Origin of the sequence: Novosphingobium sp., assembly GCF_049240505.1 — a bacterium.
GTDB lineage: Bacteria > Pseudomonadota > Alphaproteobacteria > Sphingomonadales > Sphingomonadaceae > Novosphingobium.
Genome location: NZ_JBMLSM010000218.1, coordinates 1 through 56,981, shown reverse-complemented (window position 1 = coordinate 56,981; position 56,981 = coordinate 1). Strand labels below are relative to the sequence as shown.

General features: G+C 60.9%; 50 protein-coding genes and 1 tRNA gene. 27 read left to right on the top strand and 24 right to left on the bottom strand.

All coding sequences use genetic code 11. The features are described from left to right. The first annotated feature begins 10 nt into the window (after positions 1–10). Positions 11–952 carry a DUF808 domain-containing protein gene (locus tag ACOVQ0_RS17935; protein WP_421887637.1) on the top strand — a complete coding sequence of 314 codons (942 nt, stop codon included), beginning with the start codon at positions 11–13 and terminating at the stop codon, positions 950–952. 38 nt (positions 953–990) lie between these two features. Here ACOVQ0_RS17935 and ACOVQ0_RS17930 read toward each other — a convergent pair whose 3' ends face one another. Then, positions 991–1,359: a PilZ domain-containing protein gene (locus tag ACOVQ0_RS17930; protein WP_421887633.1), complete on the bottom strand. Its 369-nt coding sequence runs from the start codon at positions 1,357–1,359 to the stop codon at positions 991–993. A gap of 226 nt (positions 1,360–1,585) precedes the next feature. On the opposite strand from ACOVQ0_RS17930, the gene ACOVQ0_RS17925 reads away from it, so the two are divergent. Then, positions 1,586–2,116: a GNAT family N-acetyltransferase gene (locus ACOVQ0_RS17925; RefSeq protein WP_421887630.1), complete on the top strand. Its 531-nt coding sequence runs from the start codon at positions 1,586–1,588 to the stop codon at positions 2,114–2,116. An 84-nt stretch (positions 2,117–2,200) separates the two neighbouring features. On the opposite strand, the gene ACOVQ0_RS17920 is transcribed toward ACOVQ0_RS17925, so the two are convergent. Then, positions 2,201–3,628, bottom strand: coding sequence for a glutamate ligase domain-containing protein (locus tag ACOVQ0_RS17920; protein WP_421887627.1), 1,428 nt, complete (start codon positions 3,626–3,628; stop codon positions 2,201–2,203). Between the two features lie 86 nt (positions 3,629–3,714). Here ACOVQ0_RS17920 and ACOVQ0_RS17915 point away from each other — a divergent pair, with 86 nt between their 5' ends. From ACOVQ0_RS17915 to ACOVQ0_RS17895, 5 genes are all read left to right on the top strand, one after another. Beyond that, a complete protein-coding gene (locus tag ACOVQ0_RS17915) occupies positions 3,715–4,536 on the top strand; it encodes an LD-carboxypeptidase (protein WP_421887624.1) in 822 nt (273 codons plus the stop codon). A 73-nt stretch (positions 4,537–4,609) separates the two neighbouring features. Beyond that, the gene (gene fabD, locus ACOVQ0_RS17910; protein WP_421887654.1) at positions 4,610–5,545 is read left to right on the top strand and encodes an ACP S-malonyltransferase; all 936 of its coding nucleotides are present in this window, start codon (positions 4,610–4,612) and stop codon (positions 5,543–5,545) included. Between the two features lie 4 nt (positions 5,546–5,549). After that, a complete protein-coding gene (gene fabG / locus ACOVQ0_RS17905; RefSeq protein ID WP_421887621.1) occupies positions 5,550–6,314 on the top strand; it encodes a 3-oxoacyl-[acyl-carrier-protein] reductase in 765 nt (254 codons plus the stop codon). A 189-nt stretch (positions 6,315–6,503) separates the two neighbouring features. Continuing rightward, positions 6,504–7,631 (top strand): DNA polymerase III subunit beta, encoded by a 1,128-nt coding sequence (gene dnaN, locus ACOVQ0_RS17900; RefSeq protein WP_421887619.1) that lies wholly within the window; start codon positions 6,504–6,506, stop codon positions 7,629–7,631. Between the two features lie 150 nt (positions 7,632–7,781). Continuing rightward, the gene (locus ACOVQ0_RS17895; protein ID WP_421887616.1) at positions 7,782–9,224 is read left to right on the top strand and encodes a methyl-accepting chemotaxis protein; all 1,443 of its coding nucleotides are present in this window, start codon (positions 7,782–7,784) and stop codon (positions 9,222–9,224) included. An 86-nt stretch (positions 9,225–9,310) separates the two neighbouring features. On the opposite strand, the gene ACOVQ0_RS17890 is transcribed toward ACOVQ0_RS17895, so the two are convergent. The 3 genes from ACOVQ0_RS17890 to ACOVQ0_RS17880 form a co-directional block, all read right to left on the bottom strand. Next, complete coding sequence (locus ACOVQ0_RS17890) at positions 9,311–11,059, bottom strand: N-acyl-D-amino-acid deacylase family protein (protein ID WP_421887613.1); 1,749 nt, start codon at positions 11,057–11,059, stop codon at positions 9,311–9,313. Positions 11,060–11,157: 98 nt separating this feature from the next. Further along, complete coding sequence (locus ACOVQ0_RS17885; RefSeq protein ID WP_421887610.1) at positions 11,158–12,465, bottom strand: FAD-dependent oxidoreductase; 1,308 nt, start codon at positions 12,463–12,465, stop codon at positions 11,158–11,160. A 378-nt stretch (positions 12,466–12,843) separates the two neighbouring features. Then, positions 12,844–13,641 carry an alpha/beta fold hydrolase gene (locus tag ACOVQ0_RS17880; protein WP_421887608.1) on the bottom strand — a complete coding sequence of 266 codons (798 nt, stop codon included), beginning with the start codon at positions 13,639–13,641 and terminating at the stop codon, positions 12,844–12,846. A gap of 111 nt (positions 13,642–13,752) precedes the next feature. Between ACOVQ0_RS17880 and ACOVQ0_RS17875 the strand changes: the two genes are divergently transcribed. Beyond that, positions 13,753–16,434 (top strand): EAL domain-containing protein, encoded by a 2,682-nt coding sequence (locus tag ACOVQ0_RS17875; RefSeq protein WP_421887605.1) that lies wholly within the window; start codon positions 13,753–13,755, stop codon positions 16,432–16,434. A 12-nt stretch (positions 16,435–16,446) separates the two neighbouring features. On the opposite strand, the gene rlmN is transcribed toward ACOVQ0_RS17875, so the two are convergent. After that, complete coding sequence (gene rlmN / locus ACOVQ0_RS17870) at positions 16,447–17,757, bottom strand: 23S rRNA (adenine(2503)-C(2))-methyltransferase RlmN (protein ID WP_421887602.1); 1,311 nt, start codon at positions 17,755–17,757, stop codon at positions 16,447–16,449. A gap of 235 nt (positions 17,758–17,992) precedes the next feature. On the opposite strand from rlmN, the gene ACOVQ0_RS17865 reads away from it, so the two are divergent. Beyond that, entirely contained in the window at positions 17,993–18,664 is a 672-nt protein-coding gene (locus ACOVQ0_RS17865; RefSeq protein ID WP_421887600.1) for an outer membrane protein, read from the top strand. 51 nt (positions 18,665–18,715) lie between these two features. Here ACOVQ0_RS17865 and ACOVQ0_RS17860 read toward each other — a convergent pair whose 3' ends face one another. The 5 genes from ACOVQ0_RS17860 to ACOVQ0_RS17840 all read right to left on the bottom strand — a co-directional run bounded on the left by ACOVQ0_RS17860 (position 18,716) and on the right by ACOVQ0_RS17840 (position 22,724). Continuing rightward, on the bottom strand, positions 18,716–19,198 hold the full coding sequence (locus ACOVQ0_RS17860) for a hypothetical protein (protein ID WP_421887597.1): 483 nt from the start codon (positions 19,196–19,198) through the stop codon (positions 18,716–18,718). Positions 19,199–19,209: 11 nt separating this feature from the next. Continuing rightward, positions 19,210–19,389, bottom strand: coding sequence for a DUF4169 family protein (locus ACOVQ0_RS17855; protein WP_421887595.1), 180 nt, complete (start codon positions 19,387–19,389; stop codon positions 19,210–19,212). Continuing rightward, entirely contained in the window at positions 19,389–20,018 is a 630-nt protein-coding gene (locus ACOVQ0_RS17850; RefSeq protein ID WP_421887592.1) for a phosphoglycerate mutase family protein, read from the bottom strand. The genes ACOVQ0_RS17855 and ACOVQ0_RS17850 overlap by 1 nt, the downstream gene beginning before the upstream one ends. 11 nt (positions 20,019–20,029) lie before the next feature. Then, positions 20,030–20,521, bottom strand: a complete 492-nt coding sequence (gene greB / locus ACOVQ0_RS17845) for a transcription elongation factor GreB (protein WP_421887589.1) — start codon at positions 20,519–20,521, stop codon at positions 20,030–20,032. A 184-nt stretch (positions 20,522–20,705) separates the two neighbouring features. Then, positions 20,706–22,724: a transglycosylase SLT domain-containing protein gene (locus ACOVQ0_RS17840; RefSeq protein WP_421887586.1), complete on the bottom strand. Its 2,019-nt coding sequence runs from the start codon at positions 22,722–22,724 to the stop codon at positions 20,706–20,708. A 100-nt stretch (positions 22,725–22,824) separates the two neighbouring features. Here ACOVQ0_RS17840 and dapA point away from each other — a divergent pair, with 100 nt between their 5' ends. The 4 genes from dapA to ACOVQ0_RS17820 all read left to right on the top strand — a co-directional run bounded on the left by dapA (position 22,825) and on the right by ACOVQ0_RS17820 (position 27,390). After that, entirely contained in the window at positions 22,825–23,706 is an 882-nt protein-coding gene (gene dapA / locus ACOVQ0_RS17835; protein ID WP_421887582.1) for a 4-hydroxy-tetrahydrodipicolinate synthase, read from the top strand. Positions 23,707–23,790: 84 nt separating this feature from the next. Beyond that, a complete protein-coding gene (smpB, locus tag ACOVQ0_RS17830) occupies positions 23,791–24,273 on the top strand; it encodes an SsrA-binding protein SmpB (RefSeq protein WP_421887650.1) in 483 nt (160 codons plus the stop codon). 118 nt (positions 24,274–24,391) lie between these two features. Further along, a complete protein-coding gene (locus ACOVQ0_RS17825) occupies positions 24,392–24,952 on the top strand; it encodes a DUF2062 domain-containing protein (RefSeq protein ID WP_421887579.1) in 561 nt (186 codons plus the stop codon). Beyond that, the gene (locus ACOVQ0_RS17820) at positions 24,952–27,390 is read left to right on the top strand and encodes a response regulator (RefSeq protein WP_421887576.1); all 2,439 of its coding nucleotides are present in this window, start codon (positions 24,952–24,954) and stop codon (positions 27,388–27,390) included. Before ACOVQ0_RS17825 ends, ACOVQ0_RS17820 begins: the two co-directional genes overlap by 1 nt. A gap of 208 nt (positions 27,391–27,598) precedes the next feature. Here the strand turns inward: ACOVQ0_RS17820 and ACOVQ0_RS17815 are convergent, their stop codons facing one another. The 3 genes from ACOVQ0_RS17815 to ACOVQ0_RS17805 all read right to left on the bottom strand — a co-directional run bounded on the left by ACOVQ0_RS17815 (position 27,599) and on the right by ACOVQ0_RS17805 (position 30,224). After that, positions 27,599–28,633 (bottom strand): oxidoreductase, encoded by a 1,035-nt coding sequence (locus ACOVQ0_RS17815; RefSeq protein ID WP_421887573.1) that lies wholly within the window; start codon positions 28,631–28,633, stop codon positions 27,599–27,601. 185 nt (positions 28,634–28,818) lie between these two features. Then, positions 28,819–29,139, bottom strand: coding sequence for a DUF1905 domain-containing protein (locus tag ACOVQ0_RS17810; RefSeq protein ID WP_421887571.1), 321 nt, complete (start codon positions 29,137–29,139; stop codon positions 28,819–28,821). Continuing rightward, positions 29,136–30,224: a peptidylprolyl isomerase gene (locus ACOVQ0_RS17805; protein WP_421887569.1), complete on the bottom strand. Its 1,089-nt coding sequence runs from the start codon at positions 30,222–30,224 to the stop codon at positions 29,136–29,138. Before ACOVQ0_RS17805 ends, ACOVQ0_RS17810 begins: the two co-directional genes overlap by 4 nt. 130 nt (positions 30,225–30,354) lie before the next feature. Between ACOVQ0_RS17805 and ACOVQ0_RS17800 the strand changes: the two genes are divergently transcribed. Next, positions 30,355–30,445, top strand: a tRNA-Ser gene (locus ACOVQ0_RS17800). Between the two features lie 34 nt (positions 30,446–30,479). Here ACOVQ0_RS17800 and ACOVQ0_RS17795 read toward each other — a convergent pair. Further along, positions 30,480–31,346, bottom strand: coding sequence for a LysR substrate-binding domain-containing protein (locus tag ACOVQ0_RS17795; RefSeq protein ID WP_421887567.1), 867 nt, complete (start codon positions 31,344–31,346; stop codon positions 30,480–30,482). Positions 31,347–31,505: 159 nt separating this feature from the next. Between ACOVQ0_RS17795 and ACOVQ0_RS17790 the strand changes: the two genes are divergently transcribed. Together ACOVQ0_RS17790 and ACOVQ0_RS17785 are read left to right on the top strand one after the other, a co-directional pair. Continuing rightward, the gene (locus tag ACOVQ0_RS17790) at positions 31,506–32,747 is read left to right on the top strand and encodes an aromatic ring-hydroxylating oxygenase subunit alpha (protein WP_421887564.1); all 1,242 of its coding nucleotides are present in this window, start codon (positions 31,506–31,508) and stop codon (positions 32,745–32,747) included. Further along, entirely contained in the window at positions 32,744–33,805 is a 1,062-nt protein-coding gene (locus ACOVQ0_RS17785; RefSeq protein ID WP_421887561.1) for a 2Fe-2S iron-sulfur cluster-binding protein, read from the top strand. The genes ACOVQ0_RS17790 and ACOVQ0_RS17785 overlap by 4 nt, the downstream gene beginning before the upstream one ends. Here the strand turns inward: ACOVQ0_RS17785 and ACOVQ0_RS17780 are convergent. Beyond that, complete coding sequence (locus tag ACOVQ0_RS17780; protein WP_421887558.1) at positions 33,751–34,773, bottom strand: GlxA family transcriptional regulator; 1,023 nt, start codon at positions 34,771–34,773, stop codon at positions 33,751–33,753. The two genes, ACOVQ0_RS17785 and ACOVQ0_RS17780, sit on opposite strands and share 55 nt — an antisense overlap. Before the next feature lie 116 nt (positions 34,774–34,889). Between ACOVQ0_RS17780 and ACOVQ0_RS17775 the strand changes: the two genes are divergently transcribed. Genes ACOVQ0_RS17775 through ACOVQ0_RS17760 form a run of 4 tightly spaced genes read left to right on the top strand, consistent with a single transcriptional unit; the run spans position 34,890 to position 39,371 of the window. Beyond that, a complete protein-coding gene (locus ACOVQ0_RS17775; RefSeq protein WP_421887554.1) occupies positions 34,890–35,612 on the top strand; it encodes a GntR family transcriptional regulator in 723 nt (240 codons plus the stop codon). Positions 35,613–35,625: 13 nt separating this feature from the next. Next, positions 35,626–36,528: a dihydrodipicolinate synthase family protein gene (locus tag ACOVQ0_RS17770; RefSeq protein WP_421887551.1), complete on the top strand. Its 903-nt coding sequence runs from the start codon at positions 35,626–35,628 to the stop codon at positions 36,526–36,528. 6 nt (positions 36,529–36,534) lie between these two features. Beyond that, positions 36,535–38,034, top strand: a complete 1,500-nt coding sequence (locus tag ACOVQ0_RS17765) for an aldehyde dehydrogenase (RefSeq protein ID WP_421887548.1) — start codon at positions 36,535–36,537, stop codon at positions 38,032–38,034. Continuing rightward, positions 38,031–39,371, top strand: a complete 1,341-nt coding sequence (locus ACOVQ0_RS17760; RefSeq protein WP_421887545.1) for an NAD(P)/FAD-dependent oxidoreductase — start codon at positions 38,031–38,033, stop codon at positions 39,369–39,371. Before ACOVQ0_RS17765 ends, ACOVQ0_RS17760 begins: the two co-directional genes overlap by 4 nt. A gap of 102 nt (positions 39,372–39,473) precedes the next feature. Here ACOVQ0_RS17760 and ACOVQ0_RS17755 read toward each other — a convergent pair whose 3' ends face one another. Together ACOVQ0_RS17755 and ACOVQ0_RS17750 are read right to left on the bottom strand one after the other, a co-directional pair. After that, positions 39,474–40,208, bottom strand: coding sequence for an SDR family NAD(P)-dependent oxidoreductase (locus ACOVQ0_RS17755; protein ID WP_421887542.1), 735 nt, complete (start codon positions 40,206–40,208; stop codon positions 39,474–39,476). Beyond that, positions 40,205–40,939: an SDR family NAD(P)-dependent oxidoreductase gene (locus ACOVQ0_RS17750; protein WP_421887539.1), complete on the bottom strand. Its 735-nt coding sequence runs from the start codon at positions 40,937–40,939 to the stop codon at positions 40,205–40,207. The genes ACOVQ0_RS17755 and ACOVQ0_RS17750 overlap by 4 nt, the downstream gene beginning before the upstream one ends. 351 nt (positions 40,940–41,290) lie before the next feature. On the opposite strand from ACOVQ0_RS17750, the gene ACOVQ0_RS17745 reads away from it, so the two are divergent. From ACOVQ0_RS17745 to ACOVQ0_RS17730, 4 genes are read left to right on the top strand one after another with little or no spacing between them, the layout of a single operon-like run. After that, a complete protein-coding gene (locus ACOVQ0_RS17745; RefSeq protein WP_421887536.1) occupies positions 41,291–42,640 on the top strand; it encodes an MFS transporter in 1,350 nt (449 codons plus the stop codon). Between the two features lie 24 nt (positions 42,641–42,664). Then, complete coding sequence (locus ACOVQ0_RS17740) at positions 42,665–43,486, top strand: IclR family transcriptional regulator (RefSeq protein ID WP_421887534.1); 822 nt, start codon at positions 42,665–42,667, stop codon at positions 43,484–43,486. Positions 43,487–43,509: 23 nt separating this feature from the next. Then, a complete protein-coding gene (locus tag ACOVQ0_RS17735) occupies positions 43,510–44,487 on the top strand; it encodes a LysR family transcriptional regulator (protein ID WP_421887531.1) in 978 nt (325 codons plus the stop codon). A gap of 36 nt (positions 44,488–44,523) precedes the next feature. Beyond that, on the top strand, positions 44,524–45,576 hold the full coding sequence (locus ACOVQ0_RS17730) for a proline racemase family protein (protein ID WP_421887528.1): 1,053 nt from the start codon (positions 44,524–44,526) through the stop codon (positions 45,574–45,576). Positions 45,577–45,618: 42 nt separating this feature from the next. On the opposite strand, the gene ACOVQ0_RS17725 is transcribed toward ACOVQ0_RS17730, so the two are convergent. The 4 genes from ACOVQ0_RS17725 to ACOVQ0_RS17710 all read right to left on the bottom strand — a co-directional run bounded on the left by ACOVQ0_RS17725 (position 45,619) and on the right by ACOVQ0_RS17710 (position 51,924). Then, on the bottom strand, positions 45,619–46,887 hold the full coding sequence (locus tag ACOVQ0_RS17725; protein WP_421887525.1) for a M24 family metallopeptidase: 1,269 nt from the start codon (positions 46,885–46,887) through the stop codon (positions 45,619–45,621). A gap of 56 nt (positions 46,888–46,943) precedes the next feature. After that, the gene (locus ACOVQ0_RS17720) at positions 46,944–47,900 is read right to left on the bottom strand and encodes a LysR substrate-binding domain-containing protein (RefSeq protein WP_421887522.1); all 957 of its coding nucleotides are present in this window, start codon (positions 47,898–47,900) and stop codon (positions 46,944–46,946) included. Positions 47,901–47,982: 82 nt separating this feature from the next. After that, entirely contained in the window at positions 47,983–50,490 is a 2,508-nt protein-coding gene (locus tag ACOVQ0_RS17715) for a GcvT family protein (protein WP_421887520.1), read from the bottom strand. A 60-nt stretch (positions 50,491–50,550) separates the two neighbouring features. Then, positions 50,551–51,924 (bottom strand): amino acid permease, encoded by a 1,374-nt coding sequence (locus ACOVQ0_RS17710; protein WP_421887517.1) that lies wholly within the window; start codon positions 51,922–51,924, stop codon positions 50,551–50,553. 256 nt (positions 51,925–52,180) lie between these two features. Between ACOVQ0_RS17710 and ACOVQ0_RS17705 the strand changes: the two genes are divergently transcribed. After that, on the top strand, positions 52,181–53,419 hold the full coding sequence (locus ACOVQ0_RS17705; protein WP_421887514.1) for an aromatic ring-hydroxylating oxygenase subunit alpha: 1,239 nt from the start codon (positions 52,181–52,183) through the stop codon (positions 53,417–53,419). A 9-nt stretch (positions 53,420–53,428) separates the two neighbouring features. Here ACOVQ0_RS17705 and ACOVQ0_RS17700 read toward each other — a convergent pair whose 3' ends face one another. After that, entirely contained in the window at positions 53,429–54,340 is a 912-nt protein-coding gene (locus ACOVQ0_RS17700) for a DMT family transporter (protein ID WP_421887512.1), read from the bottom strand. A gap of 104 nt (positions 54,341–54,444) precedes the next feature. Between ACOVQ0_RS17700 and ACOVQ0_RS17695 the strand changes: the two genes are divergently transcribed. After that, positions 54,445–55,299, top strand: a complete 855-nt coding sequence (locus ACOVQ0_RS17695; RefSeq protein ID WP_421887509.1) for a LysR substrate-binding domain-containing protein — start codon at positions 54,445–54,447, stop codon at positions 55,297–55,299. A 62-nt stretch (positions 55,300–55,361) separates the two neighbouring features. On the opposite strand, the gene ACOVQ0_RS17690 is transcribed toward ACOVQ0_RS17695, so the two are convergent. Beyond that, complete coding sequence (locus tag ACOVQ0_RS17690; RefSeq protein ID WP_421887506.1) at positions 55,362–56,219, bottom strand: DMT family transporter; 858 nt, start codon at positions 56,217–56,219, stop codon at positions 55,362–55,364. Positions 56,220–56,746: 527 nt separating this feature from the next. Here ACOVQ0_RS17690 and ACOVQ0_RS17685 point away from each other — a divergent pair. Beyond that, positions 56,747–56,981 (top strand): electron transfer flavoprotein subunit beta/FixA family protein (locus ACOVQ0_RS17685; RefSeq protein WP_421887503.1); only part of this gene is annotated, 235 nt, incomplete at its 3' end.

The following is a 56,981-nucleotide window of genomic DNA, read 5'->3' as shown; positions in this document are numbered from 1 at the left end:
TTCCCGCCCCATGCCTACCGGTCTTGTCGCCCTGCTTGACGACGTGTCCGTCATTGCCCGCGCTGCGGCTGCCTCGCTTGATGACGTGAGCGCGGCTGCCGCCAAGGCCGGGTCGAAAGCGGCAGGCGTGGTGATCGATGACGCCGCGGTAACGCCGTCCTACGTCACGGATTTTACACCGGATCGCGAACTGCCGGTCATCGCGCGGATTGCCAAGGGTAGCTTGTTCAACAAGCTGGTCATCCTGCTGCCGGCTGCCTTGCTGCTGAGCGCTTTCCTGCCGGGCGCGATAACACCAATCCTGATGGCGGGCGGTCTGTTCCTGTGCTTTGAAGGCGCGGAAAAGATCATGGAAAAGCTGGGTGCGGAAAAGCATGGTCAGACACTGGAAGACCATCCCACCGATGTGGCCGCGTTCGAGGAACAGCGCGTTTCAGGGGCGGTTCGCACCGACCTGATCCTCTCGGCTGAAATCATGGCTATCGCCTTGGCCGAAGTTGCAGACGAAAGCATCGTGCAGCAGGGGATCATCCTTGCCGTGGTCGGCATAGCCATCACGATTGCGGTTTACGGTGCGGTTGGCCTGATCGTGAAAATGGACGATATCGGCCTTCATCTGGTGAAGAAATCTTCCGCTGTGGCGCGCAGTGTGGGGGCCTTGCTGCTCAAGGCGATGCCGGTTCTGCTGATGCTGCTTGCCACAATCGGCACGCTGGCGATGCTGTGGGTTGGCGGTGGGATTATCCTGCATGGTAGTGAAGAGCTGGGCCTGCATGGACCGGCAGAACTGGCCCATGCGGCACAGCATGCTGTCGAACATGCCACAGGGCCACTGGGCGCTGTACTGGGCTGGCTGACTTATGCTGTTATTTCGGCAATCGTCGGGCTGGTGCTGGGCGCGATCGTCGCGTGGATCGTGCATCTTGTCGGCAAGGCGCGCGGCAAGCACTGATCACGCACTGATCACGGCCGCGCGCGCCTTTTGCGCAATCAGGCGGCGTGGCGGATCGGGTGCGGCCGGGATGCCGCAGCTTCGCGATAGTGCTTGATCGCAAATTCGCTGACGAGGCTTTCGAACACATCGTCGTGCAGTGGGCGTTCGAATTCGAGCCCGCTAACACGCTCGCGGCTCCATACCACGAAAGCCAGCTTGGGCTGCAAGCCGGGAAGCATGAGCTGGATCGGTTCGTCAATCCGCAGCTTTTCCAGCCCCTCTATCCGCGCGCCATACTGGTTGAGGTCTTTAAGGATGACCGTTGACCGTTCAGTGCCGTGTTTGCAGCGCACGGGCAGTTCGATTCCGACACGCGCCGCGCGGCGCTTGGCATCGAATTCCCCGTTATCGGTATCCAGCCACATGGCAAATCCTCCACTTGCGTTAACCACAAGCCTTAGGACGGTCTAACGTTCAAAAGTTTCAGGGGGCCTAATGGAGCGCCTGCAGATAATTTTGCGCTTTGCGCAATCGCTGCTGCTGACTTTGCATGTGCCAGCGTCCCCCCAGTTGCGCTGGATCAACGTTGCCGGTGCCAAGGCCGCTAGAACGCCGCTTCAGGAAGACCCAGCAACCTGAGGAGACGTAAAGATGAGCGCCACAACTCTTGCTGAATTGGCGGCTGTACAGCAACTTACCACCCGCGATGGCCTCACGCTTGATGTCCGCTCTGCCTTTGCCGAGGATGAGGCCCTCCTCGAAAACTTCTTCGAAAAGGTCAGCGCCGAAGACCGGCGTTTCCGCTTTCTTGCTGCCAGCAAGCATGTTGGGCACGACCAGCTCGTGCCGCTGACGCACGTTGATCACTGGCGAACCGAGAGCTTTCTTGCGTTTGAGCGACACAGCGGTGCGTTGGTAGCTTCGGCCATGCTGGCCTGCGATGCTGCGATGGATACGGGCGAGATTGCTGTTTCGATCCGCAATGACTTTCGCTGTCGGGGCATCGGTTGGACCATGCTTGACCTGATCGCGGAAGAGGCGGCCAAGCGCGGCCTCAAGCGTGTCATCTCGATCGAGGACCGCGACAACCACGCTGCTATCGAGCTTGAACGCGAAAAGGGTTTCGTCGCCCACGGTATCGATGGCGATCCGCATCTGGTGATGCTCGAAAAGAGTTTCTGAAAGCCCTCGGGTCGCACCTTCGGAGGAAGGGCCGGGGAGAAAGGCCGGGGCGCGCTGAGGTGCGGTCCGGCCTTTCGTTTTGTTTCAGACGCGGCGCAGGATGTCGCGGGCAAAGAGTGAAAGCGTATCGTCGCGGGCGCCCATCACGACTACGCGGTCACCGGGCTGGGTCAGCACGGCGATACGGTTGGCGCAATCGTCGCGCGCAGCGATATGTTCAGCATTGCCGCCGTGCTGGCGGATCATTTCGACAATGCGTTCGGAGCCGACCGATCGGTCTACCGTGCCGCCGAAATAGACCGGGTCGCACAGGATCGTTATGTCATCTGCCCCAAGCCGCGTTGCCAGAACTTCGGCAAGTTCGTGGCCCATCTGCCGCAACGGGCCATAACCATGTGGCTGAAAAAACGCGATGACACGGCCGGGATGGGCTTTCAGCGTCGCAAGCGTGGCGGCGACCTTTTCGGGGTTGTGGCCGAAATCGTCTATGACCGTTACGCCCGATGCAGACGTGCCCACGATGTCGAACCGCCGCGCCAGACCGGTAAAGGTGCTGAGGTGTTTCACCGCATCGTCTAGCGCCACACCGGCAGCATTCGCCGCCGCCAGTGCAGCCAGCGCGTTGGCAAGGTTGTGCCGTCCGGGCATTTGCAGGGTCAGCGCATGAATCTCGCCATTGCGGCGATCCGCAATGCGCGCAGAAATCGTGGTTGCGCTTTCGCTTATCGAGCCATGCTCAACTGAAATCTGCGCATCGGCACCGAAGCCGAAAGTGATGGCAGCCTTGGCTCGCCCGATCAGCGCCATGCTTTCAGCATCGTCGGCGTTGACAACTGCCGTTTCTGACCGGGCAAGGAAATCGCCAAACAATTCGCGCAGTTCTTCAAGGCTCTTGTGATCAAGGCTCACATTGTTGAGCACGGCAATAGCGGGGTTGTAGAGCGCAATAGAGCCGTCGCTCTCGTCCACTTCGGAAACGAATACGCCACCCGCGCCCACGCGCGCCGAAGCAAAGGGCGCATCGGCGGCAACGAAGTTTTTCATCACCGCGCCGTTCATGATCGTGGGATCACGGCCCGCCTCTGTCAGAATCCACCCGATCATGCCGGTAACGGTCGATTTGCCGCTGGTCCCGCCCACCGCGATGCCTTGCGGTGCGGCATTGAACAGCGCCGACAGCAATTGCGCCCGGCTCATCCGCGCGCAGCCCAGTGCCTTTGCCCGAACCACTTCCGGCACGGAATCCTCCACCGCAGCAGACGCAACCAGAACCTGATCAGCGGAGGAAATGCCGGAGCCATCCTGTGTAAATAATTTAAATCCAAGGCTTTCGAGCCATGCGAACTTTTCGGGCGTGCGGCCCTGATCGCGGCTGCGGTCCGATCCTGCCACTTGCGCCCCCATGCCACGCAGGATCAGCGCCAAAGGCAGCATACCCGACCCGCCGATGCCGCAGAAGAACCATTCGCGGGCTGCAAGGTCAGTCGGGGTCAAAGGCTGTGCGTCGGTCATCGCAGTGCGGTATGCGCACGCGCCGTCGGTGACAACCTTCCTATTGCCGCTTTCACCCGATGCGCGAAACCGGCTAGGAATGGGCCATGACCAGCCGGATCGCCATTTGTGCCCCGTCGACGCCTTTCCTGCGTGAAGATGCAGCACGTCTTGATGCGCTGGCCAAAGCCGAATTTCCTCAGCTCGAACTCGTTTTTCATGAACAGAGCTTCGCCAGCGAAGGGCATTTTGCCGGGCCTGACGCCCAGCGCCTTGCTGCATTTGTGGAATGCGCAAACGATCCACAGGTCGATGCGGTGTGGTTCGCGCGGGGAGGGTACGGCGCGAACCGTATCGCGATGGACGCCCTGCCGCTGCTTGGCCCCGAGGCTTACGACAAGCAGTATCTCGGCTATTCGGACGGTGGCACGCTGCTCGGCGCGCTATATCGTGCCGGAATCGGGCGTCCTGTCCACGCGCCGATGGCCAACGATATCCGGCGCGAAGGCGGCGAAGCGGCTGTCCGCCGCACGTTGGGCTGGCTGGCTGGTTCGCGCGATGGGCTTGAGCCTTCGCTGGGCGAAGGCTGTCCTGCCGTCGCGTTCAATCTAATGACGCTTGCGATGCTTTGTGGCACGCCCTTGATGCCCCACCTTTCCGGTCACGTGGTGATGGTCGAAGAGGTGGCAGAATATCACTATGCAGTGGACCGGCTGCTGTTTCATGTGACCGGAAATCTGGCCGCTGCGGGAATAGCCGGGCTGCGCCTTGGCAGGGTAAGCGACGTGCCGGAGAACGATCGCCCGTTTGGTTGCCATGTAGAAGACATGGCGCGCCACTGGTGTAGCCGTACCGGCATTGCTTGGCTGGGCCGGGCCGATATCGGTCATGATGTTGACAACAGGATCGTGCCGTTCGGTATTGCCTGATCGGCGGTGCCGGAATAGGGCGCGCCACCGTTTGCGCCGCCGTTACCAAACGGCCGCACAGCAGGAGAGTATGATGCGAGCGTTCGTTTTTCCGGGGCAGGGCAGCCAGAAGGTTGGCATGGGCCTAGAACTTGCCGAAGCCAGTGCCGTTGCGCGCGAAGTGTTCGAGGAAGTGGACGATGCGCTGGGGCAGAAGCTCTTCCAGATCATGAAGGAAGGCCCGGAAGACGTTCTCACGCTTACCGAAAACGCCCAGCCCGCGATCATGGCCAATGCCATCGCCGTGTTGCGCGTGCTTGAGAAGGAAGGTGGCATCACCCTGGCCGACAAGGCCGATTTCGTCGCGGGCCACAGCCTTGGCGAATATACCGCGCTTTGCGCCGCCGGAGCATTCAGCCTTGCCGATACCGCGCGCCTGCTCAAGCTGCGCGGCCAGTCGATGCAAGCTGCCGTTCCGGTGGGTATCGGTGCAATGTGCGCCCTGCTGGGGGCGGATATCGAAAAGGCGACTGCTCTGGCCGAAGCTGCTGCAGAAGGCGAAGTCTGCACGGTCGCCAACGACAACGATCCCACGCAGGTCGTGCTTTCCGGCCACAAGGCCGCGATCGAGCGCGCGGTGGCGATGGTCAAGGATCACGGCATCAAGCGTGGCGTGATCCTGCCGGTATCCGCGCCGTTCCACTGCCCGCTGATGCAGCCTGCTGCCGATGCGATGGCCGAGGCTTTTGAAAAGACTTCGCCGTCCGCTTTGCGCGTTGCCCTGTTTGCCAATGTCACCGCTGCAGTGGTGACCGACCCGGCAGAGGTAAAGCGACTGCTGGTTGAGCAGGTTACCGGCCGTGTCCGCTGGCGGGAAAGCGCCATCGCGATGCAGGCCGCAGGCGTCGAGCAGTTCGTCGAACTTGGCGGAAAAGTGCTCGGCCCAATGATCAACCGCTCGGTTGCGGACGTCTCCGTTACCAGCGTTGTCGGCATGGCCGACATCGAAGCCTTGCTGAAGGAGCTTTGAGCTTATGGAAAACCGCCTTTTCGATCTCAGCGGCATGACCGCCCTCGTCACCGGCGCGGCTGGCGGCATTGGTTCGTCCATCTGCCATGCACTGGCAAAGCAGGGTGCGCGCATCGCGCTTTCAGGCACCAATCCTGCGAAACTCCGTGCTTTCCGTGAAGAACTCAACGACACTTACGGCCACGACCACGTGGAGATCACGTGTGATCTGTCGAACACTGAACAGGTCGAGCATCTCGTGCCCGCCGCGATGGACACGCTGGGCAAGCTGGACATTCTGGTGAACAATGCCGGCATCACGCGCGATAATCTGGCGATGCGGATGAAGGACGACGAGTGGGACGCGGTAATTCGCGTGAACCTTGAAGCCGCGTTCCGCCTGATGCGCGCGGCCACCAAGCCGATGATGAAAGCGCGCTTTGGCCGCATCGTTTCAGTCACCAGCGTCGTTGGGGCGACGGGCAATCCGGGGCAGGTGAACTATGCTGCTGCCAAGGCAGGCCTTGTCGGCATGTCGAAGTCGCTCGGGCAGGAGCTGGCCAGCCGTGGCGTGACCGTCAACTGCGTGGCCCCCGGATTCATCCGCACCGCCATGACTGACGTTCTGCCCGATGGCCAGAAGGATGCGCTGAACGCGCGCATCCCGATGGGCCGCATGGGCGAAGGTTCGGACATTGGTGCTGCTGTCGCCTATCTCGCTTCCAAGGAAGCAGGATACGTCACCGGGCAGACACTGCACGTCAACGGCGGCATGGCGATGCTTTCCTGAGCCTCGCTGGACCGATTTCAGGGAGTTTTATCCCCAGCTTAGGCCTTGCTGGCGGGACCGGCGCTTGCCGAGTCGCGCCTCTGCGTTAAGACAGGTAGTCCGAACCATACGCCGGGGAGCGTGATTCCCCGGTTCAGCCATATCTACGGGACAGGGCGCTTGCCGCTTCCCGGGGGGATCGAGACGAGAATGAAGGCGACGATCGAACGCGCGACTCTCCTGCGCTGCCTGTCCCACGTCCAGTCGGTGGTTGAACGCCGCAACACGATTCCGATCCTGTCGAACGTGCTGATCGAGGCTTCGCCCGACAGCACCGTGCGCCTGATGGCGACCGACCTTGATCTGCAGATCGTGGAAACGATGGCCGCAGTCTCGGTTGAAGGGCCGGGGGCGATCACTGTTTCGGCGCACCTGTTGTTCGACATTGCCCGCAAGCTGCAGGATGGTTCGCAGGTCAGCCTCGAAACTTCCGAAAATCGCATGATCGTCAAGGCAGGGCGCAGCCGCTTTCAGTTGCCCACACTGCCGCGCGATGATTTCCCGGTTATCGTCGAAGGCGATCTGCCCACCAGCTTCGAAGTGCCCGCGCGCACACTGGCCGAACTCATAGATCGCACGCGCTTTGCGATCTCCACAGAAGAAACGCGCTACTACCTCAACGGCATTTTCCTGCACGTTTCGGATGAAGCGCAGCCGGTGCTTAAGGCTGCCGCAACCGATGGCCATCGCCTTGCACGCTTCACCATCGCTCGCCCCGATGGGGCAGAGGGTATGCCCGATGTGATCGTACCCCGCAAATGCGTGGGCGAGTTGCGCAAGCTGCTCGAAGAAGTGCTCGATTCCGCTGTCTTGATCGACCTTTCCGCCAGCAAGGTCCGCTTCACGCTGGGCGGTGAAAACGGTGTGGTCCTCACCAGCAAGCTGATTGACGGGACATTCCCCGATTACAGCCGCGTGATCCCCACCGGGAACGACAAGTTGCTCAAGCTGGATCCCCGCTCGTTCTTTGAAGGCGTCGATCGCGTTGCGACGATTGCCACCGAAAAGACCCGCGCGGTCAAGATGGCGCTTGAAAACGATCGTGTGACGCTTTCGGTCACCAGCCCGGACAACGGTACTGCTGCCGAAGAATTGCCTGCAGACTACAGCTCAGCCGGGTTCGAGATTGGTTTCAACGCCAATTATCTCAAGGACATCCTCAGCCAGATCGATGGTGACACGGTGGAACTGCATCTGGCAGACGCCGGGGCGCCGACGCTGATCCGCAAGGATGACAAGAGCGCCGCGCTCTATGTTCTGATGCCGATGCGGGTCTGACCGAATCGATCGGGCCGGGCAATTGATGTCGTCGGGCCCGATCATTGGTTAACGGATAACTGCGGTTTGCCGTAGTAGGCCCACTCTGGACCAAATTACTCTATTTGAACGACGTTAAGCGTAACCCGGCTCCTGACAGGAGTACCGAGGATGGACACCGCTTACGATCCGCAGGCCGTTGCCAAGAAGCTGGCATTCTACAATATCGGGCGTGATGATCTTGACCGCTTCCCGCTGATCGCTTCGGCTCTGCGAGCGCATGCACCGCCTGCGCTCGACAAACTGTACGATCAGATAGCGGCCACGCCCGAAACTGCGAAGTTCTTTGGTTCGCGCCAGATGATGAACCATGCGCGCGACAAGCAGATCGAACATTGGGCGGGTATGTTCAGCGGCAGTATCGATCGGGCCTACTTCGGCAGTGCTGAACGGATCGGCAATGTCCACGCCCGCATCGGGCTTGAGCCAGCTTGGTACATTGGCGCCTATGCCTCGGTGCTCGAAAATGTCCTGAACAAGATGTTTTCAGGCTTTGGTGCCATTTTCCGCCGACGCAGGATTGCGCGGTCGGTCGGTTCGATGATCAAGATGGCGTTGCTCGATATGGAAGTGGCGCTTTCTGCCTATTTCAAGGCAGAAGAAGCCGCTCGAATTGCTGTAATCGATGAAGTGAGCGCTGCCCTGCGTGCGATGGCGGAGGGGGACTTCGCGACAAAAGCACCGGATTTGCCAACCGCTTTTGCTGAGTTGCAAAGGCATCTCGATGAGATGCGCTTGCAGGTATCAAGCGCGCTGACCAATGTGTCAGAAACATCAGGCTCGGTCGATGTCGGTGCCAAACAGATACGCCAGGCTTCCGACGATCTTGCGCGCCGCACCGAACAGCAGGCTGCAAGCCTGGAAGAAGCTTCGGCGGCCATGACCACTTTGGCTTCGAATGTCAGAACTGCCGCCGACGATGCCGTTCACATGCACGATTCGGTCCAGCAGGCTCATGGCGAGGCAATGAAGGGTGGGGAAGTCGTCGGTGAAGCAGTGTCTGCCATGAACGACATTCACAATTCCGCGCAGGAAATCGGCAAGATCATTTCGGTTATCGATGGCATCGCGTTCCAGACCAATCTGCTTGCCCTGAACGCCGGGGTAGAGGCTGCCCGTGCAGGTGATGCGGGGCGTGGATTTGCCGTTGTCGCCACCGAAGTGCGCGCACTTGCGCAGCGCACCGCCGATGCGGCGCGCGATATCAAGACGCTGATTGGCGATAGTTCGGTTCAGGTGGAGCGTGGCGTCAACCTGGTCGGCCAAACGGGTGAGACATTTTCTGTGATCGTCGAACAGGTGGGCCATGTCGCCCAACTTGCCAGCAGCATCGCAAGAATGGCGCACGAACAGGCCACAAGCATCGGCCAAGTGCGCGAAACCGTGCGTGATATGGATACGATGACGCAGCAGAATGCCGCAATGGTCGAGGAGGCAACTGCGGCGGCGCGTAGTCTTGCGAATGAAGCAGACCGCCTCTCGACGCTCGTATCACGCTTTCGCCTTGAACGCGCTGGGCAGGAGCTGCCCAATCACTACCGCAACGCGGCTTGATAGACGGCTCGCAAAAGCTTGCGGTCCTGTCCCGGTGCCAGTCGCTCTCTCAACCGGCGCGCCGTGACAGGACCACCAACCTTGTTTTACTCTGCGGCTTCCAGCAATTCGGCACGCTGCGGCCCGCGGATAAGGTTGCCCGGTGTCGCCCCGGTCCATTCGCCTTGGCGGAACGTCACTTTGCCACCCTTGATCGTGCAGTCATACCCTTCGGCTTTCTGCAGCAGGCGCTTGCCTCCAGCAGGCAGATCGAACGCCAGCCAAGGTTTGAGCAGTCGCACATTCTCGAAATCGATCACGTTGATATCGGCCATATAGCCCGGCGCAATTACACCGCGATCATCAAGGCCATAGAGCCTTGCCGTGTCGCGGCATTGACGCTTGACGGCGTTTTCAAGGCTGATCCGGCCTCCGCGCGCACGATCACGCACCCAGTGTTGCAGCATGAACGTGGGGCTGGCAGCATCGCAGATGGTGCCGCAATGCGCCCCGCCATCTGACAGCGAGTTCACCGTATCGTCAGAAGCTTGCAGGGCTTCGAGGAAATCGAGATTGCCATCGGCGTAATTGAGGATCGGCAGGTAGATAAAGCCCGTACCGTCGTTTTCCATCAGCTTGTCATAGGCATAGGCGTCTGACGCAACGCCCGCCGCCTTTGCTCGTGCCAAAATACTGGCCTCCGCCTGCGGTTCGTAATCGAACCCTTCGTCCATGATGAACTGGTTGTGCCAGCCCTCGGCAATCATCATGAACAGGCCGATGATGTCGCTTTCGGGGTAGGCATTCCTTTCGGCCAGAACTTTCGCGCGGAAAGCCGGGTCTTTGAGGTGTGCGAGCTGTTCGTCCCACGGCAGGTCGGCAATGGCGACATAGCTGGGACGGAAGCGGAACGGGTGGATGGTCCCCTGCCACGCCATGATCACGCCATTCCCGCGCAGCGCGATCTGGGCAACGATGTTCGCTCCTTGCGCGTTCTGGCGGCGCATTTCGTCGATCTGCTCGCTCAGCGGCATTTCCTTGGCAATGGACTGGAGTGCGGCATAGGTCACCGGCAGGCCAGTTTCTCGGCTCAGCGCGCCCATCCAGCCGAACTCGTCCCATTCCCGCTTCATGTCAGACGCCATTTCGAACACGCCATAGCCGACTCGGCCCATTGCGCGGCCGATCTCGATCAGCTCTTCCGCCGTGGCCGTCGTCCCCGGCACCACTTCGCCATCGACCGATTTGTGGATCACTGTGCGGCTTGTGGAAAAGCCCAATGCTCCCGCACGCACGCCTTCCTCAACGATTTCGGCCATCTGCCGGATGTCATCGGCTGTCGGAATTGCACCGGGTTTTTCACGTTCTCCCAGCACATAGGCGCGAACCGCGCCATGCGGAACGTGCGTGCCGATATCCACCGCGCGTGGCATCTGCTCCAGTGCGTCGAGGTATTCAGGGAACGTCTCCCAGTTCCACTTCATTCCTTCGGCAAGCGCAGTGCCCGGAATGTCTTCTACCCCTTCCATCAGGCCGATCAGCCAATCGTGCCGGTCGGGTGCGGCAGGTGCAAAGCCAACGCCGCAGTTGCCCATGATCACCGTGGTCACGCCATGCCAAGATGACGGCGCCATTTCGGCATCCCACGTGGCCTGCCCGTCGTAATGCGTATGAACATCAACCCAGCCCGGCGCGACGATCCGTCCCGTCGCATCGATTTCTTCGGCTGCATCGCCGCGCACCGTACCGACGGCGGCGATCAACCCGTCTTTTACCGCAATATCGCCGACAAAGCGCGGAGCGCCGGTTCCGTCGACGATCGTTCCGTTCCTGATGATAAGGTCATAGGCAGACATGGACAGCTCCTTCTCCCCGCGCAGGCCGACTCGCAGCGGCAGCCTTCCGCGTTAACCGTTCGATTAGGTCAGAGCGCGGCTATGCGGTCAATCGCAGTTCATTGACCGATTGCTCGGATCATGTCGCCCACATCGACGAACTTTTCCCGTGGAGCATCGTCACGGGCACGCGCCTGTTCGGCTTCTTCGATGCGCTTCCAATCGCGGAACGTCACGATGTCGAGGCTGCGCTCCGCTGCCAGCGCATCAAAGCCGGGACGTCCTGCCTTGCGCCCGGCTTGCGGCATGTCCTGCGCGATCAATTCGATCACCCCGAAACCATCGGGCCGGTTGGTGCCGATCGTGCCCGATGGCCCACGCCGCGCCCAGCCTACACAATACAGCCCCGGAAGGATGCGGCCCTGATCATTGGCGAACCGACCCGCGCGTTCATCAAACGGTACGCCTGCGATCGGTGACGTCTGATATCCGATGCATGAAACCACAAGGTCTGCCGGGATTTCGTAAAATTCGCCCGTCCCCACGGCTCGGCCAACCTCGATGCGGGTCCGCTCAACCGAGATCGCGCGCACGTTGCCCTCGCCGATCAACCCGCGCGGGGCGGCGAAGAAATCAAACTCCACTTCAAGCGGAAGGTCCGCCCGGTGGCTTTCCGGTATTGCCGCGAATGATCGCAGATGCGTCACGGATTTGCGGATGCCGGGTTCCAGCATGGCATCTTCATCGAGTTCGGGCAGGTCGTGCGGATCAACCCTTGGCGCAGCGCGGGAAAGATGGCCCAGTTCGCCAAGTTCCTTTGGCGTCATCATGATCTGATGCGGTCCGCGCCGCCCGAGGATCACGATGCGCTGGATATTCGATCCCATGAGCGTATCGAGCGCATGGCCCACGATATCGCTTCCGGCAAATTCATCGCGCGTTTTCGCCAGAATGCGCGTCACGTCCAGCGCGACGTTACCCATGCCGATGACCACAGCTGTCTGGCCCGTCAGATCGGGGTTCAGCGATGCAAATTCGGGGTGGCCGTTGTACCAGCCAACAAAGCCTGCGCTGCCGAAGACATTGCCCAGATGATCGCCCGGCAGATCGATGGCGCGGTCACGCGGTGCGCCGGTGGCAAGGATCACTGCGTCGTAGAGTTCCTGCAATTCGGCTACGGAAACGTCCTGACCAACCTTGATATTGCCCACGAACCGCACATTTTCGGAAAGCGCCGTCTGTTCATATCGGCGGGTCACACCTTTGATAGACTGGTGATCAGGGGCGACGCCGAACCTGATCAGGCCATAAGGTACGGGCAACATATCGAATATGTCGATGTTTACATCGTCGCCCCACTGCTTCTGCGCCGCCTCGGCTGTGTAGTACCCGGCCGGACCCGAACCGACGATCGCGATATGCCGCATGGCTTCTCCTCAGCCGCTTGACCCCGCTTCCGCCCTTGGCGTGCGATGAGTCTTGTCCGGTGATGCTAACGCCGGATGGGCAAAAGGAAAGTAGGCTAGGGTCAGGACCTATTAATCGCGCCTTCGAGGCGCTGGAATGGCGAACATATCGGGCGGAAATTCGCGCCGGGAAGGCTGGTTGCCTTTCCAAGCGGATTTCCGTTCGAGATGGAAGCCATTCCAGCGTCCCGTAGGGATTTGATCAAAATGGCCCATCACTTCGTTGGATGGCCTTGAAATAGAACCACTATTCCCGCGGCCATCCGCCCAAGTCTGAGTAAAATGGGCGCTGGGCCATTTTGCTTCAAACCTCGAAGGCGCGATTAATAGGTCCTGACCCTAAGCCGCGTCGAGAAAACCGCGCAGGCTGGCAACGAACCGGTCCCGTTGCGACAGCATGAACAGATGGCCGCCCCCGTTGAACATTTCGATCCGGCTGTGCGGAATGGCGTTATGCAGAAGGTGTGCGTTGGCGGGTGGCACCAGTTGATCTTCTTCGTCCGCCATGACCAGCACTGGCATTCGCAGCAGCGGCAGGAACGGCAGGCTGCTCCATGTGGCAAAGGCAGCAAGCTGATAGGAAAAGCCCACCGGGGAAGGCGCCTTTGCCGCATTAAGGGAAACGCGCCCGCTGCCGCCACCGTTGTAGATTGAGGCGAGATTACGCTTCAGCGTGCGTTCGACCGTATATTCCAGCGGGTCAGACAGATGCGCCAGCATAGCGGGATTGCCAGGCACCATCGTTGCCCCTGCTGCCGTGGCCGCAAGGATGAGGTTGCCGGTGCGGGCGCGATGCTGGAACGCGAACTGCTGTGCCAGCGCACCGCCCCAACTGATGCCCAGCACGTCCACTTCGGCGAGATCGAGCCTGTCGAGCAACGCTGCGGTCGTCAACGCCATGTTGGAAATCGTGTAAGGCAGAATTGGATCTGGTGAACTGCCGATCCCCGGCATGTCGAAGCAGATCACTTCACGTTCGGGCAGCGCGCGCGCAAGCGGTGCGAGAAGTTCGAGATTCATGCCGATGCCGTTAAGCATCAGCAACGGCCTGTGTTCTGTCTTGCCCACATGCCAGCGCGCAAGGTGCAACCTGCGCCCGCCCACGCCAATCAGGGTTTTTTCCGCCGTATCTGCCATAATTACCCCACGCTCCGGCGGCGTGCCTAGCACCTTCGCATTCGCAGCAAAAGCGTTTGGATCGCCGTCCCTTTAACGCTTTCTAAAATGGAGATGGGGCAAGTGCGGGGTATGTCTGCAGATGTTCCTGTCGAAGCAACCGGGCCGACCGGCACAGCGCGCGATTTTGCTCGTACCCGGCGTCGTGAGAGAATTGCGCCCGCCAATCTGCGTGAAGCAGGGGCAAGTTTTCTGTTTGGCAGCGATTCCAGCGGTCAGTTGGTTGCAGCGGAATGGCCGCGTCTGGCTCTGCCGATCGTACTTCTGCCCATTGGTATCGCAGTCTTCAATCTGACCATTCCGGGCCTCCTTGCCAGCCTGCTGGTAGCGATGGCGGCAGTGGTGACCTGGTTGTCCCACATCGTGGTACGGCTTGAAAGCGAACGAAATTTTGAGACCGGTCAGCGTATGGCACTGGTCGGGGCTGTTGTTGCCCTGCCGATGTTTCTGTTCGGCTCGGCAATGGGCGTTTGGGGCGCATCGGGCGAGATCGACTGGTTCTACTGCCTTGTTGCAGTGGCCACCCTTTCTCTTCTCGCCACGGTTGCCCAGTCAGGCCGGTTGGTAGGTGTTCTGGCCGCGCAGGTTGCAGTATGGTCGGGCATCACCTGCGTCGCATCGACTATCGCCGGATATTTCTCCCTCATCGTTGGCGTCGGCATCGCGGTGGTCGCCTATTTGCGGCAGCGCAAGATTGATCTTCTCCTGCGCGAAAAGGCCGAGAATGATGCGCGCGTGCAAACTCGTGCGCAGGAAATTCTGGCAGATTACGAAGAGACCGGGCAGGGCTGGTTCTGGGAAACAGACCGTCGTGGCCATCTGACCTATCTTTCTGCGCCGGTTGCCGAAATTCTTGGGCGCAAGGTGCTTGATCTGATCGGCCGCCCTTTTGCAGAACTGTTCAATCTGACCGAACAATCGGGCGAAGGTGAGCGCACGTTGGCGTTCCACCTTTCGGCGCGATCCAGCTTCAGCGATCTGGCCGTGCGTGCCGCCGTGCGCGATGAAGAGCGCTGGTGGTCGATCACAGGCCGCCCCACTTACGATACGTTCAACAACTTCACCGGCTTTCGCGGTTCGGGCACCGATCTGACGGAAAAGCGCCGCTCGCAGGAACACGCATCGCGCCTCGCGCACTTCGATTCGCTCACCGGACTTTCGAACCGCTTCCGCATGTCGCAGACGCTCGAAAAGATACTGCTCACGCCGCAGGTCCAGCATCGCGCCTGTTCGGTGTTTCTGCTGGATCTTGACCGGTTCAAACAGGTCAATGACACGCTGGGCCATCCGGCGGGCGACGCGCTTCTCAAGCAGGTGGCGCAGCGGCTTGAAAGGGTGGTGGGCAAGATGGGCCGCGTTGGTCGCCTTGGGGGCGACGAGTTCCAGGTTATCCTGCCCGGCAAGATTGAGCGCGAACAGCTTGGCCACCTTGCGGCGCGCATCATTGAAAGCCTGTCACAGCCCTATTCGATCGAAGGCAGCCGCGTGATGATCGGGGCGTCGGTTGGCATCGCCATCGCGCCCGATGATGGCGTGACCAGCGAAGCGTTGATCCGCAATGCCGACCTTGCGCTTTATGCCGCCAAAGACGGTGGACGTGGGCGTCACCACTTCTACGCGCCCGATTTGCATAGCGATGCCGAAGAGCGCCGGCAGATGGAAGAAGACCTGCGTGATGCGGTCGCCAATGGCGGGCTGGAACTCTATTATCAGCCGGTGGTCCAGACAGCGACCGAGAAGATTACCGGGTTCGAGGCGCTGCTGCGCTGGAATCATCCACAGCAGGGCTGGATCAGTCCGGCGCGCTTCATTCCCGTAGCCGAGGATACCGGCCTTATCGCCCCCATCGGCGAATGGGCATTGCGAACCGCTTGTCAGGATCTGGCCCGCTGGCCTGATAATGTGCGCGTCGCGGTGAACGTTTCGCCATTGCAATTCGCCAATCCGTCGCTGCCTGCGATCGTAACAAACGCGCTGGCCAATGCGCAGGTCGCGGCCGAACGGCTCGAACTGGAAATCACCGAAAGCGTGTTCCTCAACGATGATGAGGGCACTGACCAGATGTTCAAATCGCTGAAGGGAATCGGCGTCCGCCTCGCGCTTGACGATTTCGGCACTGGCTATTCGTCGCTTGGCTATCTCCGCTCGGCCCCGTTCGACAAGATCAAGATCGACCAGTCGTTCGTGCGCGGCGCGACCCAGCCCGGCAGCCGTAATGGCGCCATCATCGCCTCGATCGTGAGCCTTGCCGAAGCGCTCGGGATGGAAACGACGGCAGAGGGTGTGGAAACGCTGGACGAGCTTGATCTCGTCCGCATGTTGGGCTGCAGCCATGTGCAGGGCTACATCTACGAACGTCCGTTAAGCTCGATGAATGCTGCCGCGCGGCTTTCCACCGGGCTGATGGCCATTGCACAGGGGCCGCGCTCGGCCCGTGCCGCGCGCCAGACCATGTTGCGCAAGGTCGTGCTGGATCACGGCGGCCATCGCTACAACGGCATGATCCGTAATATCAGCCAGACGGGCGCGCTGATTGAAGGGCTGTGGAATGTGCCCTCAGGCACGATATTCCGCGTGGTTCTGGCTGATAATCATGTTGTCACCGCCACCTGCCGCTGGTCGCACGAAGATCGGCTCGGCGTGGAGTTTTCCTTGCCGCTGCGGCTGGACGAAACCGGGCGCATCGCTGCCGTTGCAGGTCGTCCGCCGTCCAGCGTGGATGTCGAAGCAAACACCCAGCGGAAGGTCGGTTGAGGCTGCGCTGGTTTAGCCTAGCGCAGCCTGTTTCTCCTCGGCCAGTCGATCCAGTTCGGCACGGCTCTTCTTTTCCGCAGCGGTCTTCAATTGCCCGCACGCGGCATCGATGTCGCGCCCACGCGGGGTACGCACCGGGGCGCTGATCCCGGCGTCGAACACGATCTTGGCAAAGCTCTTGATCCGATCCGGGCTGGAACATTCATAAGGCGCGCCCTCCCACGGATTGAACGGGATGAGATTGACCTTTGCGGGTAGTTTGTACTGCTTGATCAGCCGCACCAGTTCGCGGGCGTGATCATCGCTGTCGTTCTTGTCCTTGAGCATCACGTATTCGAACGTGATGCGTCGCGCGTTCGACGCTCCGGGATAGTCGGCACAGGCCTGCAGCAGTTCCTCGATGCCATACTTGCGGTTGATCGGCACGATCTCATCCCGCACGTCCTTGGTCACGGCGTGAAGCGAAACCGCAAGGTTCACGCCGATTTCTTCGCCGCAACGTTCCATCATGGGAACCACGCCGCTGGTCGAAAGCGTGATACGCCGCTTTGACAGCGCCAGGCCATCGCCATCCATCACCAGTTTGAGCGCATCGCGCACGTTGTCAAAATTATACAGGGGCTCGCCCATGCCCATCATCACGATGTTGGTCAGCAATCGGCCATCCGGCGTGTAGGCGCTGGCTGCATCTTCGTCGTCATCGTCGAAGTCCAGCCCAGCCATCGTGCCAATTCTGGTGTCATTGGCTTTTGGCCACTCGCCTAGCGAATCGCGTGCCAGCATCACCTGGCCCACAATCTCGCCCGGCGTCAGATTGCGCACCAGCCGCATGGTGCCGGTGTGGCAGAACCGGCAATTCAGCGTGCAGCCCACCTGGCTCGAAACGCATAGTGTGCCGCGATCCGCGTCGGGGATGAAAACCATCTCGAAGTCATGCTTGTCCGCTGTGCGCAGCAACCATTTGCGTGTGCCATCGGTGGAAACCTGCGCCTCGACGATCTCTGGCCGCCCGATCACGAAGCGTTCCGCCAGCCACGGACGCATCGTTTTGGCGATGTCGGTCATGTTCTCGAACTCGGTCACACCGCGATGATAGAGCCAGTGGTAGACCTGCTTGGCGCGGAGCTTGGCGGCCTTCACGTCCAGTCCTGCTGTCTCGAACAGTGCGGCAATCTGTTTTTTGGGCAGACCAATCAGATCGACCCGTCCGTCGTCGCGTGGGGTAACCTCACGCGGGACCGGCACAGGATCGATATGCCCCGCGATAGGCATGTTGGCTGGGAGCGAAGGTTCGAGATCGGTGGGAAGCTGCATCGCGCGCATATAGTGATTCGTGGCGGTGGGCGCAAACTGGCTCGCGCAAACACTTTGCAACGCAACAGGTTCCCGTTACCGGACGCACCAAACACTCCGAATATCGAAAAATATGTGGCTGAAATACAACGGTTTCTTGTTGTGTGAGGTTCAGGAAACCGGATGCAGTTCCGCTCATTCCACCGGTCACTGTCGGGTCGCAACGACAACGAGAACCGGCAGGAATGTTCGAATGGAGTGTAACATGAAAAAGATCTGCGCAATCCTCGCCGCCGGTACTGCCATCGCCGCCACCCCGGCCTTCGCGCAGGACGCGACGCCGGCTGAGGCGTTCAGCGGTTTCCGCGCCGAAGCTCTGGTCGGTTATGATCATCACCGCTCTGGCAGCAGCGAAGACGTCGATAACACCCGTGATCTCAAGCAGTCGATCGACGGCGTGACCTATGGCGGTGCCATTGGCTACGACATTCCGCTCGGCAGCAACCTCGTCGTCGGTGCAGAAGCCGAGATCACCGAAAGCAGTGCCGGTTGGGATAACAACAACGACCAGCCCAACGTGTTCAACCTTGGCCGCGTGGACGCGGGTCGCCAGTACTACGTCGGCGGTCGTGTTGGCTATGCAATGTCTCCCAGCACGATGATCTATGCCAAGGGCGGTTATAGCAACCAGCGCTATAACCTTCAGGGTACCGACGGCACCACCAGCCTGCGTCAGCGCCTCGATACCGACGGCTATCGTGTGGGCGCCGGTGTCGAGCAGAAGCTCGGTGCCAATAGCTACGTGAAGCTGGAATATGGCTACAACAACTACAGCGAAGGCGAATTCGATTTCAACGGTGACACGCCGGATTCGAGCCGCTTCAACATCGACACTGATCGTCATCAGGTGATGGCCGGCGTCGGCGTCCGCTTCTAAGCGTCACGCATTTGCTATGGAGAAGGGCGGGCCGCACGGCTCGCCTTTTTCTTATCTTGCACAACCTAGTGTTGCTGCATCCATTGCAGAAGCTGCACCTGCAAGCAGATAGGTGTCGCGAAACTTCCGCCCATCGGCACCTTGCCCGATCACCGTCACGCGCGATGCACTGCGCAGTTGCGCCACAATCGCCGCATTGGCCCGCTGATCGGCAGGCCACGCATCAGCCTGCCCCGCCTGAAGTGTGAAGTTTGCCTCAGGGAACGAGACGTTGACCGAAGACCCCGATGCCAACCTGCGCGCCAACCGCACGTGAACGGCCCCGCGTATGCCCCGCTTGGGCCAGTATCCCACCGTGAGATAGGGCTGGAACGTCTGCTCCCGTCCCCGCACTTTCTCTGCCATCGCGATGGCATAGCAACGTGGCACCGCCGCATCGCGAAACGCGCCCCAGTTTTCAAACACGCCCAGGCTGTCCCGCGCTGAGGCTGTTCCTGCCAACAGCAGTGCGCCAAGAACCAACAGCTTCCTCACGGCCAAGGCTTTCACTGGTCGTCCCGCCTCGCGCCATCCAGCAAGCGCGCCGCGCGCTGGGCTTCCTGCACGTCGTGCAATTTCTCACCCTTGGTCCGCCCGAACTTCGCCCGATTGGCTTGCGCTTCCAACCCTTGCGCCTCGCGCGCCTTCGCCTTGCGCACCGCCCGCAGGTTCACAACCTCGCCCATCAGGCGTGCTCGATCCCGCGCTCAGAACCATAGAGCACCTGCTCTTCGCCATCTTCCACCAAAGCGATGGACCCTTGCACCAGCGAGGGCGCAATCGGCGCGCCGTGCAGCGGATGGACCGGATAACCGGCCATGATCCCGCGCAGAACCCGGCTCGAAATCCCGTGCATCACCACGATGTGATCGCCTCCGCCATCGCCAAGCCCATCGATCCAGCGGTTCAGCCGCTCGGCAATCATAAGATAGTTCTCGCCATCCGGGGCAGGGCGCAGCAGGTGGTCCTCAATCACGATAGGGCCAACCTCGTCCTCCACCTCGCCATAGGAGCGCCCGCACCACGATCCCATGTCGATCTCTTTGAGGTCCATCGTGCGCTGTCCCGCAAACCAGTCCAGCCCCAGTTCCTCGGCAATCAGCGCCGCCGTCTGAAGCGCGCGCCCGGTGTCCGAGATGTGGAGGGTTACCTGTGGCTTTTCGCCCAGTTCCCGCCGCAACGCGCAGCCCATCGCCACGGCCTGTTCAACGCCCTGCCGCGTTAGCGGTGTGTGGATGTTGTTCGCCTGCAGCCGACGGGTAGCGTTATAGACCGTCTCGCCGTGGCGCATGATGAAGAAGCGACCAGATTTCATGGATGAGCGCTTTAGCCTGTGGCGTCAGGATAGGAAATGCTCATGATTTCCCACTCCTTCTCGCCGGAAGGCAGCCGCACCACACGCAAATCCCCCACCCGCGCCCCGCGCAAGGCCTTGGTAATCGGCGCGCTCCACCCGATCAGGTTGTTGCTGGCATCCTGCTCGTCATCCCCCACGATGGTCAGCACGCGCCGGGCATCGTCCTCGTCGGCAATCTCCACCGTCGCGCCAAACAGCACCCGGCTGCGATCCTCCATCCGCGCCGGATCGACCACCCGCGTCGCCTTCATCCGCCGCGCAAGAAAAGCCAGCTCCCGGTCAATCTCCCGCATCCGCTTGCGCCCATAGAGATAATCGCCGTTCTCCGACCGGTCGCCATTCCCCGCCGCCCAGCTGACGATTTCAACAATCGCCGGGCGCTCGGTGCCCAGCAAATGATCATAGCGCGCGCGCAAGGCGGCAAATCCGGCGGGGGTAATGGGGTGACCGTCAGGCTTCATGGGGTAACTTTTATGCGAGGAAAAAAGAAAATCCTCCCTGATTTTCCGAAGGACAATTGGGGAGGGGGACCGCCCGGGCAGCGGGTGGTGGAGGGGTAAAAGAAATACCCCCTCCGTCATCGGCTACGCCGACGACACCTCCCCGTTTGTGCTCCGCAAAAACGGCGAGGATCAAAACAGTCGATCACCCCGGCTCCCGCTTCCCGATAAAGTAACTCATCGGGTTCGCCCCGCGATAGGTCGCAAACTGCGGGTTCATCGCCTCATAGACCACCGCGTTTTCCAGCACGCGCTGCACATAGTTGCGCGTTTCGGAAAGTGGGATGCGTTCGATCCATTCGATCCAGTCCACGCCGCCATTGCGTGGATCGCCATTGGCGCGCAGGAACTTGTTCACGTTGCCGGGGCCGGCGTTATAGGCGGCCACGGCCAGCGGCCACGATCCGTTGTAATAGTCCAGCATCCGCGCGAAATAGCCTGCGCCCAACTGGATGTTGTAACCCGCATCCTCGGTCAGCGCGCCGGGGCGGTATGACAGGCCGAGCTTGCCCGCCTGCTCGTTCGCCGTGCCCGGCATCAGCTGCATGAGGCCCCGCGCGCCCGCATGGCTGACGGCGTTCTGCGCGAACTGGCTTTCCTGTCGGCTGATGGCGTGAACGCTGGTCCACTTGCTTTCATAACCCGGCGGCACCGGGATCAGCGGAAAGGCAATGTGCTGAAAATCCAGATAGCCGCGCGCCGCTGCCGCTTGCCCCACGATTACGCCCAGATCGCGTCGGCCCAGATCGCGGGCCAATTGCGCCACCATCATGTGCTGGCCTTCGGTCTGCTGCTGTTCGGCAACTTCCTTGAAAAAGCGGATCGTGGTGCGCCAATCGCCATTGCGCGCCACTTCGCGCACGGCCAGCGTCAGCGGCTGGTTGTAGAATCGGCTGCGTTCGTCGGGCGTTGCCTGCGCATTGGAATCGCTGGCAAACTGCGGCACCGGGCGACCCAGCCGTTCAAGCGCCAACAGACCATAGAACTGGTCGGCGTATTGCGCTGCTGCTTCGAAGTATCGCCTTGCTTCGGCTTGCTGGCCCGCACGGGCAGCGGCTTTTCCAGCCCAGTAAAAGCCTTTTGACCGCGTGCCCGGTGTCCGCGCCGCAGCACCATATCGCCAGAACAACGGCGCGGCTCCCGCATAATCGCCCACGTTGAAATAGCCTTGCGTGCCGCCGAGCCACATCAGCGAAGTGTAATCATCGCGCAGGTCATAGCCGAGCTGGCTTACGTCTTCACCCGCAGCGAAGGCATCATCGATACCCGCCGCAATACGCATGGCCGCGCGGGCATCGCCTGCATTGGCTGCGCCGCGTGCGTTGAGCAGAAGTTCTTCGACCCACTTCGTGCGGTCCAGCGGCATTCGCGCCAGCAGGGGCCGGTTGGCCAGAAATGCCCGCGCTCCAGCGCCATTGCTCGCCTTGCGCAACTGGCGCACGCGCTGGAAAACAAAGCCCGGATCGCTGTTGAGCAGTTGAGTGGACGTGCCCGCAACGGCGGCATAGGGATCGCCGCCCTGCATTGCCGCCAATCGTGCGCCATCGATGCTCTTGCGCGCAGGGCTGACCCATACGATCTGCCGCGCCGCCTGATCGGTCGCGCCCGACCACAGTAGCGCGTCCATCCGGGCATCGTGATCGTCAGCGGTAAGGCTGGTGCCCCAGTTGGCCAGCAGGGCGCTTTCTGCCGCATCGGTCATCGCCCCGCCGCGCCATGCCGCACGAGCGGCCTCGCGTGCTTCGGGGCGACCGAGCTGCGTCAGCGCCAGCGCATATTGCGCGCGGCCCATGTTGGTCAGCGGCGGCTTCTGGCTGAAATAGCTGACCAGTCGCGAAGGGTCGACCGGTTCGCGTTCCAGCGAAAGCTCGGCATAGCGGCGCAGCTTCTCCTCGTCCGGGAAGCCGGGATAGGTAACCACAAAGCTGGAATAGTCTGAAAATCCGAAACGGTTCGAACTGCTTAACAGCTTCCACCGCTCAACTGCAGCCATCATCGGGCCGCCCTGGCTCATCGCCAGATTGGCCCGCGCACGGTCCCAGTCAGCGCCATCGGCGCTTTCGCCGCCGCTGGCATGAACCACGCTCGACGCCGCCAGCGTCTGCAATAGCGCACCGGCAACACCCCAGCGCAACATCAAGGCTTTCACGTCCATGCCGGACATACTATGGAGCGGCTCCTTATCAGGCGCTGAACAGACCCCTATAGGGTTCGGCTCACGATGAACCGAAACCCATCATGGGGCAGATTGAGGGATATTGTCCATGTTTTCCGGCTCCATTCCGGCCCTTGTCACCCCTTTTCGCGATGGAGCGTTTGACGAGAAAGTATTTCGTCGTCTGGTCGACTGGCAGATCGACAACGGTTCCTCCGCGCTCGTTCCCTGCGGCACCACTGGAGAGGCTTCGACGCTTTCCAACGCCGAACATCACCGCGTGATCGAAGTTTGTGTGGAACAGGCTGCGGGCCGCGTGCCCGTGATTGCGGGCTGCGGCAGCAACGATACGATGAACGCGCTGCTGCACATGAACTTTTCAAAGAAGTGCGGCGCTCAGGCTGCGCTTTGTGTTGCGCCCTATTACAACCGGCCCAGCCAGGCGGGCATCATCGCCCACTTCAGCTACCTTGCCGAACACAACGATCTGCCGATCGTGCTCTATAACGTGCCGGGCCGCACGGTGACCGACATTCTGCCTGAAACCGTCTGCGAACTGGCCAAGCGCTATCCAGACAAGATCGTGGCGATCAAGGACGCCAGCGGCGACTTGTCGCGCGTGACCGATCACCGCATGGGCATTGGCAAGAGCTTCTGCCAGCTTTCAGGTGATGATGAGCTGGCGCTCCCGGCCAATGCGGCAGGGGCGGTAGGCTGCATCTCGGTGACGGCCAACGTTGCGCCAAAGCTCTGTGCAGAATTTCAGGCCGCCTGCGCTGCTAACGATCTCGAAAAAGCGCGTGAGCTGAACGACAAGCTCTATCCGCTGCACTACGCCATGTTCTCGGATGCTTCGCCGGCACCATTGAAGTACGCGCTCAGCCGTGTGTTCGAAGGCATGACCGACGAGTTGCGCCTGCCGCTCGTCCCTGCCAGCGCCGAAGCCCGCGCCAAGGTTGACGCTGCGTTGGAGCACGCCGGCTTGATCTGAGCGATTGATCCAAGCGTTCCGCCCCGACAAAGTGTGAAGTTCCCCTTCCGCTTTGCCGGGGCAACGCCTACATGGGCTGCCATCATGGCACGCCCCGTACATCCCGAATTCGACAAGAAGAAGATCGTCGCCGAAAACCGTCGTGCGCGGTTCGAATATTTTATCGAGGATACCTATGAGGCAGGCATCTGCCTGACGGGGACCGAGGTAAAATCTTTGCGCTTTGGCGAAGGCTCGATTGCCGAATCCTATGCAGAGGTGAAGGGCGGCGAAGTCTGGCTGGTCAACTCCAACGTGCCAGAATTCAGCCACGGCAACCGGTTCAACCACGTGCCCAAGCGTCCGCGCAAGCTGCTGCTGAAAGAGCGGCAGATCGCGCGCTTCACAGGGGCGGTTGAACGCAAGGGCATGACGCTTGTGCCACTGTGTATCTATTTCAACAGCCGGGGCCGCGCCAAGGTCGAACTTGCGCTGGCCAAGGGCAAGAACGTGGCCGACAAGCGCGCGACGATCAAGGACCGCGACTGGAAGCGCGACAAGGCCCGGATCATGAAAGATCACGGCTGATGTCGTTCGGCTCCGGGCGATCTGGCGTGATCTGCTTCACCGACCGGCAAGCTTTTAACGGCTAAGGGTCTGGCGGCCCTTGGCGGGGCAGGCGAAAAACGGATACAGCAAGGGCACGATGTTCAACAGGATCGTCAATTGGGCACGGGCCAACATGCCAACGCGCGAGCAGATGGAGCACAACCGCTTCGCCCGCCCGCTCGCCGCGCGTCATGAACTGTGGCGCTTCACCCGTCGGTCGGTGCCGCGCGGTGTGGCGGCGGGACTGTTCATCGGCATTTTCGCCCTGATACCCGGCGTTCAGATTGTTGGCGCAGCCCTGATGTGCGTCCCCTGCCGGGGCAACATTCCACTGGCCGTGCTGATGACCTTCATCTCGATCCCGCCGACCACGCTGTTCGTTTTCCTGCCTGGTGCCATCGCGGTGGGCAACAGCTTCGGTTTCCACGCCGATTTCGCAACGGTCAGCGAAATGGTAACCAAGGGCGCGAGCGTGGGGGACTGGCTGGCATGGCTCGGGTCTGACGCTGCGCCTTCGCTGGTGATCGGCCTGTTCCTAATCTCGATCGTCGCGGCAGCGCTTGGCTATGCCATTTCCGCTTTTGGTTGGCGCTGGTGGACCGCGCACAAGCGCAAGGCCCGCCAGCTTCGCTTCGCGGCGAGGGATTTTCCTGACTGATGACAAGTTTAGGGGGCGAGGCTGAACGGATGGGGGCGGAAACCACGCCCCTGCGCGATTGGCTTATGCTCGGCGGTGCGGTGGCCGTGAGCGGTGCTGCGCTTTGGGCCGTGTCGGGGCAACCGCTGGTGGTCGGTGGTTTTCTCGGCGGCGTCAGCGTGATCGGCGCTGCCTTGCGGCTGACCCATCGCCCGCAGCGGACCGTAACGTCAGATGATTTCGCAGCGCCTGATTGGTCGGTCACCAATGCTGCCATTGAAAGCCGCGATACCGCCATCGCCATCACAGATCGTGCTGGGCGACTGGTCTGCGCCAATGCCTTGATGTCCGAATGGTTCGGGGCCGGAACCGTGCCGCCGCGTCTGCCGCTGGAAAAGCTCTCGGTCGAAGCCCTCGACAGTGCGTTGCGCGCGGCATGGCGCGATGGGCAGGCCAGCGCCGATGCACTGACCTCTGCCAAAGGCACCTGGCGCGCCGTGTTGAGCCGGGCCGGGAGAGGCGAGGATTTTCTGATCTGGCGCTTCATGCCGGTGGTGACGCAAAACCTCTTGGCAGACATGGCGGCGCACGTTGCCGGAAAGCTCGGACGTGCATTGGCGCGCGAAGGATTGCAGGCGGCGGTTGTCAACCCGGAAGGCACTGTTCTGGCTGCCAATACTGCCTTCGCCCAGCGCGCGACAGGCAACCGGGGCAGCGAGATGGTCGGGACCGACTTCGTCTCCTACCTTGCCAGCGACGATTCAGAGCGCGTGTTCTATGCCCGCGAGGGCGGCAAAGGCACGCCGGTGCGCATGGTTCACTTGCCCGTGGCGGACCCCGACGGCATTGCGAATACCGACCCGGCACGCACCGCATCGCTGTTCCTGCTGATCGACAACCAGCACAGCGTGGGTGATATCCGCGCTGGCCTGCCCCAGATCGAAGCGCTGCTTTCGCGCCTGCCGCTGGGCCTGGCCATGACCGACCGCGACGGGCGCTTCCTTTTTGCCAACGCCGCGTTCCTGCGTGCGGCAGGGCATGAAGACAATTTTCCGCCGCCTTATCCCGCCGATCTGGTGATCAAGGAGGACAAGGGCGCGCTGGTCGATGCGGTTCGCCGCTATGCGCAGGGGCAGGCGACTGCGGGCGACGTGGCTGTGCGGTTGCGCGCATCGCCGGAAGAACCCGTCTCGCTCAGCCTTGCCGGGGTACGCGGACTGGGCGATGGCGCGGTGCTGCTCAGCCTCAAGGACTCGTCCGAGGAGACGCGGCTCAAGCGTGAGATCGCGCAGGCGACCAAGATGCAGGCGGTGGGCCAGCTTGCCGGAGGCGTGGCGCACGATTTCAACAACGTGCTGACCGCGATCATCGGCTATTGCGACCTCATGCTGATGCGCCACACGCCGGGCGACAGCGACTATGACGACATCCAGCAGATCAAGGCCAATTCGAACCGCGCGGCATCGCTGACGCGGCAATTGCTGGCTTTCTCCCGCCAGCAGACGCTGCGCCCGCAAGTGTTGCAGCTGCCCGATGTGGTGGCCGAGGTTTCTGCCCTGCTCAAGCGCCTGATCGGTGAGAAGATCACGCTGGAAGTGACGCACGACCGCGATCTGGGTTTCGTTCGCGCCGACCCTACGCAGCTTGAGCAGGTGTTGCTGAACCTTGCCGTGAACGCGCGCGATGCGATCACCGATCGTCTGGCGGCGGGCGGCGGCAAGGGCGGGGCGGGCGTGGTCAAGCTGATCACCCGCCGCGTGACGGCGGCTGACGTGCGCGCGATGAAGAGCGAAATCCTGCCCATCGGGGACTACACCGCGCTGATGGTGGAGGACAACGGCCACGGCATCAAACCGAACCAGATCGGCAAGATATTCGAGCCATTTTTCACCACAAAGGAGAAGGGCAAGGGCACCGGGCTTGGCCTTTCCACCGTCTACGGCATCGTCAAGCAATCGGGCGGTTTCATCTTTGCCGAAAGCGAAGTGGGCCGGTTTACCCGCTTCAGCATCTATTTGCCGGTCCACCATCCCGATGCAGCAGAGCTGGCGCAGGCGGTAAAACCTGCCACTGCTGAGCCGAAGCGCGAATGGTCGGGCGGGGGCAAGGTCCTGCTGGTGGAGGACGAGGACACCGTGCGCGCGGTGGCCGAACGTGCGCTGGTGCGGCAGGGATATGACGTGACCACCGCTTCGGATGGTGAGGAAGGGCTGGAAGCCATCGGGCGCGGTACGTTCGATCTGGTGGTTTCGGACGTGGTGATGCCGACAATGGATGGCCCGGCGATGGCGCGGGAAATCCGCGCACTTAAGCCGGACCTGCCGTTCCTGTTCATGTCGGGCTATGCCGAAGAGCAGCTTCGGCGCGAGATCGATATTCCGAACATGCACTTTCTGGCCAAGCCGTTTTCCGTTCAGCAGATCTGCGAGGCGGTGGAGATGGTGCTGCGGCGGCGGTAATCTTGTTCAGGAAATGGCACGGTTTCCTGAAGGGGGTTTACACAGTTTACACAGTCCAGAGAGAAGTGTTCAGGGGGCTTTCGGCGGGCGTTTAGGCGCACCTCTACCCGGTGGAAAACACCGGGAATGCGGGAGTTTGCGCAAGCGATTGACGGTTCAAGGAGCGGCGCGGAGCCTGCCTTGCCGTCCCGCCTGTAGGACAGGCGTTTTACAACCGAAATGGTGGGATTGACTGGGCCACGCCCGTTTGCGCTGCCTCTGCCGCAGCTTCGACCACGGCCATCACTGCAAGCGACTGTTCCGGCGTGACGGCGAGCGGCGCGCCATCCAAGGTGGCGGCGATCCCGGCGTAGAAGCGCGGGTAATCGCCCGGTAGCATATCGAGCGGATGGGCAGTGCCCTCGACATCGTGGCGCGTAATCGGGGCAGGTTCGGTGCCCCAACCCGGCGCACCGGGCGCAAGCCCGGCAATCAACTGGCTCTCTTGCGGGTCAAGCCCGTGCTTGATCAGGCTGCCCTCGCTGCCATGAACCACGAAGCGCGGAGAGCCGCCAGCCACCAGCATTCCGGCATGGAGGACGCAGCGTAGCGTGGGATATTCCAGCAGGACATGCGCCCAGTCGTCAGTCTGTGCGCCATCACGCAAATTGCCGAAGCTAGCCATGACGCGCGTCGGGATGCCGAACAGGCATAGCGCCTGATCGACCAGATGTGGCCCGAGATCGGCCCAGACGCCGCTGCCGGGGCCGGGGTTTTCGCGCCAGCGATCGCGTACTGTGGGGCGGAAGCGATCAAAGTGGCTTTCGAAGTGCGCGACCTTTCCAATCAGGCCCTGTTGTATGGCGCTGGCAATCGTCAGGAAATCGCCGTCCCATCGGCGGTTGTGGAAGACGCTGAGCAGCGTGCCGCGTTCGCTCGCGTGGGCGGCGATAGCTTTTCCTTCGGCAAGGGTGAGCGCCAGCGGCTTGTCCACAACCAACGCCTTGCCTGCATCGATTGCGGCATGGGCAAGGGGGGCGTGACTGTCGTTCGGGGTGGCGATGACGATCAGGTCTATCGTCGGATCGGCCAAAACCGCAGCGATATCAGCTTCAACGCGCATTCCCGGCAACTCGGCATGGACCTTGGCTGGATCACGCGACACGACGGCGGCGAGGGCAAGGCGGGGTTCGGCCTTGATCAGCGGGACGTGGAAGGTTTTTCCGGCATAACCGTAGCCGATCAGGGCGACGTTGTGGGGCAAGCGGTGTTCCTTGGGCTGACTGGTGGTAGAGTTCTACTTCGGCAGGCTCGGAATGCCCACCCCGCTGCGACTAACTTCACTGCGTTCAGTAAGTCTCGCGGCCCTCCCGCCTGCGGGATTGCAACTCCCCTCCCTCCTTCGACAGGCTCAGGATGAGCGGGAAGGGTTGGAGGTGGGCAGGCGGATCAGAATGTCAGCGTCAGGGCAAACGCTTCACCCTCGATCAACCCTTCGGCCTTCCGCACGGCGGCCTTGATGGGGACAATCCAGCCCAGTTCCTTGCTGGGAAAGGCCGAAGTGCGCCATGCGGTTTCGCCGACTTGCATGCCCACTTTGACTGAACCCCATCCTGCGCGACGACCCGTTTCCAGCCGGTGCATCAGCGCGGTGGCGGAAAGCGCTTCGCCCGCATCGCCATCGATGGTGACAAAGAACCAGTCGGTCGCGTTGGGGCCGCCGGACCAGCGCCAGAACGCCGCGGTAAGATCATAGGCGGTGTCGCTCATTTGCGGCGGCGGATGGGCACGGGCAGGTTGCAGATGTCCACGCCGCCCGCGGGCTGGATATAGAAGGCATCGCGGCGATTGGCGCGGGCATCGGCATAGCGGGCGAAGCTGGCGCTTTCGGTGCCGAGATATTCGAACCCGGGCAGATCGGGCACATCGGTGCCGATGCGGATGGCGCGGATCGGCGTGCGTTCGGGCGCGGTCTTGTAGAAGCCCAGATCGCCGGTGCCGCGCGGCAGGGTGGAGAGGTGCTCCATCCCCTCGATCACCCGCCCTACGACCGCGATGTTGCGATCAAGCTGGCGCGGGGCATGGCCGATGACGGCATAGAGTTCTGCGCCGGTGCCGGTGTCAGGTGGTTCGTTGCGACCAACGCCAACGGTGCCGTAGCAGTGGACGGGCCAGTATCTTTGTCCGCTCAATTCCGCAGGTGTGCCAACCGTTGGGAAGCCCATCAGGCGAAAGGCAATCGGCCAACCCTTGTGAAACTGGATCCCCTGCGAATAAGAATCGCGCGACCACCAAGGGGGATCTCCAAAATCGGGTGGTGTGTCATCAACGAATTTTCCATACGCGGCTGCGGCTGCAATTGAGGCTGCAAGTGCCGCTGCATATGCTGATGTCTCTTCCGCAGTTGCCGACGATGCAATTTCGACGGTTTCAGGCTCGCCGTACATTTCGCTTTCGCCGACCGTATACTGTGCCTGAGGAACCACAGCCAACCCCTCCGGCAAAGCCTTGGCCTTCGCCTTGTCCTCGCCATCGGGATCGCCCCACTGCACCACGTAATTGTCCTGCGCGCGGTTGATCGAGGTGCCGTCCCACCAGTGCGCAGCGGCCAGCTTGCGGATATTGCCGATCCACCCTTGGGAAAACGGCGCGGGCAGCAACTGGATCACCACGCGGCGCGGGCGCCCAGCAGCATCGGGCGCAAGGTCCATTACCAGCAGCTCTGACGGGGCAATTGCAACCCAATCCGCAGCGGGTGCGGAAGTCACGATCTCTGAAGGAGCGAGCGCCTTGGCAGGTGGCGTGGAAGGTTCGGACGACGCCGCAAGAGCGGCAAGCAGGGCAAGCAATGACATATCTTCATCATTGCAGGAACCGACGCCTTGCGAAAGCGAACTTGTGCCGCTAGGGGGCCACTTCCAGAGCGATTTGGTTGATCGCCTGATTCACGTTTCGCGCCTTGCACGAAACAAATCAGGCTCATGCGGAGCGGTGGCCGAGTGGTCGAAGGCGCTCGCCTGGAAAGTGAGTATGGGCCAAAAGCTCATCGAGGGTTCGAATCCCTCCCGCTCCGCCATGACATTATCCATAATAAACAATATTTTCCCGGATCAGGCCTGATCTGCGGGGGCCTGTTTCACCAGCCAGTCTGCAAAGAGGCGTGCGCGTGTGGAGGCGTGGCTGTGGACGCGCAGGTGAAATGGCTGGGGGGCTGGAATGTGGTTGTCGAACAGTGGCACCAGCTTACCATCCTGCAGCAGGTTATGGACCAACCGTTCCCAGCCCAGCACCGCACCTACGCCATCCTGCGCGGCCTGAAGTGCGATCATGTAATTGTTTACGTTGAACCGTCTTCCGCGTGGGGATGGCAGGCCAAGGCCGGCAAACCAGTCATCCCAGGTCGTCCAGCCGGCTGCCTCCTCGCCTGAGTGGATCAGGGGCGCTTCCAGCAGATCGCGAAGGCGGGCTATGCCATGTTCTGCGGCAAAGCCCGGTGCGCCCAGAGCCAGAATGCGGTCTGGAAAAAGCTTTCGATCATCGGCCGTTTCGCTGCGCCGGTCGGCGTAGAAGATGCTGAGGTCCGTCCGTCCGACACCTGCGGGCACGTCGCTGACAATTTGCGAAACAGTAATGTCGGGCTGGGTGCGCCAGAACGCGGTAATACGTGGTGTCAGCCACAAGGCGCTGACGGCTGTGGTTGTGGATATGGTGACGTCGGCGGTGTCGGGGCGGGCGCGAGCGTGCGTTACGGCTTCCGAAATCGTCTCCAGCCCGCGCTGCAATGATGCGACAAGCGTTTTGCCGTCCTGAGTCAATTCCACGCCGCGATGTTGCCGCCTGAACAGGGTGCTGCCGAGGTCCGTCTCCAAGGCCTTGATCTGATGGCTTACAGCAGCGGCGGTCACGTTCAATTCCTGCGCGGCCAGTTTGAAGCTGCCGTGGCGGGCCGCAGCCTCGAACGCCAGCAGTGCCGTCATGGAGGATAGGTCGTAAGGGCGTTGCATGGCTTAAATGACCTGTCTGGGCGGTTTTGCATTAGATCAAGTAAGTCATCTTGAATTTTGGTGCTGTTGTCAAAGGCAGGGAAAAGGGATCATGAATAATGCCAGCTTGCTCTTCAGCACGTGAGGCCTGCCATGTCCGCTTCGATCCCTGCGCTTCCTGACCTGCTTGCCCGCCGCCGTTCGGGATATAGCCTTGAGCAACCGTTCTACACCTCGCAGGAAATCTACGAGGCGGACCTTGAGAACATTTACTACCGCGACTGGCTCTATGCGTTTCCGGCCTGTCAGCTTACCAGAACCGGCAGCTATGTGACGATGAAGGTGGGCGCCTATAGCGTTATTATCGTGCGTGGCCGTGATGGTGAAATTCGTGCATTTCACAATGCCTGCCGTCATCGCGGATCGCTGGTGTGCAAGTCGCGCGAAGGGCAGGTGGCCAAGTTGGTCTGCCCGTATCACCAGTGGACTTATGAACTGGACGGCAAGCTGATCTGGGCCAACGATATGGGTGCGGATTTTGACGCGACCCGTTGGGGGCTGAAGCCCGTTCACCTGCGCGATGTCGAGGGCCTGCTCTATATTTCACTGGCGGAAAATCCTGATGATTTTGCGCCTTTCGCCCGCGATGCAGCGCCTTATCTGGCGGTTCATGACCTGCGCGATGCGAAGGTTGCCTATACCACGACCACAGTTGAAAAGGGCAACTGGAAGCTGGTGTGGGAGAACAACCGCGAGTGCTATCACTGCGCCTCGAACCATCCTGCGCTGTCGCAGTCCTTTTCGTCGGATCCGGAAGTGGCGGGGGCCAGTGCCGATGGTTCGATTTCGCCCAAGTTGCAGGGGCACTTTGACCGCTGTGCAGCAGCCGGCGCTCCGTCACAGTGGCTGATGTCGGCTGATGGGCAATACCGTCTTGCGCGTATGCCGTTGGAGGGCAAATTCCTCAGCTATACCAAGGACGGGGTGCCCGCCGCAGCCCGCAAGCCGTTGGGCCGCGTTGCCTTGGCTGACGCCGGCTCGCTATTGAAATTCCATTATCCATCAACGTGGAACCACTTCCTGCCGGATCACTCGATCACGTTCCGTGTCATGCCGTTGAGCGCTACCGAGACTGAGTTGACCACCACCTGGCTGGTACACAAGGATGCTGTGGAAGGCGTTGACTATGATCTGAAACACCTGACCGAGGTGTGGATCGAAACGAACGATGAAGATCGTGTGATTGTTGAAGCGACGCAGGAGGGCATTGCTTCGCCAGCCTATTCGCCCGGCCCCTATTCTCCTGTGCAGGAGAGCGGGGTTACCCAGTTCGTTGACTGGTACGCCAATTCACTCGACCATCTCGTCGCCCCTTTGCGGGTGGCGGCGGAGTGAGCCAGTTCAAGGATATCAAGTTCTGGCAAGATTCGGAGCCTCTGGAGTGCGTTACGCGCACGCCGGAGGCTCCGAATGTGGTGACGTTCAGCTTTCGCAGTCCATCGGGCGCGCTGTTCAATCACGACCCTGGCCAGTTCGTCACGCTGGAACTGCCGGTTCCGGGCGGCCCGCTCTATCGCACCTACACGATCTCATCCTCGCCCTCACGCCCCACCGCACTGACGGTTACGGTCAAGGCGCAGGACGGTTCGCTGGGCACGCGCTGGATGCTGGACCATCTGCACAAGGGCATGAAGATCAGGGCGGTGGGGCCTGCGGGCAGGTTCTCGATCATCAACCATCCGGCGCGGAAGTACCTGTTCATCTCTGCCGGTTCAGGCATCACGCCAATGGTTGCGATGACGACGTGGCTTTACGATTCAGGACAGGAACCTGACATCGTTTTCGTCAACGCGGCGAAGCGCCCATCCGAAATCATCCTGCGTCAGCGCATGGAACTGATGGCGTCGCGGATTGTTGGCATCGATCTGAAGTGGGTGGTCGAAGAAGCTGATCCATTCAGTCCGTGGACGGGTTATCGTGGGATGCTCAATCAGGTCATGCTAGGCCTGATGGCGCCCGATTATCTTGATCGTGAGGTGTTCTGTTGCGGGCCTGAACCGTTCATGCGGGCAGTGCGAGAAGCGCTGGAAGCACTCGGCTTTGACATGGCGCATTACCATCAGGAAAGCTTTTCGGCCGAACCTGCTGAGGCGGAAATCGTGCCTGCCGACAACTTTCCCGTGGCCGATCTGGAGGCGGAGGTGGTTTTCGCTGATTCCGGGGTTTCAACCCGGTGTGCGCAGACCGACACGCTGGTCAGCGCAGCTAAGGCGGCGGGGGTGCCTCTGGCGGTCGGGTGTTCGATGGGGCTGTGCGGCACCTGCAAGGTGCGCAAGCTGGAAGGCGACGTGCACATGGTTCACAACGGCGGGATTACAGACGAGGACGTGGCCGAAGGTTATGTGCTGGCGTGCTGCTCCAAGCCGCTGGGCCGGGTGGTAATCGAGGCCTGAGGCGCGCGCGCGGGGCCATCCGGCATTCGCGCGCGCTGGCGCATCGGGGATACGCCAAAAGCTGTGCGATAAACGCGCCCGAAATGGCCGACATTCTGGAATCCGCAGGCCAGTGCGATCTCGGTAATGCTGGCTTCGGTTTGCAGCAGCAGATGGCGCGCGCGCTCCAGCCGCATGTCCATGAAATACTTCTTGGGCGACGTGTTGAGATAGCGTTCGAACAGGCGTTCGAGCTGGCGCGGTGATATGCCAAGTCCATCGGCCAGTTCCGTGCGTGAAAAGGTTTCGTGCAGGTGACTGCGCATCGCGTCGATTGCGCGGACAAGGTGCGGGTTGCGTATGCCATTGCGCGATTGCACCGATACCCGCTGGGCAAAGCTGCTTGATCGCACGGCGTTGTAGACCATCTGATCGGCCACCGCGACGGCAAGGTCATAGCCGTGGTCCTGTTCGATCAGGTGCAGCATCAGGTCTGCTGCCGCAGTCCCGCCCGAAGCGGTGACGAACCTTTCATGCGCCACAAATACGCTGGGAAGAAGGCCGACGTCGGGAAACTCTTCGGCAAATCCATCGTGGAACTGCCAGTGAATGGCTGCCTGCAATCCGTCGAGAAAACCTGCCCTTGCCAGCACATAAGCGCCAGAGCAGATCGCGCCGATCAGCGTTCCTTCGCTGCGCTTGCGCCGCAGGGCGGCAATCAGCACGGTGTGATCAATCCGGCGAACATCCGTGCCCGAGACGACCACAAGGCGATCGCACGGAGGCAGCGCATCAAATCGATGGTGGACCTGCGTGACCGATCCGTTCGAAGCCGTGGCCCATTGTCCATCGCGCGCGGCGAAAGACCAGCGATAGTGGTCTTGCCCGCTGACGAGGTTGGCGATGCGCAGCGGTTCGACCGCGCAGGAAAACGCGATGTGGGTGAAATCATCAACCAGCGCGAACAGGAAATGCTGCGGGCGTTCCATAAGCAAGGCCTCTTGCCGTGAGCGCTGTGGCAACGCTTCCATCGGCAGATCAAATGTAGACAATATGTATTTTTAAGTCTAGGTCCATATTCGGAAGTCGACGAAAGGCAAAACCGATGGGCGATATGCCAACCAATGTCGGCAGCAGCCGAGAGCGCAAGAGCAGTTGCATCGACGATTTGCGCCGCGGCATCCTGACGCAGGCCATCGCGCCGGGGCAGTATCTTGATGAGAGCGAGATGGCCGAAGCCTATGGCATTTCGCGTCCGCCCTTGCGCGAAATCCTGCGCGAACTGGCAGGCGAAGGCTATGTCGTGCTGCACCCCAATCGCGGGGCGCAAGTGGCACCGATGTCGCAATCGGCCATGCGGAATTTCTTCATGGTTGCACCCATGATCTATGCTGCCACCTCACGCCTTGCGGCTGAGAATGCGACCCCGGCCCAGATCGAGCGGCTGAAGGAGTGCCAGCGTGATTTTCGTAAGGCGGTCGCCGACGGCGACGCTGCCGAACGAACCTTGTGCAACGAGCGCTTCCATTGGTTGATCGGCGAGATGGCAGGCAACGAATACCTCATGCCAAGCCTTCGCCGGTTGCTGATCGACCACACGCGCATCGGCATGACCTTTTACAGTTCGGGCAAATCGGAATTTGTGCGCGAGCAGGAAGAAGCTGCCGATCACCACGACCAGTTTATCGCACTGATCGAGGCTGGCGACGCGCAAGGCGCTGCCGACATGGCCGTATCGCATTGGGAGCTTTCGCGCGCCCAGATCGAAAAATTCGTCACGCCTGCCAGCATTGAAATCGCCTTGGGCGACGCGCCAGCAGGGCTTTGAAAAGAGGAACTTCATGAAGTTCGAGGGCATCTATACGCCCGTCATCACGCCACACCGTGAAGACGGCAGCATTGATCGCGACGCCTTTGCCGCGATGATCGAATATCTGATCGGATCCGGCGTGCACGGGCTGATCAACGGCGGCTCGACTGGGGAATACTACGCCCAGTCAATGGAGGAGCGCGTCGAACTCGCCGCGTTCGCCAAGGACGTGATCGGGGACCGCGTGCCGTTGATTGTTGGCACCGTGGCTATCCGGCTGGAAGATTCGATCATCATGGCCGAAGCCGCGGCCAAGATGGGTGCCGCCGCTATTCTCGTTGGTTCGCCACCCTATTCGGTGCCGACTGAAAGCGAAAATGCGCTGAACGCGCTTGCCATTGACCGCGCGGCGGATCTGCCGATCATGCTGTATAACTACCCCGGTCGCATGGGCATTTCGATGGGCGAGGAATTCCTCGACCGCGTGGGCCGCAGCCGCAACTTCTGCGCGATCAAGGAAAGTTCGGGCGATATCAACCGCGTTCACCTGCTGGCGCGCGATTACCCGCACATCCAGATGTCGTGTGGCATGGACGATCAGGCGCTGGAATTCTTCGCCTGGGGCGGTCGCAGTTGGGTTTGTGGTGGCTCGAACTTCCTGCCGAAGGAGCATATCGCGCTGTGGAAGGCCTGCGTGGTCGAAGGTAACTTCACCAAGGGCCGCCGCATCATGTCGGCAATGATGCCGCTGATGCGCGTGCTCGAACAGGGCGGCAAGTTCATCCAGTGCATCAAGCACGGATGCGAGCTGGACGGCCATTATGCCGGTCCGCCGCGCGCGCCGCTAAAGGGGCTGAACAAGGATGACAAGCGCCAGCTCGAACAGGTGGTCCGCGTGCTGAAGCGCACCGTGGCCGAAATCGAAGCGGAGTAAGCGACGATGACCGATCTTCTGACGACCGAGGAATACAAGGCCATCGCCAAGGGCCTGACGTTGCCGAACGGCGCGTTCATCGATGGCACCTTCCGTCCGGCGATTTCGGGCAAGACATTCGACACCACCAATCCCGCGACGGGCGACGTGCTGGCCAACATTGCCGCGTGCGATGCGCAGGACGTGGATTTCGCGGTTGAACGGGCGCGGGATGCGTTTGAAGATGGCCGGTGGTCGCGCATCCATCCCGGTGAGCGCAAGGAGGTGCTGCTGCGCCTTGCCAAACTGATCGAGCGTAATGCGCACGAACTGGCTGTGATGGAGAGCCTTGATTCCGGCAAGACTATCTACGACTGCCAGACCGTTGACGTTCCCGAAACTGTTCACTGCATCAAATGGCACGCAGAACTGATCGACAAGATCTACGATCAGGTTTCACCCGCGTCGGACAATCACATCGCGATGGTGGTGCGAGAGCCGGTAGGCGTGGTAGGCCTTGTCCTGCCGTGGAATTTTCCGCTGCTCATGCTGGCGTGGAAGATCGGCCCCGCGCTGGCTGCCGGGTGTTCGGTAATCGTCAAGCCTGCGCTGGAAACCACGCTGACTGCGTTGCGCGTGGCCGAACTGGCCGTGGAAGCGGGCTTGCCTGCAGGCGTGCTGAACGTCCTTCCCGGCAGTGGCTCTGCTGTGGGTGAACCGATCGGTCGCCACATGGACATTGATGCGGTGTCGTTCACCGGCTCCACGGCCACGGGCCGTCGTTTCCTCGGTTACGCTGCGGAATCGAACATGAAGGAAGTCACGCTCGAAATGGGCGGCAAGAATCCGGCGGTGGTGCTGGACGATGCCGAAAACCTTGATCGCGTGGCTGCGCACATCGTCAACGGCGCGTTCTGGAACATGGGCGAGAACTGTTCGGCTTCTTCGCGCCTGATCGTACAAAAGGGCGTCAAGGACGCGCTGATGGAACGCGTGGTTGCCCATGCCCGCGAATGGCCGATGGGCGATCCGCTCGATCCGGTGAACCGCGTCGGTGCGCTTGTTTCCAAGGCACACTTCGACAAGGTCTGCTCGTTCTTTGAAAAGGGCCAGAAGGTGCTTCTGGGCGGCAAGGCCAAGGATGGCTTTGTTGAACCGACCATCCTCGATTTCGCGGATCGCAATGCACGCCCCGTGCGCGAGGAAATCTTCGGCCCGGTGCTGTCGGTGCTGACGGTGGAAACGTTCGATGAAGCCATCGCGCTGGCGAACGATACCGAATATGGCTTGGCGGCGTCGATCTATACCGCCAACGTCAAGAAGGCCCTGCGCGGCGCTCGCGCAATCCGTGCCGGGACCGTCACGGTGAACAGCTTTGGGGAAGGGGATATTTCCACCCCGTTCGGCGGCTTCAAGCAGTCGGGCTTTGGCGGTCGTGACAATGGCATCCACGCGCACGACCAGTACACCCAGCTCAAGACCATCTGGGTGGACCTGTCGGACGATGCGGACGAGAGCGTGGCGTGACGCGCTACACTGCCCGCCATTTGCCGGCGCTGCCCGGAACGGCAGGGTGGAACGCGATCATCGGTGATTACTCGTCGGCGGATACGCCGCTGACGGGTGATACCACTGCGGACTTCGTGGTGATCGGTGCCGGTTTCGCGGGCCTTTCGGCTGCGCGCCGGCTGCAGCAGCTTCAGCCCGACGCACGGGTCGTGGTGCTTGATGCCTGCCGTCTGGCTGAATCCTCGGCAGGTCGCAATTCAGGCTTTATGATCGACCTGCCGCATGATCTGATTTCCGAAGATTATGCGGGCGCGGGCGATGACATGGCCATGACCCGCCTCAACCGTGGCGCTATCGCTTTTGCGGGCGCGGCGGTGGAGGAATATGGCATTGCCCGCAACTTCTTCGATCCTGCGGGCAAGGTGAACGGCGCGGCCAGCGAAGCCGCGCACGCGCAGAACGAAAGCTATGCACAGCACCTCGCGCATCTGGGCGAAGGCTATGAAATGCTCGATGCCGCCGCCATGCAGGCGCTCACTGGCTCGCGCCACTACCTGTCAGGCCTCTACACCCCCGGCACGGTTATGCTGCAACCCGCAGGCTATATTCGCGGGCTGGGTGCAGGCCTTATCCGCCAAGGCGTGCAGATTTGCGAAAACTCGCCCGTTGTCGGTTTCGAACGGCAGGGCAGCGATTGGCGCGTGCGTACTGTGCAAGGCAGCGTCACCACCCCACGCGTGATTCTTACCGTCAACGGCCATCTGGAAAGCTTTGGTGTGGCCAAGGGGCGGCTGATGCAGCTGTTCCTCTTTGCGGTGATGACGCCTGAACTTGGGGCCGACGAGCTTGCACGTCTTGGTGGCCAACCGCGCTGGGGCGTCACTCCGTCTGATCCGATGGGGACCACCGTGCGCCGCATCGATACCGGGCAGGGCGGCAACCGTATCATCACGCGCACCGTTTCGGCGCTGCGCCCCGGCCTTAACCCCGCGAAGGATTTGCCGCGCGCGCAACGCGTGATGCAGCAAAAGTTTGAGGACCGCTTTCCTCAACTGGCTGGCATGACAATGCAGTACGGTTGGGCGGGGCACTTGTGTTTGACGCTGAACGGTGTGGCCGTGGCGCGGCAAGTGGATGATGGTGTCTATTCGGGCTGCGTCCAGAACGGTCTTGGTACCGCTCGGGGCACGCTGACTGGCATCTGCGCGGCGGAACTCGCCTGCGGCGTGCAAAGCGACATTACGCGCCACTTCGCCGTCGAAGCGTCGCCGCGCCGCCTGCCGCCGCAGCCGTTTCGCGAAATTGGCGCCAATGCGGTGATCCGCTACAAGGAATGGAAAGCCCGCAACGACTGAGTTGTCTTGAATGGGGGGCGCGGGGACCGGGCCATCGGGTCGCACTGATGTCCTTGCCAGAAAAGCCGCTTCCGGTGATTTGCCGGAAGCGGCTTTTGCATTTCAGGGCAGGGGTAATTGCACCGTGCGCCCACCGTCGATGGTATAAGTCTGCCCGGTGATGAAGCCGTTGTCCTCCGAACACAGGAAGGCGACCAGCCCTGCAACATCATCCGGCATACCGGTCCGGCGGACGGGATGGATCTTGCTGATCTTCTGCCGGAAGGCGACCGGATCAGGCATCGACGCGATATAGATTTCCGACAGTTCGCTGTCGATCCAGCCCGGCGCCACGGCGTTGCAGCGGATGCCGTCTTCACCATGATCGACCGCCACCGCGCGCGTCAGGCCGTGCAGGCCTGCCTTGGTTGCGCTGTATGAGGCGTGCTGCGGGTTGCAGCCAATACCTTCGATCGAGCCGATGTTGACGATGGAGCCTTGCGTTTCGCGCAGATGTGGCAGCGCCGCCTTGATCAGCAGGAACGGCGCAGTCAGGTTCACCGCAAGGTTGAACTGCCAGTCATCGAGGCTCATGTCCTCCACGCGCGCTTCACGCATCATCCCGGCGTTGTTGACGAGCGCATCCAACCGCCGGGCACGTTTCACCACTTCGGCGATAATGCGGGCCGGGCTGGCGGGGTCGGACAGGTCCGCCTCGATCCCCTCGAACTCAGCATCGTTGCCACGCTGCGCGGTAAACACGCGCGCCCCTTCATTGTGAAATCGGCGCGCGATACCCTGGCCGATGCCTTGGCTGCCGCCGGTAACCAGCACGACCTTGCCGTCAAAACGCTTCACGACACGGGCTTCCCGCCGTTCACCTCGATGCAGGCGCCCACCACATAGCGCGCCGCGTCAGAGGCCAGAAAGGCGACGACATCTGCGATGTCTTCAGGTTCGGCAATGCGGCCGATGGGAACGGTCTTGTTCAGGTCTGCAATGGCCGTGTCGGGATCGAAACCGCGCTTGGCAAAGCCGGTGCGCAGCATCGGCGTATTCACTTCGTTGGGGCATACGGCATTGATGCGGATGCCCTGGTGCGCGTGGTCCATGCCCATGCATTGGGTCAGCGAGGCGAGCGCGGCCTTGGTCATGCAATAGACCGCGTGGTTTGGCCCCGGGCGTAGCCCCCAGCAGGACGCGATGTTGACGATGGCGCCGCCGCCGCTGCCTGCCATAAGCGGAATTGCTGCGCGGCAGATGCGGAATGGCGCTTCGACGTTGACGCCCAGCGAAAGCGCCCAATCGGCGTCTGTCGTTTCGGTAACAGGGCCGCGGGTGATCACGCCTGCGTTGTTCACCACGATGTCGAGGCGGCCCAGCGTATTGTGCACAGCGGCGGGCAGGCCATCGGTAAACGCAGGGTCTAGCAAGTCTCCGGGGAGGCGAGCGTCAGCCTTGATCCCTGCTACGTCCCGGTCGCTCACCGCGACAATGGCACCCTGCGCGCGCAGTCGCTGCACGATGGCGGCTCCAATACCGCCCGCGGCACCTGTCACGAGCGCTACTTTGCCTGAAAATTTATTCATTGCATGACATCCCTTCTGCAATTGGGGCGCTGACCAAAGGGCATGTGTGCAGTGGCCGAGTCGGTCATGAGCATCCTTCTGATTGCCCAACCTGACGCGCGAAGCGGCGGCGCGCAGGGCAAAAAACGACATCACTTCACCTGAAAGCGACCTGAAAACTCCTCTTTGGCTTTCATGCCACCCTTTTGGTGCGATTCAGTTGACGTTTGCTTGCCAATGATTTTACATTTCAAACGCAGCGTTCGAAATGTGAACGCATAGGGCGGGTCAGATACTATCGGTAGGGAAGCTGCGGGACACACGCGCACCACCGATGGGAAAGCCTTGCTGCCATTTCGGGAGAGGACCACCGTGCATCATTCAGTACCGACCGGGATAGATTTGAGCGGCACGCCGCAGCAGATCGCCGCCCAGCGTCACAAGTTCATCATCAAGCTGGCCTTCCTGATTTCGGGCGGCATGTTCATCGACGGTTTCGTGCTGGGCGGTATGGGCACTGTCATGCCGGCGATCACCAAGGACTTGTCGCTCACGCTGTTCGAACAGGGATTGATCGGCGCGTCAGCTTTGATCGGCATCTTTCTGGGTGGCCCGCTTGGCGGCTATCTGGCGGACAAAGTTGGCCGCAAGCCGATGTTCACCATCGACCTTGCCACTTTCCTTGTCGGTTCGGTGCTGCAATTCGTTGTTACCGATGCCTGGCAACTGTTCACAGTCCGCGTGATCATGGGGATGGCGATCGGGGCTGACTATGCGATTGGCTGGCCGCTACTGGCCGAATTTGCGCCGGCGCGGGTGCGCGGCAAGCTGCTGTCGGTGCAGGAAGTGGGTTGGTACATCGGTTTCCTGCTTGCCTATACCATCGGATGGGCATTCACGATCTATGACATTGCGGGCTGGAATGTGATCCTTGGCCTCAGCACGGTGCCCACGATCATTGTGCTTCTGATGCGCCTTGGCACACCGGAATCGCCGCGCTGGCTTATCAGTGTGGGTCGCCGGGATGAGGCGTTGGCGCTGGCCGCGCAGTACATGGAGGAGGATGAGCAGGCCGACCTTCGCCATCAAGGGGAAAACAAGGCTGGCGGTTTCGCGCCGCTGTTTTCGGCACAGCATCTGCGCTCGACCTTGTTCGTCTCGATTTTCTGGGTCTGCTGTGTCACGCCCTATTTTGCCATCGGCACTTTTGCGCCTGTCGTGCTGGAGCATCTGGGCCTTCAGGATGGCCTGACCGGCGGCCTTGCGCTTAATTTTCTGGCGCTGCTGGGCGTGTTTTTCACGACGGCTACCGTAGAGCGGCTTGGCCGCCGCAAGCTGGCTATTGCGGCGTTGGTCATTTCCACAATTTCGCTGGCTGTGGTTGCTGCGACGCCAACCACAGCCGTGATCGTAATCGTAGCTGGGGTTCTGATCTTTGCTTTCGCGAACGCTATTGGCAACTGTCTGACCGGCGTCTATCCCGCTGAAGTGTTCCCAACCGAAGTGCGTGGGACGGGTGTCGGTTTCGCCACCGCGATATCACGCATCGGTGCGGCGGCAGGGACATTCTTTCTGCCCACCGCAATGGAGAAGTTGGGTATTTCCGGTACGATGTATGTTGCAGCAGGCATCTCGCTGTTCGGTGCTGTTGTGACGGTTATGCTGGCACCGGAAACGGCGGGGCGGCTGTTGGGCCAGACCGCCAAGGGTGCCGAAAATTGAGGCGAGCGAGCAGGAGTGTCTGCAATGGAAGTCCTGATCGAAGCCGACGTTGATCAGGCAGCGTCTGAGGAAACTGTCGAGCCAGTCAACAAGTCGGTTATCAAGGCAATGGCCCTGCTTACCGAGTTGGGGTGGCACCCAGCCGGGATCACTGCGACGGAACTTGCCCACAAGATGCGGATGTCGCGCCCTACGGTGTTCCGCCTGTTGCTAAGTCTTACCCAGACCGGCTTTGTCGAGAAGACCGAGGGCAAGTATCGTCTGGGGTGGAAGGTGGCGCGGCTTGGCCGCCGCGCCGATCCCTATGCCGGACTGATCGCGCAGGTTCAGCCCTCTCTTGAAATGCTTGCTGGCGAGTTGAATGAAACGATCAACTATGCCGTGGTCAATGGTGAGACGGCGTTTGAATTGATTGCCGAAGCTTCAGGATCGCGCCTGATCACCCTGTCGGCAGCGTATATCGGCATGGAATTACCCTTGCACGCCAGCGCGATGGGCAAGCTGATGCTGGCTGAATTGAGTGACGAGCGGGTGCGACAGGTCGTGCCGAAATCGCTGGCACGGCTTACGCCCCGGACTATTGCAACCATGCCAGCGTTACTCGATCATCTGACCACGGTGCGCGCGCAGGGCTATGCCATGATCGATGACGAACTGGAGGAGAGTCTCTATTCTCTCGCCGTGCCTATTCGCGCGGCAGCGTCGGGGGCGCTGATCGGGCTGCTATCGATTACCGGGCCATCACCCCGGTTACGCACGGTTGATCCGGCGGTTTTTGCGGCGCGGCTGCGGACTGCTGCAGACCATCTTTCAGGCAAGCTGACCGGCGCGCGCCAGCAGCCGTGACGATGCGATAGGACAGCGGGACCATGAACAAGAAGACTCAACTTCCCAGCAACTTCGAGTTCCGCGCGTTGCAGGCTTTCGTGGTCACCGCCGAACAGGGCGGGATGACACGCGCGGCGGAAGTGCTGGGATTGACACAATCAAGTGTGTCGCAGACGATTTCGGCGCTGGAAACCGCAGTTGGCAAGCAGTTGTTTGATCGGGGCGTCCGACCCATCGTGCTGACCGGGGCGGGGCACGCGCTATTGCGTCGCAGCCAGAAGATCCTTGGTGAAGTGCAGCAGGCCTTTATCGCTGCCGCAGAAGCCGAAAGTGGTGGCCTGGCGGCGTTGTCCATCGCCATGCCGGAAAGCCTTGCCAACGTTCTGGGGCCGCGCCTTTATGCCCGTCGGGCCGAACTATCGCGGTTCTGGCGTATTTCCAACGGGTTGATGCCGGACCAACGTGCCAAGTTCAATTCGCATCTGGCCGACATCATGATCACGGAAGAAGGCAATATCTCCGATCTGATCGGGGTAGAGCGCCATCTGATCCTGTCCGAACCTTATGTGTTGGTCTTTCCCAAGGGCTTCGATCTGCCGATGGAACTGGGGCAACATCTGGCCGAGCGCACAATGATCCGGTTTTCGCTGCGCTCGTCCGCCGGGCGCCAGACCGAAGCGCAGATGGAGCGGTTGCGCTTCAAGTTTCCCATGCAGATCGAATTCGATTCCTGTCTGGCGCAGACCACCGCGATAGCGAACGGGCTGGGGTGGGGCATATCCACCCCGCTTTGCCTGTTCCAGACGCCGCACTTGCTTGATGATGTAATCGTGCGACCAATTGGTCGGGGGGCCTTCAACCGCCGCATGACGCTGATCGCGCGTGACGGGGCGTTGGGCACCGCGCCAGAAATCGTGACGACTGAATGCCGAAGCATTCTTGCCGACGAAGTGTTGCCCGCGGTCGTAGAAAGGTTCCCCTGGCTGGAGGGCACCTGCCAGACCGGGCCGACAGGCTGATACCGCAATTCTTGTCCAAATCGCGAAAGAGCAATCATGGGCTACAAGCGCACTATTCAGGCCGTGGATACCCACGCGGGCATTCCCATGCGGGTCATTACCGGAGGCGTGCCGCATGTGCCGGGCGCCACCAGCTTCGAAAAAATGCAGTGGTTGGAAGCGAACGACGATCAGCTACGCAAGCTGATGCTGCGTGAGCCGCGCGGCTATCCTGCGCATTGCTGCAACCTGATCGTGCCGCCTTCGCACCCTGAGGCTGACGCCGGGTATATCATCATGGAGCAGGTCGAATATCCGATGATGTCCGGCGGCAATACCATCGCGGTGGCGACGGTGCTGCTGGAAATGGGGATGTTGCCGATGCGCGAACCGGTAACTGAACTGGTTCTGGAGGCCCCTGCCGGGCTGATCCATGTGACCGCGCAGTGCCTTGACGGCAAGGTGAAGAGCGTGCGCTTCCGCAACGTTCCCGCCTTTGCCGCCCATCTCGACGCGGTGATCGAGGTTCCGCATCTGGGCAAAGTGACGGTGGATGTGGGGTGGGGCGGCATGTTCTATGTCATTGCCGATGTGCGCCAGTTCAAGGGGCTGGAACTCATACCCGAACACGGGGGCGAGATTGCCCGCGTTTCGGCCATGATCCGGCAGGCCGCGATGGAACAGCTTCCGGTAGAGCATCCGGACTATCCGGGCGTTGGCATCACCATTTCGCAGCTATCTGGCCCTACGGACGATCCCCGCGCGGACTGGAAGAATGCCGTGACGATGGCGTCAGGCCCGCTTTCGTGGGACGATCCTGCCACATGGACGGGCGCGCTGGATCGTTGCCCTTGCGGCACTGGCACGTCAGCCAAGATGGCGGTGCTCCATCCCAAGGGCGAACTACCGCTACATCAGGATTTCCGTCATCAGGGCATTCTGGGCAACGTCTTTACCGGACGGCTGATAGAGGAGACGACGCTCGGTGGCCGCTCTGCCGTGGTGCCGACGATTAGCGGGACCGCGTGGATATCCGGGCTGAATACGCTCGTGCTTGATCACGACGATCCGTTCCCCGAAGGTTATGTCATCGGCGATATCTGGGCCTGAAGATCAAAGGGGCATCGACAAAGGTTGATGCCCCGAAACCGATCAGATTTCCTCCCACGGGAAAGTGTCCAGTCGTTCTGCGCCGTTCTCGGTAATCAACACCTGCGTTTCCAGCTTGATGCTTTCCGACCCTGCTTCCGCAATCAGGCTTTCCACGTTCAGCACCATATTGGCCTCAATGGTTCCGGTGCAGTTCCTGGCGAAATCGGGGTGCAACAGCACAGTCGGCCATTCATCGCACAGGCCGGTGCCGTGGAGCGCCAGAGAATAGCGATAGGGGACGTATTTTTCCGGGATCTGCCATGACTTTTCATTGAACTCGGCAAAGGTGACGCCGGGTTTCAGCAACGCAAGGTTATGGTTGATCTGGTCGAGCGCTGCCGAATAAAGTTCCTTCTGCTTGGCCTTCATCGCCACATGCCCGCAGGTCCACGAGCGCGACAGGTCTGCGCAGTAGCCATAGGGGCCAACCATGTCGGTATCGAAGCTGATCATGTCGCCCAACTGGATGCGATAGTCGGAGCATTCGTTATACCACGGGTTGGTGCGCGGCCCTGCGGTCACCAGCTTGGTTTCCAGCCACTCGCCGCCGCTGCGTGCGTTCTCGAAATGGAGTTCCGCCCAGATTTCACGCTCGGTGCGGCCCGGCTCGGACATTTCATACATGCGCGCCATGCCCGCTTCGCAGACGCGCACGGTCCAGCGCATCAATTCGATCTCGTCCGCGCTTTTGATCGCGCGGGCCATTTCCAGAATTTCCTGCCCATCGATGACGGTGAGGCCACGGGCTTGCAAGGCAAAGGCGCCTGAAGGCTCCAGCTTGTCTATGCCAAGCCGTACCGGACCGGGGCCGCGCTTGACCAAGCTGGCAATCTCGTCCGCCCATTCGTTCATGCGGTGTTCGGCCTGATCACCTGCCGAGAAATAGAGCCATGAAACCGCCGGACGCACTTCATCGATGGCGAACAGTCCGGCATTCAGGTGTTCGCAGCCTTCGAATTCGAACATGATCGCAGGGCCATCAGCCAGCACCAGAGCGTACCGTGCAGCGTTGTGCATGGTCCAGATGCTCATGTTCGAACTGTCAAAGGCATAGCGGATATTGACCGGATCATACATCAGCATGGCGTCACAGTCGTATTCAGCCATCTTGGCGCGCAGACGGCCGATGCGATAAGCGCGTGCACGGTCTAGCACGGCTTGATCCAGCGTACTGATCAGGGGGCGGTCCATGCCATCGGCATTCAGGTAGGATCGCTTGCGCTCATCCTTCATGACTTGCCGTGCAGATGCACTGACCGTGTTGTTCATTGATCGCTCCCGTATTCGGTCATTTGCTTTGACGATTCAGCCATCCCAAGGACTATTCATGTCCAGCGGATCAGCTCTTCGACCCAAGGCAGACTCTCGGTCAGTGGCGGAAAAGTCTGCTCCTGAAGCACGCTTTGGGCCAGTTTTGTAGTGCATTCGGCCAGATCGCCCAATTCCCCTGCGCGTGAGATGACCTCAATCCGGCGGGAGAAGTGGCCCTTTCGCAATGGCTCCACCCGCATCTTGCGCATCAGTTCGGGCTGCGCTGCAAGGCACAGCAGCGATGTGATACTCCACCCCATGCCCAGCGCTACGGTGGTCAACTGCTGGTGCGTGATTTCCACTTCGATCGTGTTGGGCAGCCGTAGCCGCATTCGGGTCAGTTGCTGTTCGATCCGCTGCCCTGTGCCGGAATCCAGCGTATAGCGAATAAACGGCAGTTTGGGGGTAATGTTGCCCGGCTCGGTCGGTCCGTCATAATCGCTGGGTAGCAGCAGCACGAACGGATCTTCCACGATCAACCGATGATCCAGCCCCGTCTCGCGCTCCAGCATATTGCTGCCGGTCACCAGCATGTCGAAACGGCGCGCCAGAAATTCTGCGTGATGCTTAAGCGACAGGCCTGACCGTACGGTCCAGCGATTGGCGCGGTTGCCATATTCCTTCAGCAAGGGCGCGGTCAGGTGTGTCGCCAGGCTTTCGGACATGGCGATGGTGACGGAATCGATCGGCTGGTCGGATTCCTCGCGGACACCATCATAAACCCGCTTGGCCTCGGACAGCAGTTCCAGGCCCTGCACATAAAGCGACCGCCCAGCCGGGGTAATGCCCAGCGGGCGCAGTGAACGGTCGAACAATGCGGCGCCAAGGCCGCTTTCGAGCCGCGCAATGGTTTGCGAAACGGCCGATTGGGTGACGTTCAGGCGCAAGGCGCAGGGCGTCATGCCACCCAGATCCACGGTGAGAATGAACACTTCCAGCGCGTGAAGATCGAACTCCGATGGAAGGCGCATACCCTGATCCGATCATCTTCCTGAAGGCTGAGGGCGCTCTGTCTGGTTGGAATGGAGCGCCCTCGTTGCGTAGCCCGCCGGATCAGGCGCGCAGTGCGGTGTTGTCAGCGTCGAAAGGCGAGTCAGCGATCACGGTGGCGCGATAGCGCTGACCCAGGATCACAATCTCCAATTCGGTGCCTTCAGCGGCATAAGCAGGATTGACCATCGCCAGCGCTATGCTCTTGCCGATGCGCCAGCCGTATCCACCCGAAGTTGCGCGCCCGACCACGTCCTCGCCTTTCAGGATCACTTCCGATCCACGCGCGTCGGCGTCGGTCACGTCGTGGACTTCCATTGTGACAAACGCGTTGGCGAGGCCCTTGTCCTTCCATGCCAGCAGCGCGTCCTTGCCGTGGAAGCCGGGCTTCTTCAGGCTGATGAACCGGTCGAGGCCGCTTTCGTAGGCCGAGTATTCGACCGACAATTCACGCGGGATGAGCTTGTAGCTCTTTTCCAGCGCCATCGACACCATTGCGCGAATCCCGAAGGGCTTGATGTCGAATTCGGCCCCTGCGGCCATCAGCTTGTCGAATATGTAGTTCTGCGTCTCGATCGGGTGGTGGATTTCCCAACCCAGTTCACCGATGAAGTTTACGCGCAGCGCTTCCACGGGGGCAGCACCGATGCTGATGGTCTTGCCGGTCAGCCAGGGGAATGCCTCGTTGGAAAGGTTGGCGTCGGTCAGCTTCGCCAGCACATCGCGCGAACGTGGTCCTGCCAGCACCAGCACGCCCATCGCGGTGGTCAGGCGTTCAAACGTGACTGAACCGTCGGTTGGCATGGCCTTTTTCAGGTAATCGTGGTCGTGCCGCTCATAGGCCCCAGCCGAGACGAGGTAATAGCGCTGCGGGGCCATCTTGTAGACGGTGAACTCGCTGCGCACGCCCCCGCGCGAGGTGAGCAGATACGACAGCGAGACGCGCCCGACTTTCTTGGGAACGGCATTGGTCAGCAGACCGTCGAGCCAGCTTTCCGCACCGGGGCCGGAGATTTCGCACTTGGCGAAGGCGCTCATGTCCTGAAGGCCAACCTTTTCGTGTACGTGGCGGCATTCGGCCCCTACGAAATCGAAGTAATTGGAGCGGCGGAACGACCACTTTTCGCGTACCGGTTCATTGTCCACATCGGGGTGGTTGTGGTTCAGGATGACGTCCGGCTTGTCGAGATCGGCTTCGGAAAGTTCGTAGCCTTCAGGGGCGAACCAGTTCGGGCGTTCCCAGCCGAACACGCTGCCGAACACCGCGCCCAGCTTCTTCATGCGGTCATAGCACGGCGTCTGGCGCAGCGGACGTGCGGCTTCGCGCTCCTCGTCGGGATAATGAACCGTGAACACCTTGGCATAGGCTTCCTCGTTCTTTTCAACAAGGTAACCGCGACCGGCGTAGTCGCCAAAGCGGCGCGGATCGACGCCCATCATGTCGATTGAGGGTTCGCCTTCGACAATCCAGTTGGCGAGCTGCCAGCCCGCGCCGCCAGCGGCGGTAATGCCGAAGGAATGGCCTTCGTTCAGCCAGAAGTTCTTCTTGCCCCATGCAGGCCCGACGATGGGCGAACCATCCGGGGTATAGGCGATGGCCCCGTTATAGACGCGCTTTACGCCAACTTCGCCAAATGCCGGCACACGTTCGATGGCCGAGAGGATGTAGGGTTCAAGCCGTTCCAGCGCGTCGGGGAACAGTTCGTATTCGGCGTTGGGTGCAGGGCCATCAAGATAGCAGGCAGGCGCGCCGACTTCGTAAGGGCCAAGCAGCAGGCCACCAGCTTCTTCGCGCATGTACCATGATGCGTCGGATTCACGCAGGACACCCATTTCGGGCAAGCCCTTGGCGCGGCGTTCCATGATTGCGGGGTGCTGTTCAGTGACGATGTACTGGTGTTCGACCGGCACGACCGGGATATCGAGGCCAACCATTGCGCCGGTCTGGCGGGCGAAATTGCCTGATGCCGATACGACGTGTTCGCAGGTGATATCGCCCTTGTCGGTCGAGACGATCCATTCGCCGTTGGGCTTCTGGGTGATGCCGTTAACCACCGTGTTGCGATAGATTTTCGCGCCACGGTTGCGCGCGCCCTTGGCCAGCGCCTGCGTGAGGTCGGCTGGCTGGATATAGCCATCGGCGGGGTGCTGGATTGCGCCAAGGACATTCTGCGTTTCGCACAGTGGCCATGCTTCGCGCACCTGATCAGGCGTCAGGAAGTTGACTTCGACACCAATGGTGCGGGCAACACCGGCATAGTAGAGGTATTCGTCAAGCCGGTCCTGGCTGGTGGCAAGGCGGATGTTGGATACATTGGAAAAGCCGACGTTCAGTTCGGTTTCCGCTTCCAGCGTGGGATAGAAGTCGACCGAATACTGATGGAGCTTGCCCACCGAATAGCTCAAGTTGAACAGTGGCAGCAGACCAGCCGCGTGCCAGGTGGAGCCTGATGTCAGCTCGTGGCGTTCCAGCAGGCAGACATCCGACCAACCCATCCTGGCAAGGTGGTACAGGGTGCTGACCCCGACCACGCCGCCACCGATAACCACGACGCGTGCCGTAGATTGCATTTCTTGTCTCCAGATTTTCAGGCGCGCGGGCGCTGGGGCCAACGCGCGAAGTTCACACGATCACGAAGTCACGGCGGCTGTCCCCACCCGCTTGCGCAAGTGGAAGGCCGCGACGGCGAAAAGGAAAAGCATGGCGCAAAGGCTTACTTGCTCACGCAGGTCGGGCTTGCTGGCCATCAGCACCAGCACTGCCAGAATGCCGCCGACAAGCGCGTAGCTGACGAAAGGGAAGGCCCAGACTTTGACCGGCAGCGGTTCACCCGCTGCTTCCAGACGGCGGCGCAGGGCAATCTGGCTAAGCGCGATCAGCAGGTAGACACACAGGATGATCGCGCCGGATGACTGCAGCAGGAACACGAAGGCGCGTTCGGGCGAAATTACCGAAACCAGCACCATAGCCATGCCCGACAGTGCGCTGACCAGAATAGCGGTTGTGGGCACGCGACGGCCTGAAACTTCAGCGAAGAGAGCAGGAGCGTCGCCGCGTTCTGCCATTTCGTGCAACATGCGCGACGTGACATAGATCGCCGAGTTCAGGCACGAGGTAACGGCGGTGAAAACCACCACCGACATGATTGCTGCAGCGCCTGGGATATGGATACGCGACATGGCATCCGCAAACGGAGATTGGCCCGTAAGGATCTGGTCCCACGGCACGATGGCCACAATCACGCTGATCGAGCCAAGATAGAAGAACAGGATGCGCAGGGTGACCGTGCGTGCAGCGCGGACCACGTTCTTGGCCGGGTCTGCGGTTTCCACGGCGGCGATAGTCGCCACCTCGCTGCCCATCATCGAGAAGATCACCACAGGAATGGCAGTGAATACAGCCTGCCAGCCTTGGGGGAACAGCCCGCCATGCGCCGCGAATTGTACCGTGATGGCAGGCAAGCCCGGCCCAAAGCCGAAAACATAGCCTGCCCCCAGCGCGATGAATGCGGTGATGGTGGCTACCTTCAGCGCCGCGAACCAGAACTCGGTCTCGCCGTAGGCACGCACCGACATCAGATTGATGCCCGTGGTAATCGCGACCAGCGCTCCGGCAACGATCCACTGGGGCAGGGGGACGACTGGTGCCAGCAGCGCGGCCCCTGCAATCGCTTCGACTGCGATGGTGACGACCCAAAAGTAGAAGTAGAGCCAGCCGTTGACGAAGCCAGCCCAGGGACCAAGGCCCAGCCGGGTATAACCGGTGAACGTGCCGACGCCGGGCCGGGCCACGGCCATTTCGCCCAGCATTCGCATGATCACGAAAACAAGCGTGCCGCACATCGCGTAAGTGAACAGGACTGATGGCCCGGCGATGTTGATCGCCGCGCTCGACCCCACGAAGATTCCGGCACCGATGATCCCGCCCAGCGAGATCATGGTCACGTGTCGCGATTGCAGCGAATGCGCGAGGCTTTTGTGGTCTTCTCCAACCGAACCGGTCATGCGCGGCTTCTCCCCTGATTCCGTCAAATGGCGAAATCTGACCCTTTTCGGGTTCCCTGTTTGCATCTGGATATAAATCGGCACGGGCATCAAGGTGCTATGCATTGAGTAAGGGAAGCTAAGACGTAACATTAGAGAAAATGATGTAGGCATTTGTGCTGCAACCGAATGCTGAGTCGCGGTAAATTGTCCATGCCAGCCGTCGGCCAAAGCTCGTGCGTGCTGACAGACAGAAAATCAGCGATGGATGCCGTACATGACGTCTTACCCCTCGGTCGCCGCCGATCTTGCCCTCGACCGCCCCGGATTTACGCTGCCGCGCGATCTCTATGTGGGCGAGGATGCCTATCGGTTCGATAGCCAGGTCATGCTCAAGTCGGTGTGGCTCTATGCCTGCACCGTGGCGCATGTGAAGAAACCGGGCGACTTCTATGTGTTCGAACTCGGCAACAACTCGGTGATGATCATCCGGGGCAAGGATGGCGAGGTTCGGGCGTTCTACAACACCTGTACCCATCGCGGAGCGCGTATCTGCGGCACGGCCACTGGCAACGCGCCGCGCCTGACCTGTCCGTACCACTACTGGAGCTTCAACCTTGACGGTCGTCTGCTGGCCGCGCGCGACATGCCTGAAGGGTTTGACAAGTCTGCCCACGGTCTGCGTCCAGTGGCGCTGGAGAACGCAGGCGGGCTGCTGTTCGTGTGCCTGTCGGAAAATCCTCCGCCATTCGACCGCGCCGGGCAGGACATTGCCGAACAGATCGGCATCTACAATCTCGACAAGCTGAAGGTCGCCTATGTCGAGGAATTGATCGACCACGCCAACTGGAAGCTGGTGATGGAAAACAATCGCGAGTGTTACCACTGCGAGGGCAACCATCCTGAACTGCTCAAGTCGCTTGACGGCACCGGTTTCGGCAAAGGCCTGCCCGAAGACAACCAGAGCGGTGAAATGACCGGCGACGAACTGGCGATCGAGGCTCAGCGCGCCGAATGGGAAAAGCTTGGCATCTATCGCGAACTGATCGAGTTTCCCGATGGCTGGTGGCACCGCGTTGCCCGCCTCGGGCTGGCGTCAGGCACGGTTACACAAACCCTTGATGGCCAGCCTGCGTGCAGGAAACTGATCTGGCCGCATGGTGACAAGGTGGAAACCAGCCTGTCGATCTGGACCCAGCCCAATAGCTGGCACCACTTCTGCTGCGATCATGTCGTGACGTTCAGCCTTGTGCCACTGGGGGCTGACAAGACCATGCTGCGCACGAGCTGGCTGGTCCATGAAGATGCGGTTGAAGGCGAGGACTACGACGTTGACAACCTGACCGCCGTGTGGCGCGCCACCAATGCGCAGGATGGCCGTCTTGCCGAAAACAACCACGCGGGCATTCGTTCGGACGCCTATCGCCCCGGCATGTACTCCAACGAGGAAAAGCTCGTCGAAGCGTTCAAGAGCTTTTACGTCAAAACGGCCAAGGCCGCGTTGGGCATGGAGTAATGCTGGCGCTCACCCGCAGGGCGCCGTGGCCGGTTCGGATGGTTTTCGGTCTGGTTGAACGGCCTTGCGGGTCGCGCCAATTGCATTGAACGCAATCCCTGCAAACAGGATCGCGCCGCCAACGAAGGTGCCAATGCTTGCCGTTTCGCCCATCACCAGCCAGACCCACAGCGGTGCGAGCATGACCTCGGTATTGGAAAGCAGTGCCAGTTCTGCCGATGGCACAGCCTTGCTGCCAAGCGTGTAGAGGATCATCCCGCCCGCAAGAGTGACAGCGCCCATAAGCAGACACCAGATGATGTCGGGCGTGCGCACCAGAATCGGCTGCCCCAACTGCGCGGCGACGAACATGCTTGCTGACATGGCAAGAGCGGCACCGATTGCGACTGACGGCAGGCTGTCGTCAAGATGGCGCCAACGCAGCGTAATCGTGAAAGCGGCAAAGCCTGACGCCGAAACGAGCGCGGCGATGTTGCCCAGCCAGGCACCGTTGGCGAGGCCTTCGCGCACCATCACAAAGATGCCGACCAAAGCAATCAGAATGGCGATGCGTGTTCTGGCCGACACTTCTTCCTTCAGCACGATCCGCGCCAGTATTGCCGAGATCAGCGGAGAGGCTGCAAGCAGGAAGGCCGCATTGGCAATCGTGGTCGACTGGAAGGCGACAATGGCACCGCCCATGGCGGCAACAAGCGCAACACCGCCGATAAGGCCAGCAATCCCGGCTGATCGCATCGCAGATCCCAATGATCCGCGCGCGCGCCAGCCGATGAAAGCAAGCAGCACGGGAAGCATACCGGACGACCGCCAGAACAACACCGCCCAAGACCCTGCTTCACCCAACTGGCGAATGATCAGTGCCTGAAAGGACCACAGCAGACCGGCTGTCACCACCAGCAGTGCGCCTGTCTTGTATGGCATTTTCCATCCTCGTTTTTGCCAGTGCAGCGTCAGGCTCCTTTCGACTTGCATTTTGAATCAATCAATCGAATAAAATTGAGCATTATGTTCAAGAAATTTGATGAATGATCCAAACGCTCGACCTCACGCTGCTGCGTAGCTTCGTTACTGTCATCGAAACCGGCAGCGTATTGCGTGCTGCCGCGCGGGTCGGGCGCAGCCAGTCTGCGGTGAGCATGCAATTGCAACGCTTGGAAGCCGACGTCGGCCGTCCTCTGTTCCACCGCGAAGGTCGAACCCTGAAACCAAATGCGGCGGGGGAGGAACTGCTGGTCCATGCGCGCCGTCTGTTGCGGCTTTCCGATGAAGCACTGGCCAGCCTGCGGGGGCCGGATCAGGCAGGCCTTGTCCGGCTGGGCGTGCCTGAGGACTATGCCGCATTTCTGCTGCTGCCAGTGCTTGAGCGTTTTTCGCAGGCACATCCGTTGGCGGACATCGAACTGATTTTTCAGCCTAGTACCGTTTTGCTTCAGCAACTGAAGGCTGGACAGATCGACCTCGCTTTGGTCACTCGCGATCCTGATCAGCCCTTTGCCGTGCTTTGCCACGAACGTTTCATCTGGGCCGCCGCGCCCGACCATGCGCTATGGCTGCGCGATCCGGTGCCGGTGGGATTGTTCGAGGCTGGCGACATCGCCCGCCGCTATGCACTTGAGGCACTGCAGGAAAGTGGACGACAGTTTCGCGTCGTTTGTTCCAGCAAAAGCCAGTTGGGCCTGATTGCGGTGGCACAGGCTGGCCTCGCCGTGGTGGGCATTGTGGAATCGTGCCTGCCGCAGGGCCTGATCCGGGTTGGTCAGGCGCAAGGATTGCCCGACCTGCCGCCGTTCGAAATCAGTCTGGTAGAGCGAGGTGGTCCAACCACGGCACTGGCGGCAAGGCTTCAGGCATTCCTGACGCGCGAACTGGCGCGGGAATGATTGAGCGACAGCTTGGGCGCGCAGGAAACGAATGTCTGTTTCCCGCGCGTCCAATTATCGTCCTAGCTGGCGGCCTTTTGCCGGAACACCAGCGCCAGTCCGATAATGGTCAGCGCCAGTCCTGCCAGCGCCAGATGTGACATCGGGTTGCCAAGGAATACCCAATCCATCGCGGCAGTAACCGCAGGGACAAGGTAGAACAGGCTGGTGACATTAACGAGATTGCCCCGCGCGATCAGGCGATAGAGCAGGAAAGTAGCCCCGACCGAAATCACCAGTCCCAGCCACAGAACCGGCCCGATAAAGCCAATGTCTGTTGAAACGCGAAAATCGCCAAACGGCGCGATCATCGCAATGGTGGCAAGGCCAACAATGTATTGCAATGGCAGCATTTCCCAAGGGGCCTGCGTCTCCCGCTTCTGCAGGATCGAACCATACGTGATGCCCACAAGGGAAACGAGCGCGAAGACCACCCCAAGCATCTGCAGTCGCATCGATAGCAATCCGTCGGACACGATAAGTGCCAACCCGCCAAGTGCCAGCAGCAGCCCCGCCATGCGCAGCGGTGTGACCTTCCGCTCGGTCACGAACAGCGTAAGAATGGGCTGCACGCCCAGCATGGTGGCAAGTGCGCCCGGCGTAACGCCGTGGTCCAGCGCCAGCAGATAACAGGTGGAATAGAGGCCCGATATGGCAAGGCCGATGGTTGCAACACGCAGCCGCGTTCCGCGTGCGGGCAGCAATTTTCCGTTCGACAATGCGAACGGAACCAGCACGGCCAGCGCCGTAACATAACGTAGCGCCAGCAATGCAAACGGCGAACCGTGGTGCAGGCCGATTTCGGAAACAATGGTCCCGCTGCTCCACAGCAGGACGAACAGGCTAGTCGGCCCAAGCGCCGACAAATGACGATTGTTCATGGGTAAACCCCGAATGATGATGCAGCGCCCTGCACAAGGGCGCGAAAATGGTGTCGGATCAGTCCGCAGCAGGCGGCGGTGCCGCCGATACGGGCGGCGCGACCGGGGGCGGCGCGGACGAATGGGCAACCACTGACATCATTCGGAAAGGCAGGGGAAGGTGCGACGATCCAGCGTCAACAGTGATGCAGGTCTGCACGATGGTTCCCCTCCAATTACTGTAAATTCGTATCAAGTGGATTGAAGTAAGGCAAGTGCAGCCGGTGTAGTCAGGTTGCGATGTGGAATGCTCATGCAAGCGATAAGATTTACCACTGCACAGCCTTGCCGCGATGAATGAGAAAGCGTCGAGCTTGATTTAGTGAACACTGGTGGCCGTCTAATATCTAGCCTTAGATTAGTTTATGCCGCCTCAGGTGCCTTGTTTTCGCAACGCTGTCTGGCACACATCAGGGCAAGCCTCGGCGGGGAGCATGGGTTTGCACGCCCCACCGGTTTCCACACCCAGATAAAAGATGGATTGCGCCATGAAGACCCTGGTCTGCGTGAAGCGAGTGATAGACTACAACGTGAAGCCTCGTGTGAAGGCGGATGGTTCGGGAGTTGATCTTGCGAACGTGAAGATGAGCATGAACCCGTTCGATGAGATCGCGGTTGAGGAAGCGATCCGTCTGAAGGAGAAGGGCGTGGTTTCCGAGATCGTGGCTGTGTCTGTCGGGCCTGCCAAGGCGCAGGAAACGCTGCGCACGGCGCTGGCGATGG

Coding starts and splice junctions, on each gene's coding strand:
- ACOVQ0_RS17895 (WP_421887616.1), top strand. CDS start 7,782: ATGGACACCGCTTACGATCCGCAGGCCGTTGCCAAGAAGCTGGCATTC.
- ACOVQ0_RS17920 (WP_421887627.1), bottom strand. CDS start 3,628: ATGACCGACGCACAGCCTTTGACCCCGACTGACCTTGCAGCCCGCGAA.
- ACOVQ0_RS17710 (WP_421887517.1), bottom strand. CDS start 51,924: ATGACCGGTTCGGTTGGAGAAGACCACAAAAGCCTCGCGCATTCGCTG.
- ACOVQ0_RS17875 (WP_421887605.1), top strand. CDS start 13,753: ATGTCTGCAGATGTTCCTGTCGAAGCAACCGGGCCGACCGGCACAGCG.
- dapA (WP_421887582.1), top strand. CDS start 22,825: ATGTTTTCCGGCTCCATTCCGGCCCTTGTCACCCCTTTTCGCGATGGA.
- fabG (WP_421887621.1), top strand. CDS start 5,550: ATGGAAAACCGCCTTTTCGATCTCAGCGGCATGACCGCCCTCGTCACC.
- ACOVQ0_RS17690 (WP_421887506.1), bottom strand. CDS start 56,219: ATGAACAATCGTCATTTGTCGGCGCTTGGGCCGACTAGCCTGTTCGTC.
- ACOVQ0_RS17715 (WP_421887520.1), bottom strand. CDS start 50,490: ATGCAATCTACGGCACGCGTCGTGGTTATCGGTGGCGGCGTGGTCGGG.
- ACOVQ0_RS17790 (WP_421887564.1), top strand. CDS start 31,506: ATGTCCGCTTCGATCCCTGCGCTTCCTGACCTGCTTGCCCGCCGCCGT.
- greB (WP_421887589.1), bottom strand. CDS start 20,521: ATGAAGCCTGACGGTCACCCCATTACCCCCGCCGGATTTGCCGCCTTG.
- ACOVQ0_RS17750 (WP_421887539.1), bottom strand. CDS start 40,939: ATGAATAAATTTTCAGGCAAAGTAGCGCTCGTGACAGGTGCCGCGGGC.
- ACOVQ0_RS17740 (WP_421887534.1), top strand. CDS start 42,665: ATGGAAGTCCTGATCGAAGCCGACGTTGATCAGGCAGCGTCTGAGGAA.
- ACOVQ0_RS17705 (WP_421887514.1), top strand. CDS start 52,181: ATGACGTCTTACCCCTCGGTCGCCGCCGATCTTGCCCTCGACCGCCCC.
- ACOVQ0_RS17725 (WP_421887525.1), bottom strand. CDS start 46,887: ATGAACAACACGGTCAGTGCATCTGCACGGCAAGTCATGAAGGATGAG.
- ACOVQ0_RS17770 (WP_421887551.1), top strand. CDS start 35,626: ATGAAGTTCGAGGGCATCTATACGCCCGTCATCACGCCACACCGTGAA.
- ACOVQ0_RS17720 (WP_421887522.1), bottom strand. CDS start 47,900: ATGCGCCTTCCATCGGAGTTCGATCTTCACGCGCTGGAAGTGTTCATT.
- ACOVQ0_RS17730 (WP_421887528.1), top strand. CDS start 44,524: ATGGGCTACAAGCGCACTATTCAGGCCGTGGATACCCACGCGGGCATT.
- ACOVQ0_RS17865 (WP_421887600.1), top strand. CDS start 17,993: ATGAAAAAGATCTGCGCAATCCTCGCCGCCGGTACTGCCATCGCCGCC.
- ACOVQ0_RS17855 (WP_421887595.1), bottom strand. CDS start 19,389: ATGGGCGAGGTTGTGAACCTGCGGGCGGTGCGCAAGGCGAAGGCGCGC.
- ACOVQ0_RS17775 (WP_421887554.1), top strand. CDS start 34,890: ATGGGCGATATGCCAACCAATGTCGGCAGCAGCCGAGAGCGCAAGAGC.
- dnaN (WP_421887619.1), top strand. CDS start 6,504: ATGAAGGCGACGATCGAACGCGCGACTCTCCTGCGCTGCCTGTCCCAC.
- ACOVQ0_RS17700 (WP_421887512.1), bottom strand. CDS start 54,340: ATGCCATACAAGACAGGCGCACTGCTGGTGGTGACAGCCGGTCTGCTG.
- ACOVQ0_RS17930 (WP_421887633.1), bottom strand. CDS start 1,359: ATGTGGCTGGATACCGATAACGGGGAATTCGATGCCAAGCGCCGCGCG.
- ACOVQ0_RS17885 (WP_421887610.1), bottom strand. CDS start 12,465: ATGCGGCATATCGCGATCGTCGGTTCGGGTCCGGCCGGGTACTACACA.
- ACOVQ0_RS17795 (WP_421887567.1), bottom strand. CDS start 31,346: ATGACGGCACTGCTGGCGTTCGAGGCTGCGGCCCGCCACGGCAGCTTC.
- fabD (WP_421887654.1), top strand. CDS start 4,610: ATGCGAGCGTTCGTTTTTCCGGGGCAGGGCAGCCAGAAGGTTGGCATG.
- ACOVQ0_RS17935 (WP_421887637.1), top strand. CDS start 11: ATGCCTACCGGTCTTGTCGCCCTGCTTGACGACGTGTCCGTCATTGCC.
- ACOVQ0_RS17765 (WP_421887548.1), top strand. CDS start 36,535: ATGACCGATCTTCTGACGACCGAGGAATACAAGGCCATCGCCAAGGGC.
- ACOVQ0_RS17925 (WP_421887630.1), top strand. CDS start 1,586: ATGAGCGCCACAACTCTTGCTGAATTGGCGGCTGTACAGCAACTTACC.
- ACOVQ0_RS17805 (WP_421887569.1), bottom strand. CDS start 30,224: ATGTCATTGCTTGCCCTGCTTGCCGCTCTTGCGGCGTCGTCCGAACCT.
- ACOVQ0_RS17780 (WP_421887558.1), bottom strand. CDS start 34,773: ATGGAACGCCCGCAGCATTTCCTGTTCGCGCTGGTTGATGATTTCACC.
- ACOVQ0_RS17840 (WP_421887586.1), bottom strand. CDS start 22,724: ATGTCCGGCATGGACGTGAAAGCCTTGATGTTGCGCTGGGGTGTTGCC.
- ACOVQ0_RS17820 (WP_421887576.1), top strand. CDS start 24,952: ATGACAAGTTTAGGGGGCGAGGCTGAACGGATGGGGGCGGAAACCACG.
- ACOVQ0_RS17890 (WP_421887613.1), bottom strand. CDS start 11,059: ATGTCTGCCTATGACCTTATCATCAGGAACGGAACGATCGTCGACGGA.
- rlmN (WP_421887602.1), bottom strand. CDS start 17,757: ATGCGCGCGATGCAGCTTCCCACCGATCTCGAACCTTCGCTCCCAGCC.
- ACOVQ0_RS17880 (WP_421887608.1), bottom strand. CDS start 13,641: ATGGCAGATACGGCGGAAAAAACCCTGATTGGCGTGGGCGGGCGCAGG.
- smpB (WP_421887650.1), top strand. CDS start 23,791: ATGGCACGCCCCGTACATCCCGAATTCGACAAGAAGAAGATCGTCGCC.
- ACOVQ0_RS17695 (WP_421887509.1), top strand. CDS start 54,445: ATGATCCAAACGCTCGACCTCACGCTGCTGCGTAGCTTCGTTACTGTC.
- ACOVQ0_RS17915 (WP_421887624.1), top strand. CDS start 3,715: ATGACCAGCCGGATCGCCATTTGTGCCCCGTCGACGCCTTTCCTGCGT.
- ACOVQ0_RS17825 (WP_421887579.1), top strand. CDS start 24,392: ATGTTCAACAGGATCGTCAATTGGGCACGGGCCAACATGCCAACGCGC.
- ACOVQ0_RS17735 (WP_421887531.1), top strand. CDS start 43,510: ATGAACAAGAAGACTCAACTTCCCAGCAACTTCGAGTTCCGCGCGTTG.
- ACOVQ0_RS17810 (WP_421887571.1), bottom strand. CDS start 29,139: ATGAGCGACACCGCCTATGATCTTACCGCGGCGTTCTGGCGCTGGTCC.
- ACOVQ0_RS17850 (WP_421887592.1), bottom strand. CDS start 20,018: ATGAAATCTGGTCGCTTCTTCATCATGCGCCACGGCGAGACGGTCTAT.